Raw genomic sequence first — 55,790 nt, 5'->3', positions numbered from 1 at the left:
CAGCACCCAGGCAATGCCATGCAGAGAGCTGACCGGCGTGGTCACCACCTCCACCGTTGCCTGCCATTCCCCACGCCGCGTCATGACATTAAAATCTTCGCTGACGCTGCCCTGCAGCTTTGCCGTTAAAGCGAGTTCGCCGGCAAACGCCCAGGGCTGTTGAGGCGTCAGTAAGTGCTGCACGCCCGGCGCGGTCAGCAACACCGGATCGCCATGTAGCAGGGTAATCACCCGATCAATGTCAGGAAAGGCAGAGAAGGGACCATCCTGCGCCAGCGTCGCAATACTGGCGCGCCAGCCGAAGCGCTCCGCGCCGGGCGGAAAGCTGATGATTTCGCGGGTTTCGCCGCCGCCGTTGCGCCAGCGGCTGACCGCCAGCTCCGGGTACGTGAACCGGGCGATCATCGCAGCGCCTCCATCGCCTGAGCAAAACGGGCGGCACACGCCGTCTGGTGCGGATGCACCCCATCTTCAACCACGGCTTTACCCGCCACATAAACGTCCCGAATCTGATCGCGCTGCCCGGCAAAGAGCCAGCGGTTGAGTACGGCGTGCGACCCGACGCTGCCGAGCCACGCCTCATCCCGCAGCACCAGCCAGTCGGCACGTTGTCCTACCGCCAGCGTGCCCTGTTGAATGCCACACGCCTGCGCACCGCCCGCTGCTGCCTGTTGCCACAGCAGATCGCCTACCGACGGCTGGCCGGGCAGGGTAATCCGGTTGCGACGCTGGTCGCGCAGTCGCTGAGCATACTCCAGCCAGCGCAGCTCCTCCTGGGCGCTCAGCGAAACGTGACTGTCAGAGCCGATGCCCCAGCATCCGCCCTGCGCGATGTACTCCACTGCCGGAAAGATGCCGTCACCGAGGTTGGCTTCGGTGGTCGGGCAGAGACCCGCTACTGCGCCGCTGCGGGCGAGACGCGCCAGCTCACTCTCATCCAGATGGGTGGCGTGGATCAGGCACCAGCGCGCATCCACCTCAAAGCGGTTCAGCAGCCAGGCCACCGGACGCTCGCCGCTCCACGCCAGCGAGTCATTCACCTCTTTCTGCTGTTCAGCCACATGGATATGTACCGGCAGCGTCGGATCACTGGCCGCCAGCACGTCCTGCATCTGGCTTTCACTCACCGCCCGCAGCGAATGGAAACAGAGGCCACGGTTCAGCAGTGGTCTTTGCTGCTGCCACGCATCAAGCCGCGCCTGCTGTTGCAGATAGCGGTCGGTCTGCTGGATAAAACGCTTCTGACCCGCCGACGCTGGCTGGCTGCCGAAGCCGCTGTAGGTGTAGAGCACCGGCAGCAGCGTCTGGCCGATACCGGCGATCTCCGCCGCTTCAATCAGCTGTTGCAGCATCGCATCATCACTGTAGGGCGCACCCTGTGTGTCGTGGTGCAGGTAGTGAAACTCTGCCACCTGGGTGTAGCCGCCTTTCAGCATCTCGATGTAGAGCAGGGCGGCAATATCGCCCACCTGTTGCGGCGTCAGGCGCTGCACCATGCGGTACATCAGATCCCGCCACGTCCAGAAACTGTCCTGAGGATCGCCCGCTACTTCAGCCAGACCCGCCATGGCACGCTGGAAGGCGTGCGAGTGCAGGTTGGCGATTGCCGGGAGCACCTCGCCGTTGAGCCGGATAGCCTGACCAGCGTGGCTATCCGGGGTAATGGAGTCGATAAAACCGGCCTGGTTGACCGTGATACGCACCTGCTGCTGCCAGCCCTCCGCCAGCAGTGCACGCGAGGCAAAAAAGTCGCCATGGTTGATCCTCATCGGATGTGGTTGTATATACATATACATACTTTGAGGCACAGTGTAAACGGCGGAGGCATGAGGCAGCGATGGCAGAAGAGATGCGCGTAGAGACGGTGTGGACCGGGGCTGACCTGGTCACCATGCGTGACGGAAAGTACCATCTTATCCCCCAGGGCGCGCTGGTGGTGCGGGCGGGCAGGCTGGTGTGGGTCGGGCCGCAGGCGGAGATGCCCGCGTTCGTCGCCGATCAGCATCATCATCTGCCGGGCGGCATCGTGACCCCGGGACTGGTGGATTGTCATACTCACCTGGTGTTTGGCGGCGACCGCAGCCAGGAGTTTGAACAGCGCCTGAATGGCGTCAGCTATGCAGAGATTGCCGCGCAGGGCGGTGGCATTCTCTCAACCGTGCGCGCTACCCGCGCCGCCACTGAAGAGGAACTGGTGGCATCGGCTCGCTGGCGGCTTAACCGCCTGCTGGCCGAGGGCGTCACCACCGTGGAGATCAAGTCCGGCTATGGCCTGGATGAAGAGAGCGAACTGCGGATGCTGCGGGCGATTCGCCAGCTGGGAGAGAGCGTAGCCGCTGACGTGCGCGCTACCTGTCTGGCGGCACATGCTTTTCCGCCGGAGTTTAAGCACGACCCGGATGGCTGGGTCGATATCATCTGCGAACGGCTGCTGCCGCAGGTGCAGGCACTGGGACTTGCGGATGCGGTGGATGCGTTCTGCGAGCATCTCGCCTTTTCACCGCAGCAGGTGGCGCGAGTGTTTGATCGGGCAGTGGCGCTGGACATGCCGGTGAAACTGCATGCGGAGCAGCTCTCGGCGTCAGGTGGCGCAGCACTGGCGGCCCGCTATGGGGCGCTCTCTGCCGACCACCTTGAATATGCCACCGAGGAGGATGCCAGAGCGATGGCACAGCATGGCACCGTGGCGGTTCTGCTGCCTGGTGCATTTTATCTGCTGCGGGAGACGCAGCGTCCGCCGGTGGATCTCTTCCGGCGTTATGGCGTGCCGATGGCGCTGGCCAGCGATGCCAATCCCGGCACCTCGCCTGCGCTGTCGCTGCGTCTGATGCTTAATATGGGCTGCACCCTGTTTGGCATGACGCCGGAAGAGGCGCTGGCGGGCGTCACGCTGTGGGGGGCAAAAGCGCTGGGGCTGGCCGACAGTCACGGCTCGCTGGAGGCGGGAAAAGTGGCGAACTTCGTTCACTGGCCGCTGGCCCGTCCGGCGGAACTGGTTTACTGGCTGGGTGGTGAACTGCCCTGTACCGTTATCTATCGTGGAGAACCGCAATGAACCCTTTCCATTTTACCCAGGGCAGTCTGCCGCTGCTGGTCAGCATTCCCCACGCCGGTACCGAGCTGACGCCCGACGTGGAAGCCGGATTGAGTGAGGCCGCGCGCGGCTTACCCGACACCGACTGGCATATTCCGCTGCTGTATGATTTTGTGCGTGATCTCGGGGCCAGCGTGTTAATCGGGCGCTACTCCCGCTTTGTGGTCGATCTCAATCGCCCGCCCGATAACCAGCCGCTCTACACCAGCGCCACCACCGGCCTGTTCCCGGAAACCCTGTTCGACGGCACACCGACCTTTGCGCCAGGCAAAACACCCGACGACACGGTGCGTCAGGGCTACATCGATCAGATCTGGCAGCCCTATCATCAGCAGATTCAACAGGAGCTGGCGCGGCTCAAAGCGCAGCATGGCTATGCGCTGTTGTTTGACGCCCACTCTATCGCCAGTGAAATTCCCCGCCTGTTTGACGGCCACCTGCCCGATATCAACATTGGCACCAACGACGGCGCAAGCTGCACGCCAGCAATGAGTACGGCGCTGGAGGCCGTGTGCGCGGCGCAGAACGACTACAGCTGGGTGATTAACGGGCGCTTTAAAGGCGGTTACATCACCCGTGCCTACGGTCAGCCGCAGCAGCAGATTGAGGCGGTCCAGCTGGAGCTGGCGCAGCTCAACTACATGGATGAAACCCCGCCTTACGCCTGGCAGCAGGCACGTGCCGCCCGGTTGCAGAACGTGCTGAAGGCACTGATCCACGCCATGCTGGCGCAGGCTAAATCGCAATAAAACTCACCAGAGCGATGCGCCACTCCGGTGCATCGCTGCCCTGATTAAGTGCAGCGGCGGGCAGGTCGCCTGCCCGCTCCCAGACTACCGCCGCTTTTTTCCACTTCTGCAGAGCTGGCATAACCTTTGCTTGGTTGTATGTACAAGTGCAGCAGCACCGCCATCTGCGTAATAAATTCTGTCTGGCTCACAAAACGATAAAGCCGGCAATGAACTGCGCTGCGTTAACTTGTATATACATGACATATCATCCTGTGAAATTTATGTTAAATCTCGTCAGGACGATCACCAGGCCGCTACTTTCAGGAGAACCGTATGACACACCCTCTGACTCTTCGTCGTTTATGTCTCACTACGCTGGTTTCCAGCCTGCTGCTCTGTGGCGTCAGCGCCCAGGCCAAAGAGTGGAAGTCGATCACCATTGCCACCGAAGGCAGTTATGAACCCTGGAACCTCACCCTGCCAGGCGGCAAGCTGGGCGGTTTTGAACCGGAGCTGATGGCCGATCTCTGCCAGCGCATGGCGATACAGTGCAAGCTGGTGGTGCAGAACTGGGATGGAATGATCGCCGGTCTGAATGCCGGAAAATATGACGTGATCATGGATGCAATTGTGATCACCCCCGATCGCAAGAAAGTGATCAATTTCACCGTGCCCTACGCCTCAACGCCCGCCACTTTCATCACGGTGAAAGGGTCGTTGCTGCCTGCCGACAGTAAGATCATCAAACTCACCGACGATGAGAAAACCGTGGAGCCAGCTATCGCACCCCTGAAAGCGGCGCTGAAGGGCAAAACCATCGGTATCGCCTCCGGCACTGTCTACACGCCGTTTATCGACAAGTACTTCAAAGAGGTGGCGGATGTCCGGGAATACACCAGCTCAGCAGATGCGATCCTCGATTTGCAGGCGGGGCGTATTGACGCGGTGTTTGACGATGTGACCTTTGCGCAGTCGATGCTGGCGCGACCGGATAACCGTAACCTCAGCTTTAGCGGTCCGCAACTGGGCGGCCCAATCTGGGGTGAGGGCGAGGCGATGGGCGTGCGCATGGCAGACAACGATCTGAAAGCCCGGCTGGATCAGGCGATCAAAGCCGCGCTGGCCGATGGCACAGTGAAAAAGCTGAGCGAGAAGTGGTTCAAAACTGACGTCACACCCTGAGTGAGGTAACTAATGATAAGCCTGCTGAGTTTTGGCCCGGAGGGCTGGGGACGATTGATTCTGAGTGCGACGCTGACGACGTTGCTGCTCTCATTTGCCGCGCTGCTGGTCGGTGCGGTGGTGGGATCGGGCGTCGCCGCTGCAAAGTTATCCCCGCACCGCGCGGTGCGCTGGGCAGGGGAAGGCTACTCGGTGATCTTTCGTGGCATCCCTGAGCTGCTGGTGATCTACCTGTTCTACTTCGGCGGATCGGGATTGATCACGCAGATCGGACAACTGTTTGGCGCGGACGGGTTTATCGAAGCGCCGCCGTTTCTGATCGGGGCGCTGGCCATCGGGCTTATCTCCGGCTCTTACCAGGCGGAAGTTTATCGTGCCGCACGGCTGGCCCTGGCGAAAGGGGAGATTGAAGCCGCTGTCGCTATTGGTATGCCGCGCTGGCGCATCCTGCAACGCATCCTGCTGCCGCAGGTGGCGCGCTATGCGCTGCCCGGCCTGTCAAACGTCTGGCAGATGAGCCTGAAAGACTCGGCGCTGGTGTCAGTGACCGGCATTGTCGAGCTGATGCGGGCCAGCCAGATTGCGGCCGGCTCCACCCGTGATTACTTCTCCTTTTATCTGGTGGGCGGTGCCTGTTATCTGCTGCTGACGCTGCTGTCGAACCGCGCCTTTCTGCGGGCTGAATCCCGTCTTGGTCGCGCCTGGCAAAGCCGCACCGCTGCACAGCATTAAGGAGACTTATGATCGATTTTGCGTTCCTCACTGACACCTTCCTGAAACTCAGCGCCGCGTTGCCGGTTACGCTGGGCCTGTTTATCAGCGCCTTTCTGTGTGGTGGCGTGCTGGCGGTGGGTATTCTGGCGCTGCGCATGAGCCGCTGGCGTCTGCTGAGTGCTTTTGCCCGTGGCTACATTCTGGTGTTTCGCGGCTCGCCGCTGATGATCCAGCTGTTCCTGATCTACTACGGCCTCGGGCAGTTTGGTGTGATCCGGCACAGTCTCTTCTGGCCGTTTCTGCGTGAGCCCTTTACCTGTGCGGTGCTGGCGTTGTCGCTCTGCACCGCCGCCTACACCGCGGAGATCCTGCGCGGCGCGCTGCTGGCTGTGCCACCCGGTCAGGTGGAGGCGGGGATGGCGTGCGGCATGTCGCGCGGGCTGCTACTGCGGCGCATTATCGCGCCAGTGATGCTGCGTTATGCGCTGCCCGCGTACTCCACCGAGGCGATTCTGCTGGTGAAATCGACCGCGCTGGCCAGTCTGGTCACGGTCTGGGATGTCACCGGAGTGGCGCAACAGATTATCCAGCGTACTTACCGCACTATGGAGGTGTTTCTCTGTGCGGCGGCGATCTACCTGATCCTCAACTTCATCATTGTGCAACTCTATGCCCTGCTGGAGCGGCGCCTGACGCCGGTTCATAAACCGGAAAAAAAGCCGTTACCGGCCGCTAAGCCGATTCCTGGAGGAAAATAAACATGTCTGAACTGCCACCCGTCACGCTGTCGGCCAGCGATATCCATAAATCCTTTGGCGCCATGGAGGTGCTGAAAGGCATCTCGCTGCAGGCGCACCAGGGCGATGTTATCTCAATACTCGGTGCCAGTGGCTCGGGCAAAAGTACGCTGCTGCGCTGCATTAATCTGCTTGAGACACCTGATGCGGGCGTGGTCAGCGTGGGCGGCGAAACCATTGAGATGAAGCGCCATGCCCGGGGACACCAGCTGGCGGCTAATCCGCGTCAGATTGAGCGGTTGCGCTCCCGTCTCGGCATGGTGTTTCAGAGCTTTAACCTCTGGTCGCACCTGACCGTGCTGCAAAATGTCATTGAAGGGCCGCACTACGTCCTCAAGCGCGATAAAAAAGCCTGTATTGCCCAGGCGGAACAGCTGCTGGATCGGGTCGGTCTGCTGAATCGCAAAGATTTCTATCCCGCCCAGCTTTCAGGCGGTCAGCAGCAGCGGGTGGCGATTGCCCGGGCGCTGGCAATGGACCCGGAGGTGATGCTGTTTGATGAGCCAACTTCGGCACTCGATCCGGAACTGGTGGGCGAGGTGCTGAAGGTCATGCGCAGCCTGGCGGAAGAGGGCCGCACCATGCTGGTAGTGACTCATGAGATGGGTTTTGCCCGCAACGTCTCTAACCGGGTGGTGTTTATGCATCAGGGCACCATTGATTGTCAGGGCACGCCAGAGGCGATGTTCGGCGAGGCGGGATCGGCGCGCTTTAAGCAGTTTATCTCCAGTCATCATCAGGTGGAGCCGGTGGTATGAGTGACGTGATACGTCAGACGCTGGTCTGGGGCGATGGCCCGCTGAAATGGCAGGCGCTGGTGCAGGTCGCCCGGCACGGTGCCACCCTGACGCTGAGCGACAGTGCCTGGCAGCGAATTGCGCAGAGCCGTGAAATCGTCGGGAATATCGTGGCGGCGGGGCAGGTGGCTTATGGCATCAATACCGGGCTGGGGGCGTTGTGCAACATCACCCTGTCTGAAGATGAACTGAGCCAGCTGTCGCGCAATACCCTGCTGAGCCATGCCTGTGGCGTCGGGCCGGTGCTGGCAAAACCCGAGGTCCGCGCCATTCTTTGCGCTGCGATTGCGAACTACAGCCACGGAAAATCAGGTGTTTCAGTGGCGCTGGTGCAGCAGCTACTGGCGCTGCTAAACCTGCAGATTACCCCACAGGTACCGTCACAGGGATCGGTGGGATATCTGACCCACATGGCGCATATCGGCCTGGCGATGATTGGCATCGGCGAGGTGGAGTGGCAGGGCGAAATCGTTCCGGCGCAGCAGGCGCTGGCCCAGGCGGGATTAGTCCCTTACCGGCCTGGTGCCAAAGAGGGGCTGAGCCTGGTCAACGGCACGCCCTGCATGACTGGCTTAGCCTGTCTGGCGCTGGACGATGCCGAACGGCTGCTGGACTGGGCAGACGTTACCGGTGCGATGAGCTTTGAAGCGCTGCGCGGTCAACTGGTGGCGTTTGACCCTGAGGTGCTGGCGCTGAAGGCCAGCCCGGGGATTCAGCGCAGCGGCGAACGTCTGCGCCAGTTGCTGAGTGACAGCCCGCTGCTGAAAGCCAGCGTTGGCATCCGGACTCAGGATGCGCTGAGTCTGCGCTCGATGCCGCAGGTGCACGGCGCCTGTCGCGATCAGTTTAGTCACGCTGTCCGTCAGGTGGAGACCGAACTCAACGCCTGTACCGACAATCCGCTGGTGCTGGGGACGCCGCAGGCCTGGCGTGTGGTGTCACAGTCCAATCCGCATGGCGAGTCGGTGGCAATGGCCTGCGACCTGCTGGCGATTGCGATGGCGGAGCTGGGCAGCATCGCCGAGCGACGGCTTGATCGGCTGGTGAATCCGCTGGTCAGCGGCCTGCCGCCGTTTCTGGTGGCCGAGCCGGGCGTGAATTCCGGCATGATGATTGCGCAGTACGTGGCGGCGTCACTCTGCGCGGAGAACCGTCAGCTGGCGCAGCCTGCGGTGCTTGATAACTATGTCACTTCAGGATTACAGGAGGATCATCTGAGCCTCGGCACCGGCTCGGCGCTGAAGCTGCTGAAACTGGTCAGCAATGTTGATCACATTATCGCGATTGAGTATCTGCTGGCGGCGCAGGCGCTGGAGTTTCACGGTGAGTCACAGCTGGCAGCAGGCACGCGGCGCGCCTGGCAGCATTTGCGGCAGGTTGTTGAGCGCTGGCAGCAGGATCGCTGGCTGGCACCCGACATCGCCTGCGCGGTAGCTCAGATTAAAGCGCACCGGGCCGATGCGCTTGTGGGGTGAGGATTACCTGCGGCGTGCGTCCGGACGGACTAAATCAAAACGTTGCGCTTCGCTGATGCCGTAATAGGCGCTGGGGCCGCCCGCGCGCAGAATCGGTTCGGCTTTAGCGGTCTGATAAATGCCCTCTTCCAGCAGTGATTCATCGATGTGAATCGCCACCGCTTCACCCAGCACCAGCCAGCTGTCGATCAGATTGCCGCTGGCATCCTGGAGCTGAATCAGTTGCGTCAGGCGGCACTCGAAGTTGACCGGGCTCTCTGCCACCAGACTGGCGCTGACCTGAGAAGCTGCCAGCGGCGTTAAACCGGCAAAGGCGAACTCATCCTGATCGGCAGGCAGCGAGGCGGAACTTTCGTTCATCGCTTCCGCCAGCGGACGGGTCGCCAGGTTCCAGACAAACTCTTTGGTCTCAGCAATATTTCTCACGCTGTCTTTCCAGCCGCTGCTGGCGAAACCGATAATCGGCGGATGATAGTTGAAGCAGTTAAAGAAGCTGTAAGGTGCCAGATTGGGCTGGCCGCTGCTGCTCACTGAGCTAATCCAGCCGATCGGACGCGGCCCGATAATGGCGTTCAGCGGATCGTGCGGCAGACCGTGACCAGCACGGGGTTGATAGGAATAGCGTTTCCGGGTCATAACTTCTCCAGCAGGGAATTTTATTTATCTTAGCCCGACAGCATCGCCCGACGGAATCGGAAAGAGGTAAGCGGATGGTGCGGGTTTATTTTCCGCCGCCTACAGCGTATTGTACGCGCGCCTGAATAATTGAGAGAACGTATGAAAAAGTCAGCCAGCACGTCGCCCTTCCACGCCCGCAATCGCCATCAGGGCGAATACGATTTTGCCGCGTTAACCGCTGCCCATCCGCCGCTGAAAGCCAAAGTCCGGCCCAATGGTTATGGCGTGCAGTCCGTGGATTTCGCGGACCCGGAGGCGGTGATGCTGCTGAACCAGGCGCTGATCAAACTATTTTACGACATCGACTGGCAGCTGGCTCCCGGCTCACTTTGCCCGCCCGTGCCGGGACGCGCCGATTATCTGCACTACCTTGCCGATCTGCTGGCGCTGGATAACAACGGCGTAATCCCGACGGCGGACGTTCTGGATATCGGCTGCGGCGCAAACTGCATCTATCCGCTGATTGGCGCTGCAGAATATGGCTGGCGCTTTACCGGCACCGAAGTCGATGAAGCCGCCATCAAAGCTGCTAACCGCATTGTTGCGGCCAATCCGCGCCTGACGCGCCAGATCCGTCTGCGTCGTCAGAAAAACAGCGATGCAGTGCTGGCTGGTGTGGTCAGTAAAACTGAATTTTTCAGTGCAGTGATGTGTAACCCGCCATTCCACGCCTCGGCAGAAGAGGCGGTATCGGGATCGCAGCGTAAGGTCCGTAATCTCGGACTGGATAAGAGTGCGCCGCTCAACTTTGGCGGCCAGCACAATGAGCTGTGGTATCCCGGTGGCGAAAAAGGTTTTATCGGCAAGATGATCGCCGAGAGCGTGGCGTTTAGTCGTCAGATCGGCTGGTTTACCTCGCTGGTGTCGCGCAAAGAGAACTTACCGGCGCTGGAAAAACAGCTGCAGGCGCTCGACGTGGCGGAGATGCGCGTGGTTAATATGGCGCAGGGTCAGAAGCAGAGCCGCTTCCTGGCGTGGAGTTTTATGCCTGCCGCCCAGCGCACTAAGCTGCTGAGTCGCCTGGGGAACTGAGGTATCGCTTTACATGGGTAACAGGTGTATCTGTGGGCGAAGAGTAAAATAGAACGGGCCGCGATGCGGCCCGTTTTGATTGTTGACAACGCCCGACTCGGTGGAGGTAAGACCGAGCTGGCACAGGGAACCCGGTCAGATCGGAAAGACGCAAAGGCTGTCATCCATGACACGCTCGGCCCGCGCCGTCCCTGGCGCGGGACGCTTTCCTCTTCTGACCGGGTTCCCTGTGCTTCGGGTTTATTCGTTGCTGCCAGATTTACCCTGGTTTGGATTGTCATCAGTTTTAACGGGCCGCGATGCGGCCCGTTTTGATCAGGATACGTGCTGCAGGAATTCGCGCAGACGCTCGCTGGGTGGGTTGCTGATCAGGCTGTCGGGATCGCCATCTTCCGCAATCCGGCCTTTATCGATAAAGATCAGCCGTGAAGCCACCTTCTGTGCGAAGCCTACTTCGTGCGTCACAATCACCATCGTCATGCCTTCTTCCGCCAGATCCTGCATCACCTTCAGCACTTCGTGACGCAGTTCCGGGTCGAGCGCTGAGGTTGGCTCATCAAACAGCATCATCTTCGGCTTAACTGCCAGCGCACGGGCAATCGCCACGCGCTGCTGCTGACCGCCGGAAAGCTCAGACGGGAAGTGGTGCGCGCGCTCGGCGAGGCCCACTTTGCCCAGCAGCTCACGCGCCAGCTGGCGTGCCGCCTCTTTGCTGGCACCGCGCACACGGATAGGACCAAAGGCGACGTTATCCAGCGCACTCATCTGTGGGAACAGATGAAACTGCTGAAACACCATGCCCGCTTCCTGACGAATCAGGCGGTCGTCGACTTTCGGGTCATTGACGCGCAGACCATCGACAATCAGTTCGCCACTGGTGATCTCTTCCAGCTTGTTAATGCAGCGCAGCAGGGTTGATTTACCGGAACCGGATGGGCCGATAATCACCACCACTTCGCCCTGGTTAATCTTCAGGTCGATATTGTGCAGCACCTGGGTCTGGCCAAAATGCTTGGAGACATCTTTAAATTCAATCACAGGATTTTCACCCTTTTCTCAATGCGGCGCAGCACAAAGCTCAACACCAGCGTAATAACCAGATAGATAATCGCGACGGCGCTCCAGATTTCCAGCGCGCGGAAGTTACCGGCAATAATCTCCTGACCCTGACGGGTCAGTTCAGCCACACCGATAACGATAAACAGCGAAGTATCTTTGATGCTGACAATCCACTGGTTGCCCAGCGGTGGCAGCATACGGCGCAGCGCCAGCGGCATAATCACGTAGCGCAGCGTCTCGCGGCTCGACAGGCCAAGCGCCAGTCCGGCTTCGCGGAAGCCCTTGTTGATCGACAGCACGGCACCACGGGTAATCTCGGCAATGTAAGCGCCGGAGTTAATCATGATGGTCACCACCGCCGCGCTGAAGGGATCAATGCGCAGGTCGGGGAACGCCATCGGCAACGCAAAATAGATAAACATCACCTGCACCACGATAGGGGTGCCGCGAATAATTTCGATAAACACCAGTGCGATGTTATTGGTGATCCAGCCACCGTAAGCGCGGGCAAAGCCCGCTACCAGGCCGATGAAGAGGCCGCCAACCAGTCCAATAATTGAGATAATTAAGGTCAGTTTAGCGCCTTCAAGCAGCGCTGGCATGGCGGGCCAGATGACGCTCCAGTCAAACTCCATGGTGTCACTCCAGATATGTTGCGATGGAAAAAAGCAGGGAAAAAGTTTCCCTGCTGAAATCAGATAACGGGCAAATTATTATTTAGGTTCAGTGCCAAACCATTTTTTATAGAGCGTGTTGTAGGTGCCATTCTCTTTCAGGGTTTTCAGTGCGCCGTTTACTTTTTCACGTAAATCGTCGCTGCCTTTCGGGAAGGCGATACCATACTGCTGCGCTTCAATTGAATCGCCTACCGCTTTAAAGCGGCCTTTACCGGCGGTATGGATGAAGTAAAGGATGTTTGGCGTGTCGTGCAGCACGGCGTCCGCACGGTTGGTGCCCAGCTCCATATAGGCGCTGTCGATATTCGGGAACTGACGCAGATCTTTGGATTTGATGTTGGCTTTCGCGTATTCCACGGAGCCGGTGCCGCTTTTCACTGCAACCACTTTACCGTTCAGATCGCTGATGCCTTTGATGGCGTTTTCATTGTTACGCACCATCACCTGCAGACCGCTTTTGTAATAGCCGTCAGAGAACTCAATCGCTTTTTTACGTTCTTCGGTAATGGTGATACCCGCCAGTGCCAGATCGACATTGCGCGTTTGCAGTGCAGGGATAATGCCGCTGAAGTCCATTGGCTTCAGGGTGTAATCGAGCTTCAGCTCTTTCGCAATGGCATCCCACAGATCCACATCGAAGCCGACATATTTATCACCTTGTTTAAATTCAAACGGAACAAAGGCGGTATCCGTGGCGACGACCAGCTTCTTGTCTGCTGCAGTGGAAGAGAGAGAGAAGGCCAGCGCCAGCGCGGCCACAGAAACTTTTAACAGTGACTTCATCATTTTTCCTTTTTTACTACCAGGCGGCAGGGCCTGCGTTTGCGGCTTGTCATATGAAAGAATTATGCCAACTTTGCAAAATCCGCGAAATCAGAGAGTTAAATAACATAGCTGACACGATTTTGCAGTTAATTCTGCCATTGCACCAGTTTGGTGCTCAGTTTTGGTGCAGGTGGCTGTTTTGGTGCAAGCGGTAGTGTGCCTCAGATGTTAAGGCTGTGAAGCGGAGGAGGGAAGAACTGTTAACAGGGTCATAAAAATGCGGTAACACAGACGTAAAAAAGGCGGGTTTCCCCGCCTGACAGACTGCATTGAGTCTTATTCGATGTTCGCTTCGATAAACCACAGGAATTTATCAAGGTCACGTGATGCCGCAGTGAAGATGTCAGCGGTATCTTCGTCTTTCACTTCAGTGATCGCTTTACGGGTGTCATTCGCGACAACGCTGTAACGGTCTGCCAGCGCTTTCAGATGATCCTGAACGCTATGGATATTCAGCGGATAGCTCTTCAGCGGAGTCGTATCGTTAACGACCTGCGTGGTGCCCAGCGCCACGCCACCCAGCTGAACCACACGCTCGGCAATAGTATCCTGATGATCGGTAATCGCGGTGCGGAAACCGTCCAGCATCTCATGCACACCGATAAAATTAGCACCGCGCATGTTCCAGTGCGCCTGCTTAGTGATCAATGACAGGTCAATAAACTCGACTACCATACGGTTTAACACCGCGATGGTGGCTTTTTTATCGTCTTCGGCCACATCATTACGGGTATAAATCAGGTCAGAAGATTTAGTTTTAACCAATTTAGCGGTACTCATCGTTTCAGTCCTCTCTTTGATGGTTGTCCTAATCAAGTACCGGATAAGTATAGCAGCGCTTTTCAGCTTTGCAGAAACGACTTTGTCGATGGATGAAATAGCGTGCGTCTTTAGTCAAAGCAGAGCTGGGCTAAGAAGGTTAATGCCATGTTAAAATATAATATCAAATAAATAGCTATTTAAATCATGTTGTTATTCTATTATGTAAATAACTGGTAAGTGTCTGTTTCAAAATAGGCAGCGCAGGAAGGAGCGAAGATTAAGAATAATTCTCACGATGAGCATGATTATTATTTAGCCCCGCCGGCAGGCGGGGCGGATAGCGTTTATTTTTGGATATCGTCTGATAATTCAACGCTGTTTAACTGACTCTTTTTCGGCCGCATGGTCAGCGTTGAACCTGCCGAGGCGATGATGATCGCCAGCAGCGCCAGCCACTGTAGCCCGGTCAGGGTTTCCCCCAGAAACAGCATGCCGGAAAAGGCAGCCATGGCGGGTTCCAGACTCATCAGCGTGCCAAAGATGCGCGCCGGTAAGCGGGTGAGGGCGATCATCTCCAGCGAATAGGGAATGGCGCTGGAGAGCAGGGCAACCAGCAACGCGATCGGCATAACGGCCCATGTCCAGATGCCACTTTCTGCGAACGTCAGCCCCAGCGGTACAAAAATCACCGAGGCAATCAGCGACCCGATAGCCACTGTCGCCGGGCCATGTTCTGCGCCTGCCCGCTGTCCTGCCAGGATATAGATCGCCCAGCAGGCGCCTGCACTCACTGCCAGCGCAGCGCCCAGCGGATCAATCGCAGTCATGCCTGTGCCAAAAGGCAGCAGGAACCACAGACCAATCACGGCCAGCAACACCCAGACAAAATCCAGTGGCCGGCGCGATCCGAATAGCGCCAGCGCCAGCGGGCCGGTAAATTCCAGTCCCACCGCCACACCCAGCGGCACGGTACGAATCGCCAGATAGAACGTGAAATTCATTGTGCCCAGCGCCAGTCCATACATCAGGAGTGGCAGACGTTGTTCCCGGCTAAAGCGTAAACGCCAGGGTTTGAAGATAATACAGAGTATCAGGGTGCCAAAGCCCAGACGCAGCGCGGTGATGCCGGTAGCGCCAACGGCAGGAAACAGGCTTTTCGCCAGCGAAGCACCGCCCTGAAGCGACAGCATCGCAATCAGCAGTACGGCAATCGGCATCACTATCGGGGCAAGGTTTTTAGAAGCGGGAGAGGCAGACATCCTGTGTACTTTTCCTGGTCAGCAACGTAATGAGTCAGCCAGTGTAAAGGAAATAGCAGGCAAAAAATCACGGAATGGGGTTTTAAATTTGTCTCAACTGAGCGATTTTTGGCCACAATCAGGGCCATTTAGGTAAAGAAATGTCAGGTTTTTTTAGGATTTAACTTAAAGAACGAAATGAGCACAAAATGATTATTGCAGAAAGATGACGGATTTTATAAGAAAAATGAATGACATAGGTTGTCGCATTAACTTCCTGTTACACCAAACATTCTGTTAGACAACAAAATCCGGGCAGAGTTTCTCGCTATTTTTTGTTATATTTTCAGCGTTGTCAGGAGAGAAGTATTTTCACATTTGAGGTGGTTATGAAAAAAATTGCATGTCTTTCAGCATTAGCCTGTGTACTGGCAGTATCTGCAGGTTCAGCAATGGCACAGAGCACCGTAACTGGTGGCTATGCTCAGAGCGACTATCAGGGCGTAGCTAACAAAGCTAACGGCTTCAACCTGAAATACCGCTACGAAGACGGTTCTAACCCACTGGGTTGGATCGGTTCATTCACCTACACAGAAAAAGATAACACCGATTCTGGCATTTATAACAAAGGCCAGTACTACGGTGTGACCGGTGGTCCTGCTTTCCGTCTGAATGACTGGGCAAGCATCTACGGTGTTGTGGGTATCGGCTACGGTAAATTCCAGCAGAACGATACTTCATCACGCGATAAAACTGATTCAAGCGACGTAGGTTTCTCTTACGGCGCAGGTCTGCAGTTTAACCCAGTTCAGGACTTCGCAGTTGACGTGGGTTACGAGCAGAGCCGTATCCGTAACGTTGACGTTGGCACCTGGATTGCTGGCGTAGGTTACAGCTTCTAAGTTTAGCTTAGCTGACCTGCAAAAAAACGGCCCCCGGTGGGCCGTTTTTTATTGTGCTGATTTTACTGACCCCTTTCACGTGTCTGCACGTTTCCCGACTTTTCCGGATCGCTGTAGCCGATCAGCCGCCATGCTGGTTGATACCGCAGGACATATTGATTCGAAGGGGAAACAGGAAAAAGAGAAAGCAGAAAGGGAGAGTGCGCCTCTCAGCCAGCGGCTGAAAGGCATAGAATCAGGTTTAGCCGCGCCAGATCAGATTCTGACAGCGACGATCGTCAGACTTATGGCCCAGCAGTTTTTCCAGCAACATCAGACGCAGTGTGAACGGTGAACGCGTCAGCAGGCACAGCCAGGATTTCATCTCCGTGGTTGTTTTCTTCTCAGCCTGGAAGCATTTGCTGCAATCTAAGCAACATTTCAGGGTGCTCATAGAATCACCTCCCAATCATTGTCGACGCGGTAGTCAGCAGCCTGCGGTGAGAAGCGTCATCATCACCGGAGCAACAGAGGATCACCAGGGATCGCTCTTTTGCTGCTTACATTATCGTCAAATATAGCACTGGCTATATCCTTTAGCCAAGGCTAATGACGAAAAATTTGAGCTTCTTTGCGGCTGGTTTACAATGAGCGCAGCTAAATCCGTACAGCAGTGACAGTACGGGAAAAAATAATGAGGAAGCTGAATGAGTCGTCGTGCTAAAAGCGTGGTTTCTGCGCCAAAAGGACCACTGAAAGATATTGAAGAGCATGTCGAAGGTTTTCGGCAGGTGCGGGAAGCGCATCGTCGGGAATTAATTGATGACTACGTTGAGTTAATCTCTGATTTGATTGGTGAATTTGGCGAAGCGCGTCAGGTCGATATGGCGGCCCGCCTGGGCGTTTCGCAACCGACCGTAGCGAAAATGCTGAAGCGGCTTGGCAGTGCCGGGCTGGTTGAGCAGGTGCCTTACCGCGGTGTCTTTCTGACCGGTGAAGGGGAGAAACTGGCAGAGGAGAGCCGCGCCCGTCATCACATTGTTGAAAGTTTTCTGCTGGCGTTAGGCATCAGTCCCGAAACTGCCCGACGTGATTCAGAAGGGATTGAGCATCACGTCAGTGATGAAACGCTGGCCGTATTTAAGAAATTCTCCGAAACCCGCTAACGCTAAGGCGTACCTTCATCATGCCTCAACTGCTTCGATCTTTTTTGCATGACTCTGTTTTGCATTTATTAATCGTGATTGGTGTAGTTCTGGCATTTCTGGCGGATTTTCGCTGGGCCGATCTGCCCGGTGCCGTAGACTGGCATACCATTATTACGCTCACCGGATTGTTGATCCTGACCAAAGGGCTGGAAACCAGTGGCTACTTTGACGTGCTGGGGGGACGACTGATTGCGCGTTTCCGGCACGAACGTGCGCTGGCGCTGTTTATGGTGCTGGCTGCCGCGTTGCTCTCTACGTTTCTGACCAATGATGTAGCGCTGTTTATTCTGGTGCCGCTGACGCTGACGCTGCGAAAGTTCTCTCACTTACCCATCTCGCGACTGATCATCTTCGAGGCGCTGGCGGTCAATGCCGGATCCCTGCTGACGCCGGTCGGCAACCCGCAAAACATTCTGCTGTGGAGCCACGGCAAATTAAGCGTTGTCGCGTTTATTGTGCAGATGCTGCCGCTGGCCGCCTGGCTGCTGCTTAGCCTGATGGTATTAACCTGGTTCAGCTTTTCAAAGCGGTCGATTGATAAGCATGACAACCCGGAACAGCCGCAGTGGCAGAAGCCACTGTTTATTGTCAGCGTGGTGTTATATCTGCTGTTTATCGCCGGCCTGGAGCTGGAAATCACCGGTTGGGTCCTGCTGCTGATTCTTGCCACTTTCCTGGTGATGGCGCGTCCGGTGCTGCTGCGCATCGACTGGAGCCTGCTGGCGGTGTTTATCGCCATGTTTATTGACGTCTTCCTGATGACGCGTCTGCCGGTGATGCAGGCTCACTTTGATGCGGTTTCTCATTTCGGTCAGGGGCAGCTCTACCTGCTGGCGATTGGTCTGTCACAGGTGATCAGCAACGTTCCGGCGACGATTCTGCTGCTGCAGAAAGTCCCGCCTGGCGATGTGCTGGCCTGGGCGGTCAATATTGGCGGATTCGGCCTGCTGCCGGGTTCGCTCGCCAACCTGATTGCCCTGCGTATGGCGAAGGATCGGGCCGTCTGGTGGCATTTCCATCTCTTTTCTCTCCCTCTGCTTGCCTGGTCGATGGCCAGCGGCTGGCTGCTGTTGCGGCTGCTCAATTAGACCCGACGCATCCTGCTAACCGCCACAGGTGGCAGGATGTGCGCCATTTCTCAAGTTTCGTAAAGTTGCGCTGGATTTTGTCAGTTTCCGATATAAGGTTAACAGGACCTTTATGCCCGGGAATTAGGGCCTTAGCCAGTGATGGGAACTATGAGCGAGAATAACCAACGCGATCCACACCAGCAGGACGCAGAGAATGCGACGGATAAAAACCGTCAGTCAGAGGAAAATCAGGACAACGACCAGCAGCCTGAGCGTAAACGCCCCGGTAAAAAGCCGCTGATTATTCTGGCGGTAGTGGTGGTGATTATGCTGATTGTCGGCTTCTGGTTCTGGTTCACTACCCGCAATATTGAAACCACCGACGACGCCTTTACCGAAGGCGATGCCGTTACCATTGCGCCTAAAGCCTCCGGCTATGTCGTGAAGCTGCTGGTGAAAGATAACCAGCGGGTGAAGAAGGGCGATCTGCTGGTGGAGATCGATCCCAGCGACAATCGTGCCCAGCGTGAACAGGCTAATGCGCAGCTCGGTTTAGCTGTCGCACAGCTACATCAGGCGCAGGCTCAGCTGGCACTGTCAAAGGTACAGTATCCGGCACAGCGCGATCAGGCGCTGGCAGATCAGGCGAAAGCCGAAGCGAATCTGCTTAATGCGCAGGCGGATTATCGTCGCCAGCGCGGCGTCGACCCGCGTGCGACCAGTCAGCGTAATATCGACAGCGCGTCCGCGCAGTTACGTTCGGCGCAGGCGCAGTTACAAAGCGCGAAAGCACAGGTTGAAGTGGCGTCACAGGTTGCTCTGCAGATTCGCCAGCAGGAGACCAATGTTGAAGCGCGTCAGCAACAGGTTGAGCAGGCGAAGGCACAGTTAAGCACGGCCGATCTTAATCTCTCCTATACCCAGGTTCGCGCGCCCTATGACGGGTTTGTCACCAAGCGTAACGTGCAGCTGGGCACACTGGTGCAGGCGGGATCGTCGCTGTTTTCACTGGTCTCGCCTGAAATCTGGGTCACCGCTAACTTCAAAGAGTCTCAGCTGCAACACATGAATCCTGGCGACAAAGTTGAAATCAGCGTCGATGCCTGGCCGGATATGAAGCTGGAAGGGCATGTCGACAGTATTCAGATGGGCTCTGGTTCACGCTTCTCGACTTTCCCGTCAGAAAACGCCACCGGTAACTATGTGAAAATCGTTCAGCGCGTGCCGGTTAAAATTGTCATCGACAAAGGCCTTGATCCAAACCATCCTCTGCCGCTGGGTCTCTCAGTTGAACCGAAGGTAACGGTGGAATGAGTACGGCGCAGAGCTGGAAACCCGCCAGTAATCCGTGGTTAGTGGCGATCACGGTCACGCTGGCGGTGTTTATGGAGATCCTCGACACCACCATTGTTAACGTGGCGCTGCCGCATATCGCCGGTTCGCTCTCCTCCAGTTACGATGAGTCAACCTGGGTGCTGACCTCCTATCTGGTGGCGAACGGAATTGTGCTGCCTATCTCTGCGTTCTTCAGCCGACTGTTTGGCCGTAAACAGTTTTTCCTGATCTGCATCGTGATGTTTACCATCTGCTCATTCCTGTGCGGCATCGCTACCGAACTGTGGCAAATCATTCTGTTCCGCGTGCTGCAGGGCTTTTTCGGTGGCGGATTGCAGCCGGTTCAGCAGTCTGTGCTGCTGGACTATTTCAAGGCGGAAGATCGCGGCAAGGCATTTGGGCTCTCCTCTATCGCCATTATTGTCGCGCCGGTGATTGGCCCGACATTAGGTGGCTGGATTACCGACAACTACAGCTGGCGCTGGGTGTTCTTTATCAACATTCCGGTCGGCGTGCTTACCGTGCTGGCGATCTATCAGCTGCTGGAAGATCCACCGTGGGAGCGTAAGTGGGCCAAAGGTAAGCTGAAGATCGACTATATCGGCATCAGCCTGATTACCTTAGGACTGGGTTGTCTGCAGGTGATGCTGGATCGCGGAGAGGATGAGGACTGGTTTGCCTCGCACTTTATCGTGCTGTTCGCCATTCTGGCGCTGATCGGCATCGTCGGTGCCATCTACTGGCTGATGTATGCCCGTAAGCCAGTGGTCGATATTCTGGTGATGAAAGACCGCAACTTCTGGGTCGCCGGCCTGTTGATGGCGGGGATGGCGATGATTCTGTATGGCAGCTCCGTAGTGCTGCCACAGCTGGCGCAGCAGGATCTGGGGTACACCGCCACCTGGTCAGGTCTGGTGTTGTCGCCTGGCGCGGTGCTGATTGTACTGACCATACCGCTGGTGCTGAAACTGATGCCGATCGTTCAGACGCGCTACATCATTGCGTTTGGCTTCAGCTGTCTGGCCGTGGCGTTTCTCTACTCCGCCACCTTAACGCCCAATGTCGATTTCACCACGCTGGTGTTGATGCGTAGCGCACAGTCAATCGGGCTGGGTTTCCTGTTTGTCCCGCTGACGACTATCGCCTTTGTCACCATTCCGCAGCGGCTTAATGCTGACGCCTCGGCGCTGTTTACCATGTTCCGTAACGTAGCCGGATCGATTGGGATTTCACTCTCGACCGCTGCCATTACCGAGCGCGAACAGGTGCGGTCGGCGCACATGGTGCATAACATGACGCCGCTGAATGAGCCGTTCAACATTACCCTTCAGCACTGGGCGCAGGCGATACGCGACTTTACCTCGGCGGTGGGCGATCCCGTCACGCTGGCAACCGGTCAGCTCTATCAGGAGATGATTGCGCAGTCGCGTATCCTCGCTTACATCGATGTCTTCTCAGGCCTGAGTATTGTCGCCCTGATTTTGATTCCATTTTGTTGGCTGCTGTCGCCGATTAAGAGCGAAGGCAGTGCAGGAGCACACTAACATGAAGGTTTTTTACTCTCATCGCCTGAAACCCCTGAGTTTACTGCTGGCCCTCGGGCTGGCGGGCTGCGCCGTCGGACCTGACTATCAGGCGCCGAAACCTGCCGTGCCGGGTGGCTACAACACCCTGGATTCGCAGGAGGCGTCAAAGCCACAAAATGCCGAGATTAATTCACGCTGGTGGCGCAGCTTCAATGATCCGCAACTCGACAGTCTGATTGAGCGGGCGATTGCGGGCAACCTGAGCCTGCAGCAGACGGTGCTGCGCATTGCCGGGGCTCGTGAACAGCTGACGCAGGCGCAGGGCAGTCTGTTCCCCACTCTGGGCGGTTCAGCCAAAGTGACGCGTCAGCAGCTCGGGCTGGAAGGCTTGCTGAAATCCAATGGCGCAACCGATCAGCTCGACAGCAACGTTGCCAGCCAGCTCAATGGATTGACCCAGCCGGTTAACCTCTATCAGGGCAGCTTTGATGCCAGCTGGGAGCTGGACCTGTGGGGCAAAGTGCGCCGTCAGGTTGAGGCAGCTAATGCCCAGCAGCAGGCAGCGATAGAACAGCGCAATGATGCGCTGGTCTCACTGGAGGCCGAAGTGGCGCGTGCCTGGCTGCAGCTGCGCGGCGCGCAGAGCACGATTCAGACGCTGCAACAGCAGATTGAGGTGGCGCAGCAGACAACCGAGCTGACCCAAAGCCAGCAGCGTAATGGCCTGGCCCCGCTGACCGATGTGGAAAATGCGCGTGCCCAGCTCAGCACGTTGCAGGCGCAACTGCCGCAGTATCAGTCGCAGGCGCGGCAGGCGATGAATGGGTTAGCGGTGCTGCTCGGTAAGACACCGGGGTCGCTGGATGCTGAACTCAGTACGCCAAAAGCGTTACCGCCGCTGCCACAGTTTGTCCCGGTAGGCATTCCTTCTACGCTGGCACGTCGTCGTCCTGATATTCGTCAGGCTGAAGCGACGCTGCATGCACAAACCGCTGAGATTGGGGTTTCTGTCGCGCAGCTTTTCCCGAGCCTGTCACTGACCGGCCAGCTGGGCGTGCGCAACACCGATGTCAGCTATCTGGATAACTGGAGCAGCCATTTCTACAGTTATGGCCCGTCGTTATCGATTCCGATTTTCCAGGGCGGACAGCTGGTGTCGAGCGTGAAGTTAGCGCGGGCGCAGCAGGCCAGTGCCGCGCTGGATTATCGCCAGACGGTGCTGACGGCGTTGCAGGATGTGGAGAATGCGCTGGTCAGCTATCGCGCCGATCAGCAGCGAGTCACCGCGCTGGATGAGACAACCGGTGCGCTTCAGCGCGCCTTTGATCTCGCCAGCGACAGTTATCGCCAGGGGCTCTCGACCTTCCTGGAGGTGCTGGATGCGCAGCGTCAGCTGGCACAGGCAGAGGAGCAGGCGACACAGGCGCGGATGCAGAGTGCACTCGATTTAGTGGCGCTCTATAAAGCGCTGGGCGGCGGCTGGGAGACTTACCAGAACGTGGATATGCCGCAATATCCGGTATTTGGCCCGGCCACGCAGGCTAACTAGTCATCCGGCGGTAGCTGTCTCTGCGCAGTTACCGCTTTTTCTCTCCTCCGGCAGCGTTAAAACCGATGCTGCCTGTCTCTCCATGTTGTTCCCCATGCTCTAACTCATTGAAAAAGAGAGCTTCTCAGCATCACTGTAACGGGTGCAGCCAGCAGAAAATAAAGCAGTGGTAAGCGCAGGGTTATTATCAGCGCCTCCGGCGAGCGATTATTTTTATGTTGCTGGCACTTTCCGCATTCAGGTTTTTGAGCTCTGTCACCTTTCTCAATTTATTTCTTTGATGCTTTTTTAAGGCAACTTACGACTGAACGAGTGGGGACGCGTGAGACTATTCAGTCAGCCTGAGCCGGGCGGAACTGTTATTGCGCAGTTAAGCGATCTGCGAATAATCCGACTCTGCTATAAATTGCAGCGGCAAAAATGGTTAACAGGTGGCAAAGGGCATAATTAAAAAAGCCACCAGAGCGTTAATTCTTTTGCGCTATTTAACGGTGCCGGGGGTGGCTTTTTAAGCATAATCTGTAAGCTGGTGTGACTGAGGTCACGAGCAGGCACATTTTTAATCTGTTATCCCGGGCCCGTAATCGTAAATAATGATGTGCACAGCCCGCATTTAGCGGATAGCGTTGACAGCCTTCAGCCGGGATAATCTGCCTGAAATCGTTTTCAACTCCTGAGTAAAAGTGCCATTTGTTGTTAATTCAGCGTTAATAAAAGGTCAGGTACGCCTGTTTTTAATAGCTCTGTTTCGGCTCAATTAATACTTAGGAATTATCTGTAGCGTAAAAATAATTTATTTTTTTATTTGAATTAGGTAGTCTTGGCGCTACAGTTTTATTAACCCCCCTTAATCAAGGACATTGTGATGAGTGACGCATTTAAGGTACTGAACAATATTCGCACATTACGTGCCCAGGCTCGTGAACTGCCACTGACCGATCTTGAAGAGATCCTGGAAAAATTAACGGTGGTTGTTACTGAGCGCCGTGAAGAAGCAGAAGCGGAAGAGACGCAGAATCGCGAAAAAGAAGAAAAGCTTTCTAAATATCGCGAAATGCTGCTGGCTGACGGTATCGATCCTAATGAATTATTAGGTGCACTGGAAAGCGGGAAAAAACGTACCAAGCGTGCGCCGCGTCCGGCTAAATATTCTTACACTGACGAAAATGGTGAGCAGAAATCCTGGACTGGCCAGGGCCGTACCCCGGCAGCGATTAAAAAAGCGCTGGATTCCGGTAAAAGCCTGGACAGTTTCCTGATCGATTGATCAACACAATCCTTGTAAGTGGGAGCCGGGGGGCCATCATGGCCTTCCGGCTTTTTTATTTCTGCCGGGATATCAATCACCCCGGAAGGAATCCACGGCTGACGCTGGCGTGCGCTGCGTCACATCTGGCATAATAGCCGCCGTTTTTTCATCCATTCTCTTCACAAAGGTCAATGCCGTGTTAGTTAGCAGCAATATCACCATGCAGTTTGGCAGCAAGCCACTGTTCGAAAATATCTCCGTTAAATTTGGCGGCGGTAATCGTTACGGTTTAATCGGTGCGAACGGCAGCGGAAAATCCACCTTCATGAAGATTTTGGGTGGCGATCTGGTGCCTTCAGGCGGCAATGTTTCTTACGATCCCAACGAGCGCATCGGTAAGCTGCGTCAGGATCAGTTCGCCTTTGAACAATTTAGCGTACTGGACACCGTTATCATGGGTCACCATGAGTTATGGGAAGTGAAGCAGGAGCGCGACCGTATTTATTCTTTGCCAGAAATGAGCGAAGAAGAGGGGTATAAAGTCGGCGATCTTGAGGCACTTTACGGTGAGATGGACGGCTATAGCGCGGAGTCTCGTGCCGGTGAGTTATTACTCGGCGTCGGCATTCCGGTTGAGCAGCATTATGGCCCGATGAGCGAAATTGCGCCGGGCTTTAAATTACGTGTGCTGCTGGCGCAGGCGCTGTTTTCTAATCCCGATATTCTGTTACTCGACGAACCGACGAACAACCTGGACATCGATACTATTCGCTGGCTGGAGCAGGTGCTGAACGAGCGTGACAGCACCATGATTATCATTTCGCATGACCGTCACTTCCTTAATATGGTCTGTACGCACATGGCTGATTTGGATTATGGCGAGCTGCGGGTTTATTCCGGTAATTATGACGAATATATGACCGCGGCGACCCAGGCGCGTGAACGTCTGTTATCCGATAATGCCAAGAAAAAAGCGCAGATTGCCGACTTACAATCGTTCGTCAGTCGTTTTAGCGCCAACGCCTCTAAATCGCGTCAGGCGACATCACGCGCTAAGCAGATGGATAAAATTAAACTGGATGAAGTGAAAGCCTCCAGCCGTCAGAACCCGTTTATCCGCTTTGAGCAGGACAAGAAGTTGTTCCGTAATGCGCTGGAAGTGGAAGGTTTGACCAAAGGATTTGATAACGGTCCGCTGTTTAAGAATTTAAATCTGCTGCTGGAAGTGGGTGAGAAGCTGGCGGTGATCGGTGCCAACGGTATCGGTAAATCAACACTGTTAAAATCGCTGGTGGGTCAGCTGACGCCAGATAACGGCAGCGTTAAATGGTCAGAGAATGCACGTATTGGTTATTATGCTCAGGATCACGCAGACGATTTTGCCAATGACCTGACGGTATTTGACTGGATGAGTCAGTGGAAACAGCCTGGCGATGATGAGCAGACCATTCGCGGTATTCTGGGTCGTCTGCTGTTTTCACAGGATGATATTAAGAAGCCGGCCAAAGTGCTTTCCGGTGGAGAGAAGGGTCGTATGCTGTTCGGTAAGCTGATGATGGAAAAACCGAACATTCTGATTATGGATGAGCCGACCAACCACCTCGATATGGAGTCGATTGAATCGCTCAATATGGCGCTGGAGATGTATGAAGGCACGCTGGTGTTTGTTTCACACGACCGTGAATTTGTCAGCTCGCTGGCAACCCGCGTGATAGAGCTGAAAGCAGACCGCGTGGTGGACTTCACCGGTAATTACGAAGATTACCTGCGGAGTCAGGGTATCGTCTGATTGAAACGGGGTGGCGCAGGCCACCCCGTTTTTTTGGTGGTTTGTTGGTTCAGCACGTGCTTCAGGGAGCAGAGGCGTTCCTGCTGTCGCTACGCGCTACCACCACACACTTCACAGTGCGCATCCTGCGCCACCTTCATGCTGCGGAACTCCGCGCTCATCGCATCGTACATCAGCAACCGGCTGGTGGCGGGCTTGCCAAATGCCGTCAGCACTTTAATCGCTTCCATCGCCTGCATCGCACCAATCACGCCAACCAGCGGAGCCATGACGCCCGCTTCCACGCAACTCAGAGTTTGTTCCCCAAACAGGCGGCTGATGCAACGATAGCAGGGTGTGCCGGGCTGCCAGTTGAATACACTGATCTGACCTTCCATCCGAATCGCGGCGCCGGAGACCAGTGGCACCCGCTGCTGACGACAGAGCCGGTTAAGCTGCTCACGCACCGCAACGTTGTCGGTGCAGTCAAGCACCACCTGCTGCCGGGCGATCAGCGCCAGCAGCGCTGCATCGTCCAGCTGTCCATTGACCGGATGCAGCTGGCAGTGCGGATTGATGGCGGCCAGGCTTTGTGCGGCGGAGTCCACTTTGGCACGACCAATGTCAGCATCGTGATGCAGGATCTGCCGTTGAAGGTTGGAGTGCGACACGGTATCGAAGTCGAGCAGCGTCAGGCTACCGACACCGGCAGCCGCCAGGTAGGGCGCAGCGGCGCAGCCGAGTCCGCCCAGCCCGACGATCAGCGCATGACTCGCTTTCAGCCGCTCCTGACCGTCGAAATCAAAGCCGCGCAATACAATCTGCCGGTTGTAGCGCAGCATCTCCTCATCGCTTAATTCAGGCAGCATTTACGCCTCCAGCAGGGCATTGAACGGTTCCACCTCGACCCATTCGCCCGGTTCAACATTGCCACGATCCCGTTCCAGCACAATAAAACAGTTTGCCTGGGCGAAGGAGCTGAAGACGTGTGAACCCTGCATCCCTGTAGTCTCTACCTCCAGTTCACCCTGTGCATTCTGTCGCAGGATGCCGCGCTGGAAGTCCAGCCGGCCTGGTGACTTTTTCAGCCGCGAGGCGCTGCGCACTTTCTGACGTGGCGGCAATGCTGATTTTTGCTGGCCGGTGAGGGTGGCAAGCAGCGGCTGGACGAGCTGATAAAAGGTCACGGCGGCGGAGACCGGATTACCTGGCAGGCCGCAGAACCAACTGCTGTTGAGGCGGCCAAAGGCAAATGGCTTGCCAGGCTTGATCGCCAGCTTCCAGAAGCTGATAGCACCAAGCTCTTCCAGCATCGTTTTGGTGAAGTCCGCTTCGCCCACCGAGACGCCGCCGGTAGTAATCACGACATCCGCCTGCCGATCGGCCTCGGTGAAAGCAGCACGCAGTGCGGCCGGGTCATCTTTGATGATGCCAAGGTCGATGACTTCGCAACCCAGCTTATGCAGCATCAGCGATACCGCAAAGCGGTTGGTATCGTAGATCTGGCCTTCGGCCAGCGGCTCGCCGACCGGCTGGAGTTCATCACCGGTGGAGAAGATAGCGACCCGCAATTTTCGCAGCACGCTGACCTGTGCGATACCCAGTGAGGCGAGCAGTGGCAGCTCCGCCGCGCCCAGCCGCGTTCCCGCTTCCAGCACCACGGTGCCTGGCTGAATGTCATCGCCGATGAGACGAATGTTCTGTCCGGGACGGACCGGCGCGGTGATCATAATCGCATCACCCTGTGTTTCGGTCTGCTCCTGCATGACTACTGCTTCACAGCCTGCGGGCACCGGCGCACCGGTCATGATGCGAATCACGCTGCCCTGCGGCCATTCACCGCTAAACGGTGCGCCGGCAAAGGCTTTACCCGCCACCGGCAGCGGCTGACCGTTACTGGCGTCTGCCAGCCTGACGGCGTAGCCATCCATCGCAGAGTTATCAAATGGTGGCACGGCAATCGGTGAAGTCACCGCTTTAGCGGTGATACGCCCGACCGCTTCGGCCAGCGGCACGCTAAGAGAGTCGGTGACGGGCGTCAGCTGTGACAGCATTTTTTGTTGTGCCTCCTCAAGGGAGATCAAGCCTGCAGTAAAACTTTCCATGGATATTCCAGCCTGGTTATCTCAGATGCTGTCTATTATGGTGGGAATTAGCCGCTGAGTCACATCGGTGTCGGCCTGACTTGCCTGTTGTTGTGGCCAAAGTGAAATATGGCGGTAAGAAAAGGTTATAACCACAGGAACAGTTTCCGCTTTACAACACTTAGCAGGCTTTCTATAGTCAAAAATCACCAAAAATGGCTGAAAACCATTTTAAATCAGTGTTTTTCGTCCTGATGCAACCACAGGGTAGATCGTTATGGTCAATGCAGTGATCGCCATTCATGGAGGCGCCGGTGCCATTACGCGCTCAGCAATGAGCGCCGAAAAAGAACAACTCTATCGTCAGGCGCTACTCGATATTGTCACTCAGGGCCAGCAGATACTGGCTCAGGGCGGCAGCGCACTCGATGCGGTGACCGAAGCGGTGCGACTGCTGGAAGAGTGCCCGCTGTTTAACGCCGGTAAAGGTGCGGTCTTCACCCATCAGGGCACACATGAACTCGATGCCTGCATCATGGATGGCCGCACGCTGGGTGCAGGAGCGGTCGCGGGCGTAACGCGGGTACGGAATCCGGTGCTGGCGGCACGTGCCGTGCTGGAACATAGCGAGCATGTCCTGTTTATCGGCGAGGGCGCAGAGCAGTTTGCTGAAGCGCACGGGCTGGAAACGGTCACGCCTGATTACTTCTCAACCCCGGAACGCTGGGAGCAGTTGCAGCGCGCGCTGAACAGCGATACGGCAGTGCTGGACCATGATGGTGCTGCGCACAGCGACGACCCGCTCGACCCGGACCGTAAGTTTGGTACGGTGGGGGCCGTCGCGCTGGATCTTGAGGGCAACCTCGCGGCCGCCACGTCAACGGGCGGTATGACCAACAAGCAGGCCGGGCGGGTCGGCGACTCGCCGCTGCCAGGCGCGGGCTGTTACGCCAGTAACGACAGCGTGGCGGTCTCCTGTACCGGCACCGGAGAAGTCTTTATGCGGACGCTGGCGGCCTACGATGTGGCAGTGCAGATGCGCTACGCCGGGCGCTCGCTGCAGCAGGCCACGGTTAATGTCATTCATGACAGCGTGCTGGAGCTGGGCGGCAGCGGGGGGCTGATTGCCGTCGATCGCGCAGGCAACGTGGCGCTGCCGTTCAACAGCGAAGGGATGTATCGCGGTGTGGCGCGGGTCGGCGAAGTGGCAGATGTCGCTATCTATCGCGAAAGTTAAGGAGCAGAGATGAGCGACAGGCAAACGTTACCGCCGCTGGCCCCTGAGCAGGTCCTGGCGGTGCGCGATCTCAATGTGCGTTTTCAGCACGAAACCACCGTCACTGACGCGGTGCGTCATTTATCACTCGATCTGTTTCGCGGCGAAACGCTGGCGCTGGTGGGGGAGTCAGGCTCAGGGAAATCAGTGACCTCGCTGGCGCTGATGCGGCTGATTGAGCAGGCTGGCGGGAGGGTCAGCGGCGAGGTGCTGTTGCGGCGTCGCAACGGCGACGTGCTGGATCTGATGCGCGCCTCAAAAGGTCAGATGCGGCGGGTGCGCGGTGCGGATATGGCGATGATCTTTCAGGAGCCGATGACCTCGCTGAATCCGGTCTTCTCCGTGGGCGAGCAGATCGCGGAATCCATCCGTTTGCATCAGGGACTGAGCCACGCTGGCGCGCTGGCCGAAGCGCGCCGGATGCTGGATCTGGTACGAATTCCCGATGCGCAAAAGGTGTTATCCCGCTTTCCGCATCAGCTTTCGGGCGGGATGCGTCAGCGCGTGATGATCGCCATGGCGCTCTGCTGCAAACCGGCCCTGCTGATTGCCGATGAGCCGACCACCGCGCTCGACGTCACTATTCAGGCGCAGATTCTGCAGCTTATCCGCGTGCTGCAAAAAGAGATGCAGATGGGCGTGATTTTTATCACTCACGATATGGGCGTGGTCGCCGAAATGGCCGATCGGGTTCAGGTGATGTATCGCGGCGAAGTAGTAGAAAATGCCCCGGTAGCCAGGCTGTTCAGCGCCCCGCAGCAGCCCTATACCCAGGCGCTGCTGGCGGCGGTGCCAAAGCTCGGTTCGATGCAGGGCCAGCCCCTGCCAGCCAAATTTCCGTTGCTGCACAGCGATGCTGTTGATGACGTACCGCAGGATACGGTTCGCCGCCTGCAGCCACCCATTTTGCAGGTGCGCGATCTGGTCACCCGCTTTGATATTCGCGGCGGCCTGCTGAACCGCGTCAAAAGCCGGGTGCATGCCGTCGAAAAAGTCAGTTTTGATCTCTATGCCGGTGAGACACTGGCGCTGGTGGGGGAGTCTGGCTGTGGTAAATCGACCACCGGACGATCGCTGCTGAAGCTGGTTGCCAGTCAGGGTGGCACCCTGACGTTTGACGGGCAGCGGATAGACCATTTGTCGGGTGCCGCGCTGGCCCATCTGCGACGCGACATTCAGTTTATCTTCCAGGATCCCTACGCCTCGCTCGATCCCCGGCTGACGGTTGGCTTCTCCATTATGGAGCCGCTGCTGGTCCACAAGGCGATGCCGCGGCGCGAGGCGGAGCAGCGAGTTGCCTGGCTGCTGGATAAAGTGGGTCTGCTGCCGGAACATGCTCAGCGCTATCCCCATGAATTTTCCGGCGGCCAGCGTCAGCGCATCTGTATAGCTCGCGCGCTGGCGCTGAATCCCAAAGTGGTGATCGCCGATGAGTCCGTTTCGGCGCTGGATGTGTCAATTCAGGCGCAGATAATTAATCTGATGCTCGACCTGCAGCGCGAGTTTGGCATCGCCTTCCTGTTTATTTCTCACGATATGGCGGTGGTGGAGCGTATCAGCCACCGCGTGGCGGTGATGTATCTCGGTCAGATTGTCGAGATGGGGCCGCGTCAGGCGGTGTTTGAGCAGCCTCAGCACCCTTACACCCGAAAACTCATGGCAGCGGTGCCGGTAGCCGATCCGGCTCACCGGCGTCGCGAACGAGCCTTACTGGTCGATGAGATCCCCAGCCCGATTCATGCGTTAGGGGATGAACCTGAAGTGGCGCCGCTGATGGAGGTGGCTCCGGGCCATTTCGTCGCCCGCCACGTTATCAGTGCGACCTGAACAGTGACGATGTCGCCCCGGCGACCAACCCGACAGGGATTACAGGAGAACAAGATGCAGATTACGATGCGTAAAGGGTTACTGGCGGCTGGCGTGTTAAGCAGCGCAATGGCATTGCCCGCCTGGGCAGCACAGGATGCGGTGATTGCCGTCGCGTCCAACTTCACCACTCTCGATCCCTATGACGCCAACGACACGCTGTCGCAGGCGGTCGCGAAATCCTTCTATCAGGGCCTGTTTGGCTTTAATAAAGAGATGAAGCTCACCAACGTGCTGGCTGAGAGCTATCAGGCCAGCGCCGACGGCCTGACCTACACCATCAAGCTGCGTTCCGGGGTTAAATTCCAGGATGGCACTGACTTCAATGCGGAAGCGGTAAAGGTCAACCTCGATCGTGCCAGCAACCCGGATAACCATCTCAAGCGCTACAACCTGTTTAAACATATCGCCAGCACCGAAGTGGTGGATCCGACTACGGTAAAAGTAACGCTGAAAGAGCCGTTCTCCGCCTTTATCAACATTCTGGCCCATCCGGCGGCGGCGATGATTTCGCCCACCGCGCTGAAAAAATATGGCAAAGAGATCGGTTTCCATCCGGTAGGAACCGGCCCGTTTGTGTTTGAAACCTGGAACCAGACCGATTTTGTGAAGGTGAAGAAGTGGGACGGCTACTGGAAGCCGGGCTATCCGAAGCTGGACAGCATTACCTGGCGACCAGTGGTGGACAACAACACCCGCGCGGCGATGCTGCAGACCGGCGAAGCGAACTTTGCTTTCCCGGTGCCCTATGAGCAGGCAAAACTGCTGGAGAAGAACAGCAAGCTTGCAGTGGTAACCACGCCATCGATTATGCAGCGTTACATCAGCCTTAACGTCACTCAGAAGCCGTTCGACAATCCGAAGGTACGTGAAGCGCTGGAGTATGCCATCAACCGTCAGGCGCTGGCGAAAGTGGCGTTCTCCGGTTACGCCACGCCTGCTACCGGCATCGTGCCGCCCACCATCGACTTCGCTCAGACCTATCCGGCCATCAGCTACGATCCGGCCAAAGCAAAAGCCCTGCTGAAAGAGGCGGGTTACCCGAACGGGTTTGAAACCACGCTCTGGTCGTCACACAACCACAGCACCGCGCAGAAAGTGTTGCAGTTCACCCAGCAGCAGCTGGCGCAGGTTGGCGTGAAAGTTAAAGTTACGGCGATGGATGCGGGTCAGCGTGCCGCCGAAGTAGAAGGCAAAGGCCAGAAAGAGAGCGGCGTGCGCATGTTCTACACCGGCTGGTCTGCCTCAACCGGCGAAGCGGACTGGGCACTGACGCCACTGTTTGCTACTACGGCCTGGCCACCGGCGATCTTCAATACCGCGTTTTACAGCAATCCTAAGGTCGATAAAGATCTGGCAGATGCGCTGAAAACCACCGACCGTGCTGAGAAAGCGCGTCTCTATAAAGATGCGCAGGATACCATCTGGCAGGATCACCCGTGGATCCCACTGGTGGTTGAGCAGCTGGTTTCTGCCAACAGCAAAAACCTCAGCGGTTTTTATGTGATGCCCGATACCTCATTCAATTTCGATGAGGCAACTCTGAAGTAACGGAGCCGGCCAGCCCGTGAGGCTGGCCGCAGCTGCAGGATGTTGCATGTTTAACTATTTTCTCAAACGACTCTTTGGGCTGATCCCCACGCTGCTGATTGTGGCGGTGCTGGTGTTCCTGTTTGTTCACCTGCTGCCGGGCGACCCGGCGCGTCTGATCGCCGGGCCGGAAGCCGATGCCTCGGTGGTGGCGCTGGTGCGTCAGGAGCTGGGACTCGACCTGCCGCTGCCGCAGCAGTTCTGGCACTTTATGCTGAATGCACTGCAGGGCGATTTCGGCCAGTCGATGGTCTCGAAGCGGCCGGTCGCGGAGGAGATCGCCTCACGCTTTATGCCAACTTTGTGGCTGACGCTGGTCAGCATGATCTGGGCAGTGATTTTTGGCATGGCAATCGGCATCGTTTCCGCTGTCTGGCGCAATCGCTGGCCCGATCGACTGGGGATGACCCTGGCGGTGTCGGGCATTTCGTTTCCCGCCTTTGCGCTGGGCATGCTGCTGATGCAGGTCTTCTCGGTGGAGCTGGGATGGCTGCCAACCGTCGGTGCAGAGAGCTGGAAACATTACATTCTGCCCTCCATCACCCTGGGCGCGGCGGTAGCGGCGGTGATGGCGCGCTTTACCCGCGCCTCATTCGTGGAGGTGATGCAGGAAGATTATATGCGGACCGCCCGGGCCAAAGGGGTGCGCGAGTCGCTGGTGGTGGTGAAGCATGGCCTGCGCAACGCCATGATCCCGGTGGTGACGATGATGGGGCTGCAGTTTGGTTTCCTGCTGGGCGGATCGATCGTGGTCGAGGTGGTGTTTAACTGGCCGGGCCTGGGGCGACTGCTGGTCGATTCCGTGGCGATGCGCGACTACCCGGTTATTCAGGCGGAAGTTTTGCTGTTTTCACTGGAGTTTATTCTGATCAACCTGTTTGTCGACATGCTCTATGCGGTGATTAATCCCGCTATTCGCTTTAAGGAGTCGCGATGAAAAACTGGCGACGCGAAGCGGCACTGAAAACGATGCCGCTGATTGCGGAGAATCGGGTGCGAACGCCGTGGCGTGAATTCTGGCGGCGTTTCAGAGGACAGCCGGTGGCGCTGCTGGCCGGGCTGTTTGTGCTGGTACTGATTGTGCTGGCGGTTATCGCCCCGTGGATTGCGCCGTTCGACGCAGAGAACTACTTCGATTATGACCGGCTCAACGAAGGCCCCTCGCTGATGCATCTGTTTGGCGTCGATTCGCTGGGGCGCGACATTTTCAGTCGGGTGCTGGTCGGCACGCGTATTTCCCTGATTGCCGGTTTCTTCTCGGTGGTGATCGGCGCACTGATCGGCACATTCTTTGGTCTGTTAGCCGGCTATTACGAAGGCTGGTGGGACCGCATCACCATGCGTATCTGCGATGTGCTGTTTGCCTTTCCCGGCATTCTGCTGGCGATTGCGGTGGTGGCGATTATGGGCAGCGGCATGAGTAATGTGATTGTGGCGGTCGCTATCTTCAGTATCCCGGCGTTTGCCCGGCTGGTTCGCGGCAATACGCTGGTGCTGAAGCATCAGACCTATATTGAGTCGGCACGCAGCATCGGCGCTTCTGACTGGACTATCCTGATGCGGCATATCCTGCCCGGCACGGTATCGCCGATTGTGGTCTATTTCACTATGCGGGTCGGTACCTCAATCATTACCGCGGCCAGCCTGTCGTTTCTGGGGCTGGGGGCGCAACCGCCTACGCCGGAGTGGGGTGCAATGCTGAATGAGGCGCGGGCCGACATGGTTATCGCGCCTCACGTGGCGATTTTCCCCAGCCTGGCCATCTTCCTCACCGTTCTGGCATTTAATTTACTCGGAGACGGGCTGCGCGACGCACTTGATCCTAAACTAAAGAGATGAAACCTTTCGATTATGATCAGGACTTCAGCACTATCGACTTCCGCCAGCACCCCGAGCTTTATCAGGTCGGGCGTGGTGAGCAGGGCGTGCTGATGGTCGAGCCTTATAAAGGCGAAATACTGCCACACTGGCGTTTTCGTACCGTTCCCATTGCTGAAGAGTCGGCTGAGAAAATCATGGCGCTGTTTGAGGATTACCGGCGCAAAGACGATTTTGTCGGCATGGATATGGCGCGCAAATTTATTCAGATGGGGTATACCCGCGCGCGCCGTTACAGCAACCATAAGGGCGGACGCAAATATGACGCGGATGGCAAGGAGCTGCCGCGCGGCGTCAACGAGGAAAAAGCCGCGGCGGCGGCTGTTTTCAAAGGCTACTGGGACAAACTTCGTGCAGATGAGGACTATCTGCGACGTAAAAAAGCGCATCAGCAGCAGTATGGTTAAGCGTTAACGCTGCTCTCCCGGCAGTCGCTACCCCCTGCTGCCGGGGTTGTTTTAATGAACCCGTCCTGCTCAATCTTATCCCTCATTGCTTGCCTGCAACGGCTCTGGCGCAGCGCCCGTGCTGCCAGATGCGCAGCCGTTTCGCCACGCCCTCAAACGTCATCGCCCGCCACGCTTGCCAGATAAGGTCAGACAGCAGCAGAAGAGAAACCTTTTCTGCTGGCGAGCCCCGGGGGCGTAAAGTAGTGAAAAAACGCGTAAAAGCCGATCCACGGCACAGGCAAAAAAAGGGGCGGTTCAAACCGTGCTTTTTCCAATAACTTCCCGTGCTATAAAAAGAAATTGGCTGCGGAGCCTCTGACTGGTGAACAAGCGAAACGCTGACAGTGGCCGCGGTTTAGAGCATCCGGTAAAAGGCGGGTTGATATTCACTTGTTTTCATTAATAATAAACGGGCAAACCCCACTGAGGGGGCTATGCCCCTCAGGTAATGAAATGGATAATGTGAGAGCTAAATAATGAAAGAGATCATCAACGGATTTCTGAATTTCCAGCAGAATGTGTTTCCTGAAAGGAAGGATCTTTTCAAAAGCCTGGCATCAAATCAAAATCCGAAAGCGCTGTTCATCTCCTGTTCAGATAGCCGTCTGGTGCCTGAACTGGTGACGCAGCAGGAGCCAGGAGAGCTGTTCGTTATCCGCAATGCGGGCAACATCGTTCCCTCATTCGGCCCGGAGCCAGGCGGTGTCTCCGCCACTATTGAATATGCGGTAGTCGCGCTGGGCGTCTCCGACATCATCATCTGTGGTCACTCTAACTGTGGTGCCATGAACGCCATCGCCTCCTGCGCCTGCATGGATACCATGCCTGCGGTTGAGCACTGGCTGCGCTATGCCGATGCGGCAAAAGCGGTGGTTGAGCAGCGTGAGTATGACTCGCCAGAGAAGAAGCTGAACGAGATGGTCAAAGAGAACGTTATCGCCCAGCTGAACAATATGAAAACCCATCCTTCCGTGTCCGTCGCGCTGCGTAACGGTAAGCTGCGTCTGCACGGCTGGGTTTACGATATCGAAAGCGGCACCATTATGGCGCTGACCCAGGGTGGCAAACAGTTCATCACCCTGTCTGAGAATCCTGATACCTGCTTTGAGTAATCTTTTTCGCCCGCTGTGCTCTGCAGCGGGTTTTCCTGCTATTTATTCTGCATAACAGCGTTAAACCGCCTCTGTTATTCTGCATTTCCCCTCTGGCTTATCTATGCTTGCTTAAACCTTCCTGATACAAGCGAGTTGATGATGCGTAAAACTTCCGTTGCTGCTCTTCTGGCGGTCTCTGCCGTGCTGCTTAGTGGTTGTACATCTCATGTTGCTGATAAGCAGCAATATTCAGGTTTTTTAAGCGATTACAGCCAGTTGCAACCGACGTCGTCGGCCAGTGGTGAACCGACTCTGCGCTGGATATCACCCGACTATCAAAGCAGCCATTATAAAGATGTGCTTTATACATCGCTGATCTACTACCCGGCGGCGCACCCCACGCCACGCATCACTCAGCAAACGCTGGATCAGGTGCTCAGTTACACCGACATCCAGCTAAAAGGCGCGATAGCCACCCGTCTGCCGCTGGTGAATCAGGCTACGCCGCATACCCTGAAGGTAAGGGCCGCCATTACCGCCGTGTCAGCAGAAAATCAGGGCGTGCAGTTTTATGAAGTGGTACCGGTTGCCGCGGTCGTGGCCAGCACCATGGCGGCGTCAGGGCATCGTACTCAGAACAGCGAACTGTTTCTGGAGATAGAAGCCAGCGATGCGGTGACGGGCAAACCGCTGATCCGGGTGGTTCGCAAAGCCTTTGGCAAAACGGTCAGTAACAGCAATACGCCGATCACCTTTGACGAGCTGAAGCCTGGTATCGATACGATGGTGCGTGACACGGTAAGTTTTAACGCGCCCTGACTCTGACGGGCGACAGCAGAGCGCTGTCGCCCTGATTAATCTTTTGTAAATCCTCAACATCATTGCAGAGGGGCTGACTACGCTTAAGGGCATTCTATCCCGTCAGGAGATCGTTATGGCCCGTTTCTCAACTGCCTTGTTGCTAAGTGGCGCACTGTTCTGCACCGCCCCCCTGTTTGCCGCCGACGTAAAGGTCGAGGTATTACAGGATAAGTTACAACATCCATGGTCCGTCGCCTTCCTGCCCGACAACAAAACGCTGCTGATTACCGAACGTAGCGGACAACTACGCAGCTGGAGCCCGGAGAAGGGTCTTTCGCAGCCGATCCAGGGGGTGCCAAAGGTCTGGGCAGAACGGCAGAGTGGCCTGCTGGATGTGGTGCTGGCACCCGATTTTGCCACCAGTCGTCGCGTCTGGCTTAGCTATACCGAAGCGAACAGCAGTGGCAAAGCGGGCGCGGTGGTAGGCGTGGGCACGCTCAGCAAGGATAACCGGCAACTCAGCGATTTCCGCGAGGTGATTCGGCAGACGCCGATGCTCTCCAGCGGCAACAACATCGGTACCCGGCTGGCGTTTGATACCCAGGGCTATCTCTGGATCGCCTTCGGCGATAACTTTGCCAGCAGCGCTGCGCAGGATCTCGATAAGCTGCAGGGCAAACTGCTGCGGCTCAACGCTGATGGCAGCGTGCCGGACGATAACCCGTTTGCGAAACAGCGCGGCGCACGGCCAGAGATCTGGGCTTATGGTTTGCGTAATCCGCAGGGGCTGGCGCTTAACCCCTGGACCGGCAAGATATGGGAAAATGAGCATGGCCCGCGCGGCGGCGATGAAGTAAATATCATGGAGCGGGGCAGGAATTACGGCTGGCCGCTGGCAACCTACGGCATTGACTATAGCGGTGACAAAGTGCCGGAGTCACAAGGCACACAGGTTGCGGGTACCGAACCGCCGCTTTATCACTGGAAGGATTCTCCGGCCATCAGCGGCATGGCGTTCTACAATAGCGCCCGTTTTCCGCAGTGGAAAAACTCGCTGTTTATCGGCGCTCTGAAAGAGAAAAACCTGATTCGTCTGAGTATCAACGGCGAGAAAGTGGTGGAAGAGCAACGACTGCTGGGCGATCAGAAGGCGCGGATTCGCGATGTGCGGCAGGGGCCGGATGGCTGGCTCTATGTGCTGACCGATGAGGCCAATGGCAAGCTGCTGAAAGTGGGATTAGCGCAGGACGCTGGCGCGTCCCGCGGCTAAGAGCCTGTCCCCAGGCTATTTTATTGTTCAGTCTGGGCCTGGGCAGTGCTCACACAGGCTGCTTTAGCAACCTGAACGCCCGTCAGGGCGGCCCTGAAGGAGCGAGCGCAGCGAGTCATCCTCACGGACTACATGTACTACGGATTGTTCCGCGCTGTCCGTGTCCAGGCTGCCAGCAACAGTTACGCCTGATGGACCAGGCGCTTGAGTCAGCGCGCCCAGTGATAAACCTGCCAGCCGCGGTTTAACGCTTCCTGGTGCAGCCGTTCGTCAGGGTTGATGACATGGGCATGATCGGCCTGTTCCAGTAGCGGCAGGTCGTTCATCGAATCGCTGTAGGCCCAGGTGCGGTCAAAGGCCTCGTCCTGCTGCAGCGCTTTCCAGTCACCCAGTCGCGTGACTTTGCCCTCTTTATAGGTCATGGTGCCGTAAGTGTTGCCGCTGTAGCGCTCGTCCACGATTTCAACGCCAATCGCCAGCGCGCCGCAGGCACCCAGCTTTTCTGCAATCGGCACCACCAGATGCTCGCCGCTGGCGGAGATGATCATGACCTTGTCGCCACGCGACCGGTGCCACTCAATCCGCTCGCGGGCCGCAGGATAAACGCGTGGCATAATGTCGCGGTGAATGAAGCGCCGCACCCAGCCTTCAACGGTAAGCGTGGCCATGCCCGCCAGAGGGGAGAGTGTTTTATTCATATACTCTTCAATCGACAGCGTACCGGCATAGTACTGGCTCATTAATGCCTGTTCCTGATCAATCAGTTCACTGGGGGCGAATCCCTGTGATACCAGCCAGCGCAGCCACAGGCTGGTGCTGTCTTCACAAATGAGTGTTTCATCCAGATCAAAAAGGGCTAAGTCCATGGTCGGTCTCCTCGGCTGACTGGCGTTCAGGTTAACTGATATTTGTGACGGGCTTAACTCTTCTGCGAAAAATCGGAATTTCACGCAGTTTTGATAGCGACAGAATCGGGGAAAAGCGGCACGCGCGCGGCACTTATGCCAGGGTTACTCTACTAAACTCTAAAAAACTTTACGATTCGACGGTTTTTTTCGCTGCCGTCAAGGGTTAGCGTTTGAGTGAGAATTTTCTGCCCCTGGAATTTCGATTTAACAAGGACAATCCGGCCAAGCCCATGACAAACACTCGCTTCACATCTCGCCTGCGGCACCTTGCTGCCACTTCATTACTGATTCTTGCCCCCGTCAGCGTTTTTGCTGAGCAGGCTCCCGCCGCGCCAGGCATTGATGCTAAAGCGTGGATTCTGATCGACTACGCCAGCGGTAAGGTGTTAACCGAATCGAGTGCCGATCAGCGCCTCGACCCCGCCAGTCTGACTAAAATGATGACCAGCTATGTTGTGGGTCAGGCGATTAAAGCGGGCAAAATTAAGCCGGATGACCTGGTTACCGTCGGACAGGATGCCTGGGCCACCGGCAACCCTAAGCTGCGCGGCTCGTCGCTGATGTTCCTCAAGCCGGGCGATCGTATTCCGGTGCATGAGCTGAATAAGGGAATCGTGATCCAGTCCGGCAATGACGCCTGCATTGCGCTGGCGGATTATGTCGCGGGCAGTCAGGATTCGTTTATCGGCCTGATGAACAACTATGTGAAGGCGCTGGGACTGCAGAATACCCACTTTATGACGGTGCACGGTCTGGATGCAGAAGGGCAGTACAGTACCGCGCGTGACATGGCGCTGATTGCTCAGGCGCTGATCCGCGATGTGCCTGAAGAGTACGCGCTGAATAAAGAGAAAGAGTTTACCTTCAATAATATTCGCCAGATCAACCGCAACCGCCTGTTGTGGAGCACCAACCTCAAGGTTGATGGCGTCAAAACCGGGCACACCTCGGGCGCGGGAAATAATCTGGTCGCTTCAGCAACCGAAGGCGATATGCGTCTGATCTCGGTGGTGCTGGGCACCGCCAGCGATGCGATTCGTTTCCGCGAAAGCGAAAAGCTGCTGACATGGGGCTTCCGTTTCTTTGAAACGGTCACACCGATTAAAGCGGATGCGCCGTTTGCGCAGCAGCGGGTCTGGTTCGGTGATCGCAGCCAGGTCAATCTGGGCGTGGCGAAAGATGCTGCGCTGACCATCCCTAAAGGGCAGATGAAGAATCTGAAGGCGAGTTTCAGACTCACTACGCCGCAGCTGGAAGCTCCGCTGAAGAAGAATCAGGTGGTCGGCACCATCGATTTCCAGCTGGACGGGAAAACCATTGAGCAGCGGCCGCTGGTGGTGATGCAGGATGTGCCGGAAGGCGGGTTCTTCAGCCGGATGATTGATTTCGTGATGATGAAATTTAATGGCTGGTTCGGAAAGTGGTTTTCATAAGTAAGCAGGGACGCTGATGTGTTCCTGGGTTGATGATTCATGCTTCTCAAATAGCGGTGATATCGTGCCAGCTCAGGGAACACGGTCAGATCGGAAAGACGCAAAAGCCGTCATCCCTGACATGCTCGGCCCGCGCCATCCCTGGCGCGGGACGCTTTCCTCTTCTGCCCGTATTCCCTTCGCGTTAATTTTATCCGTTGCTGTGAGATCCTGATTCAGGCATATGAGCAGCCACTTATTTTAATCCTGCGTCCAGCCTTTGCGAATCGGCACGGCAAATAGCGACCGATAGAGTGGATTGATCACCGCCAGCATCCGCTCGCCATAGAACTGCCACGCCAGATGCGAAGCCAGACAGCTCAGCAGCCCCACCAGGAACCCGCCCAGCATATCCATTGGCCAGTGAACGCCAAGGTAGACCCGCGACCAGGCAATAGCGCAACCGGCCACCATCAGAACCACACCTGACCAGAGGCGATGCCAGAAGATAAAAGCCAGCGCAAAGGTGAATATCGTGGTGCCGTGATCGCTGGGATAGGAGTCATCGGCAGCGTGATGCAGGAACTGGTAACCAAAACCGATAGCGAAAGGGCGGGGATGCGGTAAAAGCTGGCCCACAGACCAGGAGATCGCCAGCGCATAGATCAGCGCCATACCGGTTTTCAGTACCAGTACCCGCTGCGAAGACACCTTATCGCGCGGTCCCCAGAGCCACATCGCCACAATTAACAGCGGCACGATGGCGATCAGATCTTTGGCAAAAAACGTCGCCAGCTGCAGTAACCAGGCGGGTGAAGCCGGTGTGGCATTAATGGCAGTAAACAGTGAATGGTTCAGCTCTTCCATTTCGGGATAAATTCCTCAGCAGACAGTCCGGTTAACGGCAGCTGGCAGCATCCCGCCAGCCCGGCCCGATAACAGCGGCAAAAAAAACGGTCAGCGACAGCTCGCTCACCCAATCAGTCAGCACAAATTGCTAACTAAACAGCGGACTATCCTGCTTTTTACCGTTTTGTTCGTCTATAGAAAGGCTCTTAATCTGCCGGTGAGTTGTGTAACGGTTTAAGTTTTATGACACTTGCAGTTGCGAATCAGGCGGGGAATGACGGGCAGGGACGAAAAAAGGGCATAAAAAAACCCGCCGGGAAAAAGACCAGCGGGCTCCACAATTTGGGGATTTCAAAGAAAAGCAGTGGCACTTATTATGACTATCCCTTAACAATAAAGTTCTGGACGCAAGCAAAAAAATTTTATAGGGGCAATATCGGCCAGATAATCACAATCAGCGTTCCCGCCAGCGTGAGCAACACGTTGGCGATGGCATAGGTCCCGGCATAGCCCAGCGCCGGAATATTGCTGCGTGCCGTATCACTGATGATCTCCATGGCCGGTGCGCAGGTACGGGCGCCCATGATGGCGCCAAACAGCAGGGCGCGGTTCATCCGCAACACATAAGCACCAAACAGATAGCAGATGATCACCGGGATCAGGCTGACCAGCAGGCCGCACAGCAGCATCATCGCACCGTCGCTGCTCAGGCCGTGATTAATGCCGCTACCGGCACTCAATCCTACACCCGCCATAAACACCATCAGACCGAACTCTTTCACCATGGTGAGCGCGCCCTGCGGAATATAACCAAAGGTCGGGTGGTTGGCGCGCAGGAAGCCGAGCATAATACCGGCGAACAGCAGGCCCGCGGCGTTACCAATACCAAAACTGAAATTGCTGAACTGGAAGGTGATCAGACCAATCATCAGACCCACGATAAAGAAGGCGCAGAAGGCTAAAAGATCGGTCATCTGACTGTGAATCGCGATAAAGCCAATGCGATCCGCCACGCTTTTGACCCGTCGTGCCTCGCCGCTGACCTGCAGCACATCACCTTTGTTCAGCATGATACTGTCGTCGATCGGCATCTCTATCTGACTGCGTATCACCCGGTTCAGGAAGCAGCCGTGATCGGTGAGGTTTAACTTGCTGAGGCGTTTATTGACCGCATTGTGGTTTTTCACCACGATCTCTTCAGTGACGATGCGCATATCCAGCAGGTCGCGGTCAAAAACCTCTTTGCCGTTGCGGAAGCTGGGGTCGAGCCGGGCGTGAGCATCGGGATAGCCCACCAGCGAGATATCATCACCGAGCTGCAACACCGCATCACCGTCGGGACTGGCGAGAATACCGTTGCGGCGGATGCGCTCAATGTAGCAACCGGTCTGACGATAGATGCCCAGTTCACGCAGGTTTTTGCCGCCGCTCCACGCCACCAGTTCAGGACCGACGCGATAGGCACGGATCACCGGCAGGAAGACTTTACGCTGGCTGTCCGCATCCAGACCGCGTTCCCGGGCGATCTGCTGGGCGCAGGTGGGCAGATCCTGATGTTGCAGACGGGGCAGATAACGTGCGCCGAAAATCAGACTGACCAGGCCTATCAGATAGGTCACGGCATAACCGAGGCTCAGCTGATCCTGCATCAGTCCAAGCTGCTTCGGATCGCTGATGCTTTGCCGCAGGGTATCGCCCGCCCCGACCAGCACCGGCGTTGAGGTCATCGACCCCGCCAGCATGCCGGCGGTGAGACCGATATCCCAGCCAAAGAGTTTGCCCAGTCCCAGCGCCAGCAACAGTGCGCTGACCACCATGACGATGGCGAGCATGAAATAGTTTTTGCCGTCGCGAAAGAAAATGGAAAAAAAGTTGGGACCGGCTTCGACGCCGACACAAAAAATAAACAGCATAAAGCCCAGACTCAATGCATCGGTATTGATCGTAAAGTGCTGCTGGCCTAATAAGAGCGAAACCACTAATACGCCAATCGAATTTCCCAGCTGAACCGAGCCCAGACGCAACTTACCCAGACAGAGGCCGAGCGCTAAAACGACAAACAATAACAAAATGTCATTTCCGCTTAACAATCCTGCGACGTTAATATTCACTGTTTAACTTCTTGTTTACATGTAACCTATTGAAGAGTAGCCTGTTTTTCGCTATCGTGAGCAGGCCGTTGAGGTGCTGTTGCATCAGTACTGCAAATGGAACCTTTACCGCGGCGCTATTCTAATCACAAATATCTTTCACAGCCATTGGCTGTTTTCATTCGTTGCCACAGCGAACTGTTTCTTTTTATTTCCATCTGAACGCATCAGGGTTATCAGCAGGTTATTGTCGGGGTTACTTTTAATCAGTGGGGTGGTATGCCGCAGCGTTCTTATCTCTGGACTACCCGCCTGTGCGGCGTGGTGTTATATAGTCTGGTGTTTGTCTTTACCTGTCATTTCTGGCAGGTCGGTCCCGGCCCGCTTCGTGGTCAGCCCGAATTACTGCTCTTTATGTTGCCCGGTATTGTGATGGCATTGGTGCAGGTGGACAGCCCGTTAAAAAGTACCCTGCTGATGGGGCTGTGGGGAACGTTACTGGCAGCACTGCTGTTAAACAGCAGCTTGTTTATCCACAGCAATGCACTCTTTGTGGTCGCATGGAGCCTTAGCGCGCTGTTCTGGGCAGGCTGCGGTGCCTTGCTGGTGCGGTTGATGCAGATAGTGATGGCCTCACTCAATTAAACTGTGCCGGGTGACGAGTGTCAGGCAGAAAGTAAAAAGGCGAGACAGGAAAACCTGTCTCGCCTTTTTCATTCCGGCTATCTGTACTTACGCGGCAAATCCCAGATTCTCTTTAGTCCAGGCCGCAAACTCGGTGTAACCACCAATATGTTTTTCGTCGACGAAAATCTGTGGCACGGTGCTGACCGGTTTACCGGCGCTCGCTTCCAGATCGGCTTTAGTAATGCCTTCTGCGTTGATATCGACATACTGGTAGCTAAAATCATCACGCTCAGCGGTCAGCTTGTCGGCCAGTTCATGGGCACGCACACAGTAGGGACAGCCCGGACGACCAAAAATAACAGCAATCATTGAGAACTCCTTGCAGCGACTATTATGTGATGTGTATCACACAATGAAACAGAGAATGGCAACCATGATGCCCGCTCGTATCGCTTAAGGAAAGCAGGATTTGCCTGTTAGTCTGATGCCCGCACGCTATTGCTGACCGGTCAGGAAGCCTCTGAATCAGAGGCTTTTCGCGCCGGCAGCCCGTGTAACCCGCGCAATTTTTGGGTTGTTGACCATAATTGACGCTCAGTCAACCGCTAAGGCAGGAGGATATCATGCAGAGTGTAGCCAGATTACCCCGATTTGTGGTGGTGCTGGAGGCGGCTGGCGGCCTGTTAATCGTGGCCGCGCTGCTGCTGATCAACCACTGGCTTCCGCTGCCAGACCTGGCGGACGTGAAAACGCTGGCGACTGTGCTGTTCATTGCTGGCGTGGTTCTGATGCTACCTGCTGCCTGGCTGTTAATGTGGCGCACCGCGAAAGCGATAGCACCACAGCTGTTCAATCAAACTGACAAAAAAAGATAATGTTGCTGGAGACTTTATGACACCGACCATTGATTTACTGTGCAGCCATCGTTCAATCCGCGCTTTTACTGACCAGCCGGTCAGCGAAGCACAGCGTGAAGCGATTATTACTGCGGCGCAATCGGCGTCCACATCCAGTTTTTTACAGTGTTCTTCCATTATCCGTATCACCGACAAAGCGCTGCGCGACAAGCTGGTGACGCTGACGGGCGGGCAGACATGGGTCGCGGATGCGCCTGAGTTCTGGATCTTCTGCGCTGACTTTAATCGCCATCTGCAGATTTGCCCTGATGCGCAGCTGGGTCGTGCCGAGCAGTTGCTGCTGGGCTGCGTCGATACCGCGCTGATGGGTCAGAATGCTATGGTCGCAGCGGAATCGCTGGATCTGGGCGGCGTCTTTATCGGCGGAATCCGTAACAGCATCGCGGAAGTGACAGAACTGCTGGGCCTGCCGAAATTTGTCCTGCCGCTGTTTGGTTTTTGCCTGGGTCATCCGGAGTCAAAGCCGGACGTCAAACCGCGTATGCCGCACGCGATGCTGGTGCATGAGAACCGCTATCAGCCGCTGGATCCGGCGGTGCTGGCCGAATACGATAGCCGCACAGAGCTCTATTATCAGCAGCGCGACAGCAACCAGCGCAGCGAAACCTGGAGTGAGCTGATCCAGCGCCTGATCATTAAAGAGACGCGTCCGTTTATGCTCGATTATCTGCATCAGCAGGGCTGGGCCACGCGTTAAACCAGCAAGGGAGAGCAGCGATGAAGATAGCTATCCTGTCGCGTGATGAGACGCTCTACTCCAGTCGGCGACTGCGTGAGGAGGCCGCCGCGCGCGGCCACCAGGTCCGGATCATCGATCCGCTCTCCTGCTATATGAATATTAATCCCGCCTCACCGGCGGTTCACTACTGTGGTGAACCGCTGGGCCATTTTGATGCGGTTATCCCGCGCATCGGCAACCCTATTACCTTTTATGGCACGGCCGTGCTGCGACAGTTTGAGATGTGCGGCAGCTATCCGCTGAATGAGTCCGCTGCCATTACCCGCACCCGTGACAAATTACGCTCGCTGCAGCTGCTGGCACGGGAAGGCATCGACATGCCGGTCACCGGCTTTGCCTCCTCACCCGATGACACCGCTGATCTGATCGCCCTGGTCGGCGGTGCGCCGCTGGTGGTCAAGCTGGTGGAAGGTACCCAGGGCATTGGCGTGGTGCTGGCGGAAACGCGGCAGGCGGCAGAAAGCGTTATCGATGCCTTTCGCGGCCTGAATGCCCATATTCTGGTGCAGGAGTTTATTAAAGAAGCACAGGGTCGTGATGTTCGCTGTCTGGTGATTGGCAATCAGGTGGTGGCAGCGATTGAGCGGGTGGCGAAAGAGGGCGACTTCCGCTCTAATCTGCATCGCGGTGGCAAAGCTTATCCGATCGTCATTACGCAACAGGAGCGCCAGATCGCCGTGAAAGCGGCGGCTACGCTCGGGCTGGAAGTGGCGGGTGTCGATATTCTGCGCGCCCATCGCGGCCCGCTGGTGATGGAAGTTAACGCCTCGCCCGGTCTTGAAGGCATTGAAACCAGCAGTGACCTTAACATCGCCGCCCTGATGATCGCGCGTATCGAGCAGCAGGCCATCCCCGGGCTCCGTCCTAAAACCGCTGGCTGACACGCGCTTTTCAGCGGTTTTCATGGCATCGTCGCGCATTTTTCCGTAAGCTAAGTCGCCTGTTTATCACCCCACTGGGATTTTACGATGGATTCTCTTGTCGTTCCGGATATCGACCTGCTGCGTCGCTGGCTGGATCAGCAAAATATCACCTGGTTCGAATGCGATGCCTGTCAGGCACTTCATCTGCCGCACATGCAAAACTTCGATGGGGTGTTTGACGCCAAAATCGATCTGGTCGACAACGTCATTCTGTTTTCGGCGCTGGCTGAAGTGAAGCCGACGGCGCTGATTCCACTGGTTGGCGATTTGTCGCAGATCAATGCCAGTTCGCTGACGGTGAAAGCATTTATCGACATTCAGGATGATAATCTGCCGAAACTCATTGTCTGTCAGTCAATGATTACCACCGCCGGGTTAACCTTTGGTCAGTTCTCGCACTTTATGAAACAGAGTGAAGAGCAGATCTCGATGGTGATCCTGGAAGCCTTTGCCAACAATCTGTTGATTGTGGGCGAAGAAGAAGAGCACGTTCCGGTGACCAGCGTTCATTCTGTGCTGCACTAAGCCCGACATGGTCACACACTAAGCCGTCCCTGAGACGGCTTTTTTATGCCCGCCATCCACTGCCGCGATAATTTTTTATTCTGCATTTTGCCCTTTAACGCCAGATATTAGTCGTGGTTTATGCCATCAAAGCCGAACCTCATAGCTCAAACATGCATAAAATATCGGTTTCAGGCGTTTTTTACGCTGGGGTCTGGTGAAGCCTGACCGGGGGGGCTATGCTTGCGGGGCTGTAACAGGCGCGTAACTGCGCCTCAGTTATAGGTTTTTGCTATTAAACTCCCGCTGAATAATGATTCATTGTGTCACTGACGTCTTGTACAGAACGCAATGCAGGGATCTCTGGTTTGCAGCGTTGTAATGACCCGCTCAGGAGGATGGAAAAATATGTTCAACTCACGTCAGAAATGGCTGTCAGCTGTGGTAGCTGCTGCGCTGATGGCCGCATCGGCCAGCAGCATGGCGGAAGATAAAACGCTGCACGTCTACAACTGGTCCGATTATATTTCGCCAGACACCGTGCCGAACTTTGAAAAGCAGTCCGGCATCAAAGTGGTCTACGATGTGTTTGACTCCAACGAAGTCCTGGAAGGCAAACTGATGGCGGGCAGCACCGGCTATGATGTGGTGGTGCCATCCTCCAGCTTCCTGGCGCGTCAGCTGCAGTCCGGGGTATTCCAGCCGCTGGATAAGAGCAAACTGCCTAACTACAAAAACCTCGATCCGGCGCTGATGGAAAAAGTGGCGCAGCACGATCCGGGTAACAAATATGCCATTCCTTATCTGTGGGGCACCACCGGTATCGGCTACAACGTCGACAAGGTTAAAGCCGCACTGGGCGCCGATGCGCCGGTCAACAGCTGGGATCTGGTGCTGAAGCCGGAAAACCTGGAGAAGCTGAAAAGCTGCGGCGTCTCCTTCCTGGATGCCCCAGAAGAGATTTTCGCCACGGTGCTTAACTACCTGGGCAAAGATCCTAACACCTCTGATGCCAAAGAGTATTCCGGCGCGGCTACTGACCTGCTGCTGAAACTGCGTCCGAATATCCGCTACTTCCATTCGTCGCAGTACATCAACGATCTGGCCAACGGTAATATCTGCGTCGCCATTGGCTGGTCGGGCGATATTCTGCAGGCGAAAAACCGTGCTGATGCTGCGAAAAATGGCGTGCATCTGGGCTACAGCGTTCCGAAAGAGGGCGCACTGGCTTTCTTCGATATGATGGCGATCCCGAAAGATGCGAAAAACCTCGATGGCGCTTACGCCTGGCTGAACTACATCATGGATCCGAAAGTGATCGCCGATGTCTCCAACAAAATGAACTACGCCAACGGCAACAAAGCGTCGCTGCCGCTGATCAATGCCGATGTCCGCAACAATCCGGGTATCTTCCCGACGCCTGAAGCGATGTCGAAATTGTTTGTGCTGAAAGTCCAGGATCCAAAACTGGATCGTGTGCGTACGCGCGCATGGACTAAAGTAAAAAGTGGTAAGTAATTCGTCCTTAACGGATTGACCTGTCATGTATCAGCAACAGAGGCGCGGTGTCGGCCTCTGTTGTGCCATTTTTAGCGGCACATTTTGTCGCCATGTTCCGCCTGGCTCCGGAGAGAACCTTTGTGAACGATGCCATTCCCCGTCCTCAAAATAAAACCGCAAAGGCGTTAACGCCACTGCTGGAAATTCGCAATCTGACCAAATCCTTTGACGGGCAACACGCCGTGGATGATGTCAGCCTGACAATTTATAAAGGTGAGATCTTTGCCCTGCTGGGCGCATCGGGCTGTGGTAAATCAACGCTGCTGCGCATGCTGGCCGGTTTTGAGCCGCCAACCAGCGGGCAGATTGTGCTGGATGGTCAGGATCTTTCCCACGTTGCTCCCTATCAGCGCCCGATCAACATGATGTTCCAGTCCTACGCGCTGTTTCCCCACATGACGGTGGAGCAGAACATCGCCTTTGGTCTGAAACAGGATCGGCTGCCGAAAGGGGAGATCACCAGCCGGGTAGCAGAGATGCTGGCGCTGGTGCATATGCAGGAGTTTGCTAAACGCAAACCGCACCAGCTCTCCGGTGGTCAGCGTCAGCGTGTGGCGCTGGCCCGCAGCCTGGCGAAACGGCCAAAATTGCTGCTGCTGGATGAGCCGATGGGGGCACTGGACAAGAAACTGCGCGACAGGATGCAGCTGGAAGTGGTCGATATTCTGGAGCGTGTTGGCGCTACCTGCGTGATGGTGACGCACGACCAGGAAGAGGCGATGACCATGGCGGGCCGTATCGCGATTATGAATCGCGGCAAGTTCGTGCAGATTGGTGAACCGGAGGAGATCTACGAGCATCCTACCAGCCGCTACAGCGCGGAATTTATCGGTTCGGTTAATGTTTTCGAAGGCTTACTGCGTGAACGTCAGGCGGATGGCCTGGTGATCGACAGTCCCGGCCTGATGCATCCACTGAAAGTCGACTCCGATGTCTCGGTGGTGGATAACGTTCCGGTCCATGTCGCGCTGCGCCCGGAAAAAGTGATGCTGTGCGATGAGGTGCCTGCCGATGGCTGCAACTTTGCGGTGGGTGAAGTGGTCCACATCGCTTATCTCGGCGACCTCTCTATCTTCCATGTCCGTCTGCACAGCGGACAGATGATCAGCGCACAGTTGCAAAACGCACATCGCTACCGCAAAGGGTTGCCGACCTGGGGTGATGAAGTCCGCCTCTGCTGGGAATGCGACAGCTGCGTGGTGTTGACGGTTTAAGGAGCGGCTATGAGCCAGATTTTCCAACGCGCTAAAGCGCCTGCCAGACTGGTCGGCACGCCGCTGCAACGCTGGGCCACGCGGATAAAAATGCAGCATGGCCGCAAGCTGGTCATCGCCTTGCCTTATGTCTGGCTGGTGCTGTTATTTCTGTTGCCGTTTCTGACGGTGCTGAAGATCAGCTTCGCGGACATTGCGCGAGCGATTCCCCCCTACACCGAGCTGGTGAGCTGGGCTGATGACCAGTTCAGCATTGTGCTCAATTTCGGCAACTACCTGACGCTGACCGACGATCCGCTCTACGTCGATGCCTATCTGCAGTCGCTGAAAGTGGCGGCGATCTCCACGGTGATCTGTCTGCTGATTGGCTACCCGCTCGCGTGGGCCGTGGCGCACAGCAAGCCATCCATGCGCACCATTCTGCTGCTGCTGGTGATCCTGCCATCGTGGACCTCATTTCTGGTGCGCGTTTACGCCTGGATGGGGCTGCTTAACAACAACGGTATTCTGAACCGGTTCCTGCTGTGGCTGGGTGTGATCGATCATCCGCTGGTGATCCTCTACACCAATACAGCGGTCTATATCGGTATCGTCTACTGCTATCTGCCGTTTATGGTGCTGCCAATCTACACCGCGCTGACCCGCATTGATTACTCGCTGGTGGAAGCCTCACTGGATCTGGGTGCACGTCCGCTGAAGACCTTTTTCAGCGTGATTGTCCCGCTGACCAAAGGGGGCATTATCGCCGGTTCGATGCTGGTGTTTATCCCGGCGGTGGGGGAGTATGTGATCCCTGAACTGCTGGGTGGGCCGGACAGCATCATGATTGGCCGTATCCTGTGGCAGGAGTTCTTTAACAACCGTGACTGGCCGGTGGCCTCCGCGCTGGCGGTTATCATTCTGCTGATCCTGATTCTGCCGATCATCTGGTTCCACAAGCATCAAAACCGTGAAATGGGAGAGAAGGCATGAATAATTTGCCAACCATTCGCTCACCCTGGCGTACCGGGATTCTGGTCTGCTGCTTCCTGTTCCTCTATGCGCCGATGCTGCTGCTGGTGGTTTACTCCTTCAACAGCTCACCGCTGGTGACGGTGTGGGAGAGCTTCTCGTTCCACTGGTACAGGGTGCTCTTCCAGGACAGCGCGATGATTGACGCTGTGCTGCTGAGTCTGAGCATTGCCGGTCTCTCCGCCACCATGGCGGTGGTACTGGGCACGCTGGCGGCGGTAATTATCGTGCGCTTTGGTCCCTTCCGCGGCCACAACGGTTTTGCCTTTATGCTGACCGCGCCGCTGGTGATGCCCGACGTCATCACCGGACTGTCGCTGCTGCTGCTGTTTGTGGCAATGGGCAACGCCTTTGGCTGGCCGAGCGAGCGCGGCATGCTGACCATCTGGCTGGCCCACGTCACCTTCTGTACCGCCTATGTGGCCGTGGTGATTAACTCGCGTCTGCGTGAGCTGGACCGCTCCATCGAAGAGGCGGCGATGGATTTAGGCGCAACGCCGCTGAAGGTCTTTTTTGTGATTACCGTGCCCATGATTGCACCGGCTATTGTGACCGGCTGGCTGCTGGCGTTTACCCTGTCACTCGACGATCTGGTGATCGCCAGCTTTGTGACCGGGCCGGGTGCCACCACATTGCCGATGGCGATCTTCGCCACTGTGCGACGCGGCGTTAACCCGGAAATCAATGCGCTGGCTTCATTGATCCTGTTTGTGGTCGGTTTAGTCGGTTTTATCGCCTGGCGGGTGATGGCACACGAAGAAAAACAACGTTTAAGCGATATTCAGAAAGCTAAACGTGGCTGAAATCCGTAACCTTTGCCACTATATGAACGGGCCGGTCTGACCGGCCCGTTTTTCGATCAGGTGGAGTCACGGACTATGTCAGAAATCTTCAAAAGCAGTGCCACGCTTTCAATCGCGCCGGTTCCGGTGACGGTTGCGGGCATTGCTATAATCGCGACCCGCTGCCTGAGCGTCCTGATGCTGGCAAACGAGCTGGGTTACAGTGAACTCGCCAATTTTGTTCACCGCAGCGCCCAGTCCTGGGACGCGACACTCATCTTTGTCGCCAGCCAGCTGATCTTCCTGTTCGAACTGCGCTGCGCTTTTACGCTGATGCGCGGCAGTAACCGTGGACGCTGGGGCTATGTGGCGACGCAGGTGATTGTGCTCAGCTATATGCTGGTCGCCTCGCTGGGCTGGATCTACCCTGAGATTTTCAGCATTGATGGCGACAACAACGTTCAGATTATCCACCATACCCTGTCGCAGAAAATCCCCGATCTGCTGGTGCTCCTGCTGCTGTTTCTGCCTGCCAGCAGCCGCGCTTTTTTCAGGAAGCGATGATACAATCGCGCTCCGCCCGACCCGATCGTTAAGGCTTTACCATGCACTGCGCGCTTTATGACGCTAACCGTTGCCGCTCCTGTCAGTGGCTGGAAAAACCCTATCCCACTCAGCTGAACGAAAAACAGTCGATGCTTGAACAGTTACTGGCTGAGCAGCCGGTCACTGCCTGGTTGCCGCCGGTCAACTCACCGCAGCAGGCATTTCGTAATAAAGCCAAAATGGTGGTGAGTGGCAGCGTCGAGCGTCCGGTGCTGGGATTAATCCATCGTGATGGTGAAGCTGTGGATCTGTGCGATTGTCCGCTCTATCCCGCCAGCTTCCAGCCGGTTTTTGCTGCACTTAAGCCCTTTATTGCCCGTGCCGGACTGACGCCCTATAACGTGGCGCGCAAACGCGGCGAACTCAAATTCCTGCTGATAACCGAAAGCCAGCAGGGCGGCGTGATGCTGCGCTTTGTCCTGCGCTCAACCGCGAAACTGGAACAGCTGCGCGCCGCATTGCCGTGGCTGCAACAGCAGTTGCCGCAGCTGGCGGTGATCTCTGCCAATATTCAGCCGGTGCATATGGCGATTCTGGAGGGGGAAGAGGAGATTGCGCTGACGCCCGCGCAGTCGCTGGCAGAGAACTTCAACGGCGTGCCGCTGTGGATCCGCCCGCAAAGCTTCTTCCAGACCAACCCGCAGGTTGCCAGCGCACTCTATGCCACCGCGCGCGACTGGGTCAGGGCGCTGCCGGTCAACAGCATGTGGGATCTCTTCTGCGGCGTAGGCGGTTTTGGTCTGCACTGCGCGACAGCGGAGATGGAACTGACGGGCATTGAGATCAGCGCCGAGGCGATAAAATGCGCCCAGCGTTCCGCTGAGATGCTGGGGCTGGAAAAAGTGCAGTTTGCGGCGCTGGATTCTACGGCGTTTGCGACCGGACGCGATGCGGTGCCGCAGCTGGTGCTGGTTAATCCACCGCGTCGTGGGATTGGTGAGGCGCTGTGTGACTATCTCAGCCAGATGGCCCCGGATTATCTGCTCTATTCAAGCTGTAATCCGCAGACCATGGCGCAGGATATTGCCCGACTGAGTGCCTATGAGGTGACGAAGGTGCAACTGTTCGATATGTTTCCCCACACCGCCCATTTTGAAGTGCTGACGCTGTTAACCCGCCGTCAGCACGAGTCCGGGAAAGCATCGGCAGAGGCAGCCTCAGCCGGTAATTACTCCGGGAACCACTTCTGATTAAGCTGCTGCCAGCTGCCGTTGGCTTTCAGTTCGTTCAGTGCCTGATTGAACTGATCGCGAAGCACCGTATTGCCTTTACGCACGGCAATGCCGAGACCGGTGCCAAAGTAGTCCGCATCCGTAACATGTTCACCGACAGTGGCGAGATCTGCATTGGTCTTCAGCCACTGATTCACCACCGCGCTGTCGCCAAACACGCCATCCAGCCGGCCACTCTTCATATCCAGAATCGCATTCTGATAGCTGTCATATGCCACCACTTTCACTTCCGGATGCTTATCCTGCAGGTACTTCTGGTGAGTGGTGCCGTTTTCCACGCCAATGCGTTTGCCCTTAAGCTCACCAAAGTTGCTGAACTGGCCTTTACGGGCGATCACGATGGCGGAGTTAGCGTAATAAGGCTGGGTAAAATCGACCTGCTTGCTGCGCTCAGTTGTGATATCCATGCCGGAAATCACCGCATCATAGCGGCGGAACTTCAGTGACGGGATCAGGCTGTCGAAGGCATTGTTGGTAAAGGTACACTCCGCTTTCATCTGCTGGCACAGCGCTTTGGCCAGATCGATATCGAATCCCACCAGTTTATTTTCCCGGTCCAGGGATTCAAACGGCGGATAGGTCGCTGAGGCGGCGAAGCGAATCTTTTCCGCTGCCTGGGCGGTAAGTGCCAGCGAAGCCAGCGCAGCGGCAACAATCCATTTTTTCATTTTATGATTCCTGTGATGTGGTCAGCCAGAGAAGGCGATACCCTGCCATAAAATGCATTTTTATGCAATTAGTGTGATTTTTCAGGCGAAAAGGGCGAGGAGCCTCGCCCGGAGATCAGTTACGTCGTTCAAAGGCCAGGGCGCGCTTTTCGATCAGGCGCATCATCAGGGTCAGCAAACCGTTAACGCAGAGATAAACCAGACCCGCCGCGGCATAGACCGTGATGTCGTAGGTGCGGCCATAGAGCAACTGTCCGTGGCCCATGACTTCCATCAGGGTGATGGTGTAGGCCAGAGAGGTGCCTTTGAACACCAGTACCACTTCATTGGAGTAGGAGGAGAGGGCGCGTTTAAATGCATACGGCAGCAGAATGCGCAGGGTATCTTTGCGACTCATGCCGAGCGCGGCACACGATTGCCACTGTCCGGAAGGAATCGCACGCACCGCACCGTAAAATAGCTGCGTGGTGTAAGCCGCGCTGTTCAGGGACAGCGCCAGCATCGCGCACAACCAGGGCTGCGACAGTAAATGCCACAGCCAGGGGATCTGCTGGATCGAGGGAAACTGTCCCGGACCGTAATAGATCAGGAAGATCTGCACCAGCAGCGGTGTGCCGGTAAACAGCGTAATAAAGCCTTTGACCAGTGGGTTGAACACCGGCGTTTTCAGCGACAGTACCACGGTGAAGAGCAGCGCCAGCAGCAGGGCCACGACCAGCGAGGCTGCCGTCAGCGTCAGGCTGGTATGCAACCCTTTCAGGAGTTCAGGCAGATAGGCCAGCATTAGCTGTTCCCCCGTTCAAAGCGGGTGGTGCGCAGTTCGATGCGGCGTAACACCGCCTGGCTGAAGAGCGTGATCACTAAGTAGATAGCGGCCGCCACCAGGAACCAGGTAAACGGCTCCTGCGTGCGGGTGGCGATACTTTTGGTTTGCAGCATCAGATCGTTGACGCTAATCAGCGAGACCAGCGCAGTATCTTTCAGCAGCACCAGCCACTGATTGCCCAGACCGGGCAGGGCGTGACGCCACATCTGGGGCATAATCAGCCGGAGAAAGATGGCCGATTTTTTCATACCCAGCGCCTGACCCGACTCCCACTGACCCATCGGCACCGCTTTCAGCGCGCCGCGCAGCGTCTGCGAGGCGTAGGCGGCATAGAGCATCGCCAGCGCAATCACACCGCACAGGAACGGACTGACGTCGAAGTTTTCAATTTCTACCTGAATCGGTAACTGAAACAGGCCGAAATTCAGGGTGAAGCCGTCAGAGAGGGTGAGCAGCAGCTGTGAGGCGCCAAAATAGATAAACAGCACTACCAGAATTTCCGGCAGGCCGCGGATCAGCGTCACCAGGCCGGTGCCAATCCACGCCAGCGGTTTCAGGCGCAGTGACTCCCAGCCAGCGAAAATCATCGCCAGCACCAGGCCAGCGATGAGAGCACAAACAGCAAGGCCGACGGTCATGCCGGCGGCGCTTGCGAGGGTCATCATTTCATTCATCAGAGATTACTGCTGGAACCATTTGCTGTAGATGGTTTTGTACGTGCCGTCTGCTTTGATCTTATCCAGCGCGCCATTGAATCTGGTCTGCAGATCGGTGTTACCGGTACGTACCGCAATGCCCAGGCCGGTACCAAAGTAGGCTTTGTCTGTGACTTTCTCGCCGAAGGCAGCCAGTGCGGCATTCTGCTTCAGCCATTCGTTGACGACTGCGGTGTCACCGAACACAGCATCAATACGGCCATTTTTCAGATCCAGCACCGCATTCTGATAGCTGTCGTAAGGAACGGTGG

Annotated in this window: 57 protein-coding genes (2 of these 57 cut by a window edge); 37 read left to right on the top strand and 20 right to left on the bottom strand. The window is 56.3% G+C overall.

Translation table 11 applies throughout. The features are described from left to right. Positions 1 to 405, bottom strand: the 5' portion of a protein-coding gene (locus ACR8BN_RS13030; RefSeq protein WP_031591725.1) for a HutD/Ves family protein. It extends 159 nt beyond the left edge of the window; 405 of the gene's 564 nt are visible here — the first part of the coding sequence; the start codon lies at positions 403 to 405; its stop codon lies beyond the left edge, outside the window. Next, on the bottom strand, positions 402 to 1,790 hold the full coding sequence (locus ACR8BN_RS13025) for a formimidoylglutamate deiminase (protein WP_434747001.1): 1,389 nt from the start codon (positions 1,788 to 1,790) through the stop codon (positions 402 to 404). The genes ACR8BN_RS13030 and ACR8BN_RS13025 overlap by 4 nt, the downstream gene beginning before the upstream one ends. Before the next feature lie 47 nt (positions 1,791 to 1,837). Between ACR8BN_RS13025 and hutI the strand changes: the two genes are divergently transcribed. Then, the gene (gene hutI, locus ACR8BN_RS13020; protein WP_137227866.1) at positions 1,838 to 3,055 is read left to right on the top strand and encodes an imidazolonepropionase; all 1,218 of its coding nucleotides are present in this window, start codon (positions 1,838 to 1,840) and stop codon (positions 3,053 to 3,055) included. After that, complete coding sequence (gene hutG / locus ACR8BN_RS13015; RefSeq protein ID WP_434747000.1) at positions 3,052 to 3,843, top strand: N-formylglutamate deformylase; 792 nt, start codon at positions 3,052 to 3,054, stop codon at positions 3,841 to 3,843. Before hutI ends, hutG begins: the two co-directional genes overlap by 4 nt. On the opposite strand, the gene ACR8BN_RS13010 is transcribed toward hutG, so the two are convergent. Then, positions 3,830 to 3,964 carry a hypothetical protein gene (locus ACR8BN_RS13010; RefSeq protein WP_434746999.1) on the bottom strand — a complete coding sequence of 45 codons (135 nt, stop codon included), beginning with the start codon at positions 3,962 to 3,964 and terminating at the stop codon, positions 3,830 to 3,832. The genes hutG and ACR8BN_RS13010 overlap by 14 nt on opposite strands. Positions 3,965 to 4,158: 194 nt before the next feature. Between ACR8BN_RS13010 and ACR8BN_RS13005 the strand changes: the two genes are divergently transcribed. The 5 genes from ACR8BN_RS13005 to ACR8BN_RS12985 are packed head-to-tail and all read left to right on the top strand — an operon-like array spanning position 4,159 to position 8,790. Continuing rightward, positions 4,159 to 5,007, top strand: coding sequence for a transporter substrate-binding domain-containing protein (locus ACR8BN_RS13005; RefSeq protein WP_031591733.1), 849 nt, complete (start codon positions 4,159 to 4,161; stop codon positions 5,005 to 5,007). 12 nt (positions 5,008 to 5,019) lie between these two features. Beyond that, positions 5,020 to 5,739, top strand: a complete 720-nt coding sequence (locus ACR8BN_RS13000) for an ABC transporter permease (RefSeq protein ID WP_434746998.1) — start codon at positions 5,020 to 5,022, stop codon at positions 5,737 to 5,739. Between the two features lie 8 nt (positions 5,740 to 5,747). Further along, a complete protein-coding gene (locus ACR8BN_RS12995) occupies positions 5,748 to 6,479 on the top strand; it encodes an ABC transporter permease (RefSeq protein ID WP_010254311.1) in 732 nt (243 codons plus the stop codon). A gap of 2 nt (positions 6,480 to 6,481) precedes the next feature. Continuing rightward, on the top strand, positions 6,482 to 7,276 hold the full coding sequence (locus tag ACR8BN_RS12990; RefSeq protein ID WP_022625980.1) for an ABC transporter ATP-binding protein: 795 nt from the start codon (positions 6,482 to 6,484) through the stop codon (positions 7,274 to 7,276). Next, a complete protein-coding gene (locus ACR8BN_RS12985; protein ID WP_031591734.1) occupies positions 7,273 to 8,790 on the top strand; it encodes an HAL/PAL/TAL family ammonia-lyase in 1,518 nt (505 codons plus the stop codon). The genes ACR8BN_RS12990 and ACR8BN_RS12985 overlap by 4 nt, the downstream gene beginning before the upstream one ends. A gap of 3 nt (positions 8,791 to 8,793) precedes the next feature. Here ACR8BN_RS12985 and ACR8BN_RS12980 read toward each other — a convergent pair whose 3' ends face one another. Continuing rightward, positions 8,794 to 9,426, bottom strand: coding sequence for a flavin reductase family protein (locus ACR8BN_RS12980; RefSeq protein WP_434746997.1), 633 nt, complete (start codon positions 9,424 to 9,426; stop codon positions 8,794 to 8,796). A 141-nt stretch (positions 9,427 to 9,567) separates the two neighbouring features. Between ACR8BN_RS12980 and rlmF the strand changes: the two genes are divergently transcribed. After that, positions 9,568 to 10,500, top strand: coding sequence for a 23S rRNA (adenine(1618)-N(6))-methyltransferase RlmF (rlmF, locus tag ACR8BN_RS12975; protein ID WP_031591737.1), 933 nt, complete (start codon positions 9,568 to 9,570; stop codon positions 10,498 to 10,500). Between the two features lie 315 nt (positions 10,501 to 10,815). Here rlmF and glnQ read toward each other — a convergent pair whose 3' ends face one another. From glnQ to rhtA, 5 genes are all read right to left on the bottom strand, one after another. Beyond that, positions 10,816 to 11,538, bottom strand: coding sequence for a glutamine ABC transporter ATP-binding protein GlnQ (gene glnQ / locus ACR8BN_RS12970; protein ID WP_010254327.1), 723 nt, complete (start codon positions 11,536 to 11,538; stop codon positions 10,816 to 10,818). Then, the gene (gene glnP, locus ACR8BN_RS12965; protein ID WP_022625976.1) at positions 11,535 to 12,194 is read right to left on the bottom strand and encodes a glutamine ABC transporter permease GlnP; all 660 of its coding nucleotides are present in this window, start codon (positions 12,192 to 12,194) and stop codon (positions 11,535 to 11,537) included. Before glnP ends, glnQ begins: the two co-directional genes overlap by 4 nt. Before the next feature lie 78 nt (positions 12,195 to 12,272). Continuing rightward, positions 12,273 to 13,019 (bottom strand): glutamine ABC transporter substrate-binding protein GlnH, encoded by a 747-nt coding sequence (gene glnH, locus ACR8BN_RS12960; protein WP_134160580.1) that lies wholly within the window; start codon positions 13,017 to 13,019, stop codon positions 12,273 to 12,275. Between the two features lie 318 nt (positions 13,020 to 13,337). Next, positions 13,338 to 13,841 (bottom strand): DNA starvation/stationary phase protection protein Dps, encoded by a 504-nt coding sequence (dps, locus tag ACR8BN_RS12955; protein ID WP_031591741.1) that lies wholly within the window; start codon positions 13,839 to 13,841, stop codon positions 13,338 to 13,340. A 326-nt stretch (positions 13,842 to 14,167) separates the two neighbouring features. Then, complete coding sequence (gene rhtA / locus ACR8BN_RS12950) at positions 14,168 to 15,082, bottom strand: threonine/homoserine exporter RhtA (protein ID WP_010254339.1); 915 nt, start codon at positions 15,080 to 15,082, stop codon at positions 14,168 to 14,170. A gap of 368 nt (positions 15,083 to 15,450) precedes the next feature. Here rhtA and ompX point away from each other — a divergent pair, with 368 nt between their 5' ends. Beyond that, entirely contained in the window at positions 15,451 to 15,963 is a 513-nt protein-coding gene (gene ompX / locus ACR8BN_RS12945; protein WP_010254344.1) for an outer membrane protein OmpX, read from the top strand. Between the two features lie 241 nt (positions 15,964 to 16,204). Here ompX and ACR8BN_RS12940 read toward each other — a convergent pair whose 3' ends face one another. Further along, positions 16,205 to 16,396: a hypothetical protein gene (locus ACR8BN_RS12940; RefSeq protein ID WP_029518943.1), complete on the bottom strand. Its 192-nt coding sequence runs from the start codon at positions 16,394 to 16,396 to the stop codon at positions 16,205 to 16,207. A gap of 253 nt (positions 16,397 to 16,649) precedes the next feature. Here ACR8BN_RS12940 and mntR point away from each other — a divergent pair, with 253 nt between their 5' ends. The 7 genes from mntR (at position 16,650) to ACR8BN_RS12905 (ending at position 25,668) form a co-directional block, all read left to right on the top strand. Beyond that, on the top strand, positions 16,650 to 17,108 hold the full coding sequence (mntR, locus tag ACR8BN_RS12935; protein ID WP_010254350.1) for a manganese-binding transcriptional regulator MntR: 459 nt from the start codon (positions 16,650 to 16,652) through the stop codon (positions 17,106 to 17,108). 20 nt (positions 17,109 to 17,128) lie between these two features. Then, on the top strand, positions 17,129 to 18,238 hold the full coding sequence (locus tag ACR8BN_RS12930) for an SLC13 family permease (RefSeq protein ID WP_022625975.1): 1,110 nt from the start codon (positions 17,129 to 17,131) through the stop codon (positions 18,236 to 18,238). 150 nt (positions 18,239 to 18,388) lie between these two features. Next, a complete protein-coding gene (locus ACR8BN_RS12925) occupies positions 18,389 to 19,534 on the top strand; it encodes an HlyD family secretion protein (RefSeq protein ID WP_010254357.1) in 1,146 nt (381 codons plus the stop codon). Continuing rightward, positions 19,531 to 21,099, top strand: coding sequence for a DHA2 family efflux MFS transporter permease subunit (locus ACR8BN_RS12920; protein ID WP_010254360.1), 1,569 nt, complete (start codon positions 19,531 to 19,533; stop codon positions 21,097 to 21,099). The genes ACR8BN_RS12925 and ACR8BN_RS12920 overlap by 4 nt, the downstream gene beginning before the upstream one ends. A gap of 1 nt (position 21,100) precedes the next feature. After that, positions 21,101 to 22,630 (top strand): efflux transporter outer membrane subunit, encoded by a 1,530-nt coding sequence (locus ACR8BN_RS12915; RefSeq protein WP_279851966.1) that lies wholly within the window; start codon positions 21,101 to 21,103, stop codon positions 22,628 to 22,630. Positions 22,631 to 23,495: 865 nt separating this feature from the next. Then, positions 23,496 to 23,897, top strand: a complete 402-nt coding sequence (locus tag ACR8BN_RS12910; protein WP_003850507.1) for an H-NS family histone-like protein — start codon at positions 23,496 to 23,498, stop codon at positions 23,895 to 23,897. A 178-nt stretch (positions 23,898 to 24,075) separates the two neighbouring features. After that, complete coding sequence (locus tag ACR8BN_RS12905) at positions 24,076 to 25,668, top strand: ABC-F family ATPase (protein ID WP_010254366.1); 1,593 nt, start codon at positions 24,076 to 24,078, stop codon at positions 25,666 to 25,668. A gap of 89 nt (positions 25,669 to 25,757) precedes the next feature. Here the strand turns inward: ACR8BN_RS12905 and moeB are convergent, their stop codons facing one another. Both moeB and moeA read right to left on the bottom strand, forming a co-directional pair. Next, entirely contained in the window at positions 25,758 to 26,516 is a 759-nt protein-coding gene (moeB, locus tag ACR8BN_RS12900) for a molybdopterin-synthase adenylyltransferase MoeB (RefSeq protein WP_031591746.1), read from the bottom strand. Continuing rightward, a complete protein-coding gene (gene moeA / locus ACR8BN_RS12895; protein ID WP_425022093.1) occupies positions 26,517 to 27,752 on the bottom strand; it encodes a molybdopterin molybdotransferase MoeA in 1,236 nt (411 codons plus the stop codon). It abuts the gene before it with no gap. Positions 27,753 to 28,008: 256 nt separating this feature from the next. On the opposite strand from moeA, the gene ACR8BN_RS12890 reads away from it, so the two are divergent. From ACR8BN_RS12890 to ACR8BN_RS12850, 9 genes are all read left to right on the top strand, one after another. Next, on the top strand, positions 28,009 to 28,968 hold the full coding sequence (locus ACR8BN_RS12890; RefSeq protein WP_434746996.1) for an isoaspartyl peptidase/L-asparaginase family protein: 960 nt from the start codon (positions 28,009 to 28,011) through the stop codon (positions 28,966 to 28,968). 9 nt (positions 28,969 to 28,977) lie between these two features. Next, on the top strand, positions 28,978 to 30,834 hold the full coding sequence (locus tag ACR8BN_RS12885) for a dipeptide ABC transporter ATP-binding protein (RefSeq protein ID WP_031594646.1): 1,857 nt from the start codon (positions 28,978 to 28,980) through the stop codon (positions 30,832 to 30,834). 54 nt (positions 30,835 to 30,888) lie between these two features. Then, the gene (gene gsiB, locus ACR8BN_RS12880) at positions 30,889 to 32,424 is read left to right on the top strand and encodes a glutathione ABC transporter substrate-binding protein GsiB (RefSeq protein WP_434746995.1); all 1,536 of its coding nucleotides are present in this window, start codon (positions 30,889 to 30,891) and stop codon (positions 32,422 to 32,424) included. 46 nt (positions 32,425 to 32,470) lie between these two features. Further along, positions 32,471 to 33,400, top strand: a complete 930-nt coding sequence (gene gsiC, locus ACR8BN_RS12875; protein ID WP_010254376.1) for a glutathione ABC transporter permease GsiC — start codon at positions 32,471 to 32,473, stop codon at positions 33,398 to 33,400. Beyond that, positions 33,397 to 34,302, top strand: a complete 906-nt coding sequence (gene gsiD / locus ACR8BN_RS12870; protein WP_031593173.1) for a glutathione ABC transporter permease GsiD — start codon at positions 33,397 to 33,399, stop codon at positions 34,300 to 34,302. The genes gsiC and gsiD overlap by 4 nt, the downstream gene beginning before the upstream one ends. After that, complete coding sequence (locus ACR8BN_RS12865; protein WP_031593172.1) at positions 34,299 to 34,748, top strand: DUF4385 domain-containing protein; 450 nt, start codon at positions 34,299 to 34,301, stop codon at positions 34,746 to 34,748. Before gsiD ends, ACR8BN_RS12865 begins: the two co-directional genes overlap by 4 nt. Before the next feature lie 518 nt (positions 34,749 to 35,266). Continuing rightward, entirely contained in the window at positions 35,267 to 35,902 is a 636-nt protein-coding gene (locus tag ACR8BN_RS12860; RefSeq protein WP_010254395.1) for a carbonic anhydrase, read from the top strand. A 141-nt stretch (positions 35,903 to 36,043) separates the two neighbouring features. Next, complete coding sequence (locus ACR8BN_RS12855) at positions 36,044 to 36,703, top strand: DUF3313 domain-containing protein (RefSeq protein ID WP_064704714.1); 660 nt, start codon at positions 36,044 to 36,046, stop codon at positions 36,701 to 36,703. A 115-nt stretch (positions 36,704 to 36,818) separates the two neighbouring features. Further along, positions 36,819 to 37,955 (top strand): PQQ-dependent sugar dehydrogenase, encoded by a 1,137-nt coding sequence (locus tag ACR8BN_RS12850; protein WP_425028598.1) that lies wholly within the window; start codon positions 36,819 to 36,821, stop codon positions 37,953 to 37,955. 209 nt (positions 37,956 to 38,164) lie between these two features. Here ACR8BN_RS12850 and ACR8BN_RS12845 read toward each other — a convergent pair whose 3' ends face one another. Continuing rightward, complete coding sequence (locus tag ACR8BN_RS12845) at positions 38,165 to 38,821, bottom strand: HAD family hydrolase (protein ID WP_191914515.1); 657 nt, start codon at positions 38,819 to 38,821, stop codon at positions 38,165 to 38,167. A gap of 272 nt (positions 38,822 to 39,093) precedes the next feature. Here ACR8BN_RS12845 and ACR8BN_RS12840 point away from each other — a divergent pair, with 272 nt between their 5' ends. Next, entirely contained in the window at positions 39,094 to 40,296 is a 1,203-nt protein-coding gene (locus tag ACR8BN_RS12840) for a serine hydrolase (RefSeq protein ID WP_010254406.1), read from the top strand. 240 nt (positions 40,297 to 40,536) lie between these two features. Here the strand turns inward: ACR8BN_RS12840 and ybjG are convergent, their stop codons facing one another. Beyond that, positions 40,537 to 41,142 (bottom strand): undecaprenyl-diphosphate phosphatase, encoded by a 606-nt coding sequence (gene ybjG / locus ACR8BN_RS12835; protein ID WP_207091500.1) that lies wholly within the window; start codon positions 41,140 to 41,142, stop codon positions 40,537 to 40,539. Positions 41,143 to 41,546: 404 nt separating this feature from the next. Next, positions 41,547 to 43,235, bottom strand: a complete 1,689-nt coding sequence (locus tag ACR8BN_RS12830) for an aspartate:alanine antiporter (protein ID WP_031593167.1) — start codon at positions 43,233 to 43,235, stop codon at positions 41,547 to 41,549. Between the two features lie 258 nt (positions 43,236 to 43,493). Between ACR8BN_RS12830 and ybjM the strand changes: the two genes are divergently transcribed. Continuing rightward, positions 43,494 to 43,859, top strand: coding sequence for an inner membrane protein YbjM (ybjM, locus tag ACR8BN_RS12825; protein WP_064704716.1), 366 nt, complete (start codon positions 43,494 to 43,496; stop codon positions 43,857 to 43,859). A gap of 87 nt (positions 43,860 to 43,946) precedes the next feature. Here the strand turns inward: ybjM and ACR8BN_RS12820 are convergent, their stop codons facing one another. Further along, positions 43,947 to 44,210 carry a GrxA family glutaredoxin gene (locus ACR8BN_RS12820; RefSeq protein WP_010254413.1) on the bottom strand — a complete coding sequence of 88 codons (264 nt, stop codon included), beginning with the start codon at positions 44,208 to 44,210 and terminating at the stop codon, positions 43,947 to 43,949. 254 nt (positions 44,211 to 44,464) lie between these two features. On the opposite strand from ACR8BN_RS12820, the gene ACR8BN_RS12815 reads away from it, so the two are divergent. The 10 genes from ACR8BN_RS12815 to rlmC all read left to right on the top strand — a co-directional run bounded on the left by ACR8BN_RS12815 (position 44,465) and on the right by rlmC (position 53,287). Further along, on the top strand, positions 44,465 to 44,716 hold the full coding sequence (locus ACR8BN_RS12815) for a DUF1418 family protein (RefSeq protein WP_031593165.1): 252 nt from the start codon (positions 44,465 to 44,467) through the stop codon (positions 44,714 to 44,716). A gap of 16 nt (positions 44,717 to 44,732) precedes the next feature. Then, positions 44,733 to 45,455 (top strand): oxygen-insensitive NADPH nitroreductase, encoded by a 723-nt coding sequence (gene nfsA, locus ACR8BN_RS12810; protein ID WP_010669740.1) that lies wholly within the window; start codon positions 44,733 to 44,735, stop codon positions 45,453 to 45,455. Between the two features lie 20 nt (positions 45,456 to 45,475). Next, entirely contained in the window at positions 45,476 to 46,378 is a 903-nt protein-coding gene (rimK, locus tag ACR8BN_RS12805; protein WP_115758266.1) for a 30S ribosomal protein S6--L-glutamate ligase, read from the top strand. 87 nt (positions 46,379 to 46,465) lie between these two features. After that, complete coding sequence (locus ACR8BN_RS12800) at positions 46,466 to 46,945, top strand: YbjN domain-containing protein (RefSeq protein ID WP_022625960.1); 480 nt, start codon at positions 46,466 to 46,468, stop codon at positions 46,943 to 46,945. 387 nt (positions 46,946 to 47,332) lie between these two features. Beyond that, complete coding sequence (gene potF / locus ACR8BN_RS12795) at positions 47,333 to 48,442, top strand: spermidine/putrescine ABC transporter substrate-binding protein PotF (RefSeq protein ID WP_010254418.1); 1,110 nt, start codon at positions 47,333 to 47,335, stop codon at positions 48,440 to 48,442. Between the two features lie 122 nt (positions 48,443 to 48,564). Beyond that, positions 48,565 to 49,698, top strand: a complete 1,134-nt coding sequence (gene potG, locus ACR8BN_RS12790; protein ID WP_010254420.1) for a putrescine ABC transporter ATP-binding subunit PotG — start codon at positions 48,565 to 48,567, stop codon at positions 49,696 to 49,698. Positions 49,699 to 49,707: 9 nt separating this feature from the next. After that, the gene (potH, locus tag ACR8BN_RS12785; RefSeq protein ID WP_010254421.1) at positions 49,708 to 50,670 is read left to right on the top strand and encodes a putrescine ABC transporter permease PotH; all 963 of its coding nucleotides are present in this window, start codon (positions 49,708 to 49,710) and stop codon (positions 50,668 to 50,670) included. Continuing rightward, positions 50,667 to 51,512 carry a putrescine ABC transporter permease PotI gene (gene potI, locus ACR8BN_RS12780; protein ID WP_434746994.1) on the top strand — a complete coding sequence of 282 codons (846 nt, stop codon included), beginning with the start codon at positions 50,667 to 50,669 and terminating at the stop codon, positions 51,510 to 51,512. The genes potH and potI overlap by 4 nt, the downstream gene beginning before the upstream one ends. A gap of 75 nt (positions 51,513 to 51,587) precedes the next feature. Further along, positions 51,588 to 52,055, top strand: a complete 468-nt coding sequence (locus ACR8BN_RS12775; protein ID WP_010254423.1) for a YbjO family protein — start codon at positions 51,588 to 51,590, stop codon at positions 52,053 to 52,055. A gap of 41 nt (positions 52,056 to 52,096) precedes the next feature. Then, positions 52,097 to 53,287: a 23S rRNA (uracil(747)-C(5))-methyltransferase RlmC gene (rlmC, locus tag ACR8BN_RS12770; RefSeq protein WP_434746993.1), complete on the top strand. Its 1,191-nt coding sequence runs from the start codon at positions 52,097 to 52,099 to the stop codon at positions 53,285 to 53,287. Here rlmC and ACR8BN_RS12765 read toward each other — a convergent pair. The 4 genes from ACR8BN_RS12765 to artJ form a co-directional block, all read right to left on the bottom strand. Further along, positions 53,266 to 53,997: an arginine ABC transporter substrate-binding protein gene (locus ACR8BN_RS12765; protein ID WP_064704719.1), complete on the bottom strand. Its 732-nt coding sequence runs from the start codon at positions 53,995 to 53,997 to the stop codon at positions 53,266 to 53,268. The two genes, rlmC and ACR8BN_RS12765, sit on opposite strands and share 22 nt — an antisense overlap. A 115-nt stretch (positions 53,998 to 54,112) precedes the next feature. Next, positions 54,113 to 54,781, bottom strand: coding sequence for an arginine ABC transporter permease ArtM (artM, locus tag ACR8BN_RS12760; protein WP_031593159.1), 669 nt, complete (start codon positions 54,779 to 54,781; stop codon positions 54,113 to 54,115). After that, a complete protein-coding gene (artQ, locus tag ACR8BN_RS12755; protein ID WP_010254430.1) occupies positions 54,781 to 55,497 on the bottom strand; it encodes an arginine ABC transporter permease ArtQ in 717 nt (238 codons plus the stop codon). The genes artM and artQ overlap by 1 nt, the downstream gene beginning before the upstream one ends. A gap of 6 nt (positions 55,498 to 55,503) precedes the next feature. Continuing rightward, positions 55,504 to 55,790, bottom strand: partial view of an arginine ABC transporter substrate-binding protein gene (gene artJ / locus ACR8BN_RS12750; protein WP_434746992.1) — the 3' end only. The gene runs 445 nt beyond the window's last position; the window shows 287 of its 732 coding nt (coding positions 446–732); its start codon lies beyond the right edge, outside the window — the gene reads right to left on this strand; it ends in the stop codon at positions 55,504 to 55,506.

Origin of the sequence: Pantoea sp. Lu_F5_004 (assembly GCF_051136245.1) — a bacterium.
Classification (GTDB): Bacteria; Pseudomonadota; Gammaproteobacteria; order Enterobacterales; family Enterobacteriaceae; genus Pantoea; species Pantoea agglomerans.
This window is presented reverse-complemented; position numbering and strand designations above follow the sequence as displayed.

Bases quoted from the DNA above. Each gene is read 5' to 3' on its own strand.
- ACR8BN_RS13025 (WP_434747001.1), bottom strand. From the start codon at position 1,790: ATGTATATACAACCACATCCGATGAGGATCAACCATGGCGACTTTTTT.
- hutI (WP_137227866.1), top strand. From the start codon at position 1,838: ATGGCAGAAGAGATGCGCGTAGAGACGGTGTGGACCGGGGCTGACCTG.
- hutG (WP_434747000.1), top strand. From the start codon at position 3,052: ATGAACCCTTTCCATTTTACCCAGGGCAGTCTGCCGCTGCTGGTCAGC.
- ACR8BN_RS13010 (WP_434746999.1), bottom strand. From the start codon at position 3,964: ATGCCAGCTCTGCAGAAGTGGAAAAAAGCGGCGGTAGTCTGGGAGCGG.
- ACR8BN_RS13005 (WP_031591733.1), top strand. From the start codon at position 4,159: ATGACACACCCTCTGACTCTTCGTCGTTTATGTCTCACTACGCTGGTT.
- ACR8BN_RS13000 (WP_434746998.1), top strand. From the start codon at position 5,020: ATGATAAGCCTGCTGAGTTTTGGCCCGGAGGGCTGGGGACGATTGATT.
- ACR8BN_RS12995 (WP_010254311.1), top strand. From the start codon at position 5,748: ATGATCGATTTTGCGTTCCTCACTGACACCTTCCTGAAACTCAGCGCC.
- ACR8BN_RS12990 (WP_022625980.1), top strand. From the start codon at position 6,482: ATGTCTGAACTGCCACCCGTCACGCTGTCGGCCAGCGATATCCATAAA.
- ACR8BN_RS12985 (WP_031591734.1), top strand. From the start codon at position 7,273: ATGAGTGACGTGATACGTCAGACGCTGGTCTGGGGCGATGGCCCGCTG.
- ACR8BN_RS12980 (WP_434746997.1), bottom strand. From the start codon at position 9,426: ATGACCCGGAAACGCTATTCCTATCAACCCCGTGCTGGTCACGGTCTG.
- rlmF (WP_031591737.1), top strand. From the start codon at position 9,568: ATGAAAAAGTCAGCCAGCACGTCGCCCTTCCACGCCCGCAATCGCCAT.
- glnP (WP_022625976.1), bottom strand. From the start codon at position 12,194: ATGGAGTTTGACTGGAGCGTCATCTGGCCCGCCATGCCAGCGCTGCTT.
- glnH (WP_134160580.1), bottom strand. From the start codon at position 13,019: ATGAAGTCACTGTTAAAAGTTTCTGTGGCCGCGCTGGCGCTGGCCTTC.
- dps (WP_031591741.1), bottom strand. From the start codon at position 13,841: ATGAGTACCGCTAAATTGGTTAAAACTAAATCTTCTGACCTGATTTAT.
- rhtA (WP_010254339.1), bottom strand. From the start codon at position 15,082: ATGTCTGCCTCTCCCGCTTCTAAAAACCTTGCCCCGATAGTGATGCCG.
- ompX (WP_010254344.1), top strand. From the start codon at position 15,451: ATGAAAAAAATTGCATGTCTTTCAGCATTAGCCTGTGTACTGGCAGTA.
- ACR8BN_RS12940 (WP_029518943.1), bottom strand. From the start codon at position 16,396: ATGAGCACCCTGAAATGTTGCTTAGATTGCAGCAAATGCTTCCAGGCT.
- mntR (WP_010254350.1), top strand. From the start codon at position 16,650: ATGAGTCGTCGTGCTAAAAGCGTGGTTTCTGCGCCAAAAGGACCACTG.
- ACR8BN_RS12930 (WP_022625975.1), top strand. From the start codon at position 17,129: ATGCCTCAACTGCTTCGATCTTTTTTGCATGACTCTGTTTTGCATTTA.
- ACR8BN_RS12925 (WP_010254357.1), top strand. From the start codon at position 18,389: ATGAGCGAGAATAACCAACGCGATCCACACCAGCAGGACGCAGAGAAT.
- ACR8BN_RS12920 (WP_010254360.1), top strand. From the start codon at position 19,531: ATGAGTACGGCGCAGAGCTGGAAACCCGCCAGTAATCCGTGGTTAGTG.
- ACR8BN_RS12915 (WP_279851966.1), top strand. From the start codon at position 21,101: ATGAAGGTTTTTTACTCTCATCGCCTGAAACCCCTGAGTTTACTGCTG.
- ACR8BN_RS12910 (WP_003850507.1), top strand. From the start codon at position 23,496: ATGAGTGACGCATTTAAGGTACTGAACAATATTCGCACATTACGTGCC.
- moeB (WP_031591746.1), bottom strand. From the start codon at position 26,516: ATGCTGCCTGAATTAAGCGATGAGGAGATGCTGCGCTACAACCGGCAG.
- moeA (WP_425022093.1), bottom strand. From the start codon at position 27,752: ATGGAAAGTTTTACTGCAGGCTTGATCTCCCTTGAGGAGGCACAACAA.
- ACR8BN_RS12890 (WP_434746996.1), top strand. From the start codon at position 28,009: ATGGTCAATGCAGTGATCGCCATTCATGGAGGCGCCGGTGCCATTACG.
- ACR8BN_RS12885 (WP_031594646.1), top strand. From the start codon at position 28,978: ATGAGCGACAGGCAAACGTTACCGCCGCTGGCCCCTGAGCAGGTCCTG.
- gsiB (WP_434746995.1), top strand. From the start codon at position 30,889: ATGCAGATTACGATGCGTAAAGGGTTACTGGCGGCTGGCGTGTTAAGC.
- gsiC (WP_010254376.1), top strand. From the start codon at position 32,471: ATGTTTAACTATTTTCTCAAACGACTCTTTGGGCTGATCCCCACGCTG.
- gsiD (WP_031593173.1), top strand. From the start codon at position 33,397: ATGAAAAACTGGCGACGCGAAGCGGCACTGAAAACGATGCCGCTGATT.
- ACR8BN_RS12865 (WP_031593172.1), top strand. From the start codon at position 34,299: ATGAAACCTTTCGATTATGATCAGGACTTCAGCACTATCGACTTCCGC.
- ACR8BN_RS12860 (WP_010254395.1), top strand. From the start codon at position 35,267: ATGAAAGAGATCATCAACGGATTTCTGAATTTCCAGCAGAATGTGTTT.
- ACR8BN_RS12855 (WP_064704714.1), top strand. From the start codon at position 36,044: ATGCGTAAAACTTCCGTTGCTGCTCTTCTGGCGGTCTCTGCCGTGCTG.
- ACR8BN_RS12850 (WP_425028598.1), top strand. From the start codon at position 36,819: ATGGCCCGTTTCTCAACTGCCTTGTTGCTAAGTGGCGCACTGTTCTGC.
- ACR8BN_RS12845 (WP_191914515.1), bottom strand. From the start codon at position 38,821: ATGGACTTAGCCCTTTTTGATCTGGATGAAACACTCATTTGTGAAGAC.
- ACR8BN_RS12840 (WP_010254406.1), top strand. From the start codon at position 39,094: ATGACAAACACTCGCTTCACATCTCGCCTGCGGCACCTTGCTGCCACT.
- ybjG (WP_207091500.1), bottom strand. From the start codon at position 41,142: ATGGAAGAGCTGAACCATTCACTGTTTACTGCCATTAATGCCACACCG.
- ybjM (WP_064704716.1), top strand. From the start codon at position 43,494: ATGCCGCAGCGTTCTTATCTCTGGACTACCCGCCTGTGCGGCGTGGTG.
- ACR8BN_RS12820 (WP_010254413.1), bottom strand. From the start codon at position 44,210: ATGATTGCTGTTATTTTTGGTCGTCCGGGCTGTCCCTACTGTGTGCGT.
- ACR8BN_RS12815 (WP_031593165.1), top strand. From the start codon at position 44,465: ATGCAGAGTGTAGCCAGATTACCCCGATTTGTGGTGGTGCTGGAGGCG.
- nfsA (WP_010669740.1), top strand. From the start codon at position 44,733: ATGACACCGACCATTGATTTACTGTGCAGCCATCGTTCAATCCGCGCT.
- rimK (WP_115758266.1), top strand. From the start codon at position 45,476: ATGAAGATAGCTATCCTGTCGCGTGATGAGACGCTCTACTCCAGTCGG.
- ACR8BN_RS12800 (WP_022625960.1), top strand. From the start codon at position 46,466: ATGGATTCTCTTGTCGTTCCGGATATCGACCTGCTGCGTCGCTGGCTG.
- potF (WP_010254418.1), top strand. From the start codon at position 47,333: ATGTTCAACTCACGTCAGAAATGGCTGTCAGCTGTGGTAGCTGCTGCG.
- potH (WP_010254421.1), top strand. From the start codon at position 49,708: ATGAGCCAGATTTTCCAACGCGCTAAAGCGCCTGCCAGACTGGTCGGC.
- potI (WP_434746994.1), top strand. From the start codon at position 50,667: ATGAATAATTTGCCAACCATTCGCTCACCCTGGCGTACCGGGATTCTG.
- ACR8BN_RS12775 (WP_010254423.1), top strand. From the start codon at position 51,588: ATGTCAGAAATCTTCAAAAGCAGTGCCACGCTTTCAATCGCGCCGGTT.
- rlmC (WP_434746993.1), top strand. From the start codon at position 52,097: ATGCACTGCGCGCTTTATGACGCTAACCGTTGCCGCTCCTGTCAGTGG.
- ACR8BN_RS12765 (WP_064704719.1), bottom strand. From the start codon at position 53,997: ATGAAAAAATGGATTGTTGCCGCTGCGCTGGCTTCGCTGGCACTTACC.
- artM (WP_031593159.1), bottom strand. From the start codon at position 54,781: ATGCTGGCCTATCTGCCTGAACTCCTGAAAGGGTTGCATACCAGCCTG.
- artQ (WP_010254430.1), bottom strand. From the start codon at position 55,497: ATGAATGAAATGATGACCCTCGCAAGCGCCGCCGGCATGACCGTCGGC.